52 protein-coding genes, 2 tRNA genes and 1 other RNA gene (1 of these 55 cut by a window edge) are annotated in these 57,671 nt (G+C 57.8%); 18 read left to right on the top strand and 37 right to left on the bottom strand.

Annotated elements, in window-relative coordinates; all coding sequences use genetic code 11:
- The 9 genes from ADG881_RS13290 to acs form a co-directional block, all read left to right on the top strand.
- Positions 1 to 94, top strand: the 3' end of a protein-coding gene (locus ADG881_RS13290) for a sigma-54 dependent transcriptional regulator (RefSeq protein ID WP_007151319.1). Its footprint begins 1,235 nt before the window's first position; 94 of the gene's 1,329 nt are visible here — the last part of the coding sequence; its start codon lies beyond the left edge, outside the window; it ends in the stop codon at positions 92 to 94.
- A gap of 271 nt (positions 95 to 365) precedes the next feature.
- Positions 366 to 842: a hypothetical protein gene (locus ADG881_RS17780; RefSeq protein WP_196220448.1), complete on the top strand. Its 477-nt coding sequence runs from the start codon at positions 366 to 368 to the stop codon at positions 840 to 842.
- On the top strand, positions 727 to 2,082 hold the full coding sequence (gene pcnB, locus ADG881_RS13285) for a polynucleotide adenylyltransferase PcnB (RefSeq protein ID WP_083787485.1): 1,356 nt from the start codon (positions 727 to 729) through the stop codon (positions 2,080 to 2,082). Before ADG881_RS17780 ends, pcnB begins: the two co-directional genes overlap by 116 nt.
- Positions 2,082 to 2,609, top strand: a complete 528-nt coding sequence (folK, locus tag ADG881_RS13280) for a 2-amino-4-hydroxy-6-hydroxymethyldihydropteridine diphosphokinase (protein WP_007150944.1) — start codon at positions 2,082 to 2,084, stop codon at positions 2,607 to 2,609. Before pcnB ends, folK begins: the two co-directional genes overlap by 1 nt.
- Positions 2,569 to 3,270, top strand: coding sequence for a deoxynucleoside kinase (locus ADG881_RS13275; protein ID WP_039926786.1), 702 nt, complete (start codon positions 2,569 to 2,571; stop codon positions 3,268 to 3,270). The genes folK and ADG881_RS13275 overlap by 41 nt, the downstream gene beginning before the upstream one ends.
- 177 nt (positions 3,271 to 3,447) lie before the next feature.
- The gene (panB, locus tag ADG881_RS13270) at positions 3,448 to 4,236 is read left to right on the top strand and encodes a 3-methyl-2-oxobutanoate hydroxymethyltransferase (RefSeq protein ID WP_007149944.1); all 789 of its coding nucleotides are present in this window, start codon (positions 3,448 to 3,450) and stop codon (positions 4,234 to 4,236) included.
- A gap of 178 nt (positions 4,237 to 4,414) precedes the next feature.
- Positions 4,415 to 5,272 (top strand): pantoate--beta-alanine ligase, encoded by an 858-nt coding sequence (gene panC / locus ADG881_RS13265; RefSeq protein ID WP_007150361.1) that lies wholly within the window; start codon positions 4,415 to 4,417, stop codon positions 5,270 to 5,272.
- 89 nt (positions 5,273 to 5,361) lie between these two features.
- Positions 5,362 to 5,742, top strand: coding sequence for an aspartate 1-decarboxylase (gene panD / locus ADG881_RS13260; RefSeq protein WP_007151139.1), 381 nt, complete (start codon positions 5,362 to 5,364; stop codon positions 5,740 to 5,742).
- Between the two features lie 269 nt (positions 5,743 to 6,011).
- Positions 6,012 to 7,949: an acetate--CoA ligase gene (gene acs / locus ADG881_RS13255; protein WP_007150380.1), complete on the top strand. Its 1,938-nt coding sequence runs from the start codon at positions 6,012 to 6,014 to the stop codon at positions 7,947 to 7,949.
- A 132-nt stretch (positions 7,950 to 8,081) separates the two neighbouring features.
- Here acs and ADG881_RS13250 read toward each other — a convergent pair whose 3' ends face one another.
- From ADG881_RS13250 to rlmE, 16 genes are all read right to left on the bottom strand, one after another.
- A complete protein-coding gene (locus tag ADG881_RS13250; RefSeq protein WP_007148559.1) occupies positions 8,082 to 8,525 on the bottom strand; it encodes a MarR family winged helix-turn-helix transcriptional regulator in 444 nt (147 codons plus the stop codon).
- Positions 8,526 to 8,730: 205 nt separating this feature from the next.
- A complete protein-coding gene (gene pnp, locus ADG881_RS13245; RefSeq protein WP_007149968.1) occupies positions 8,731 to 10,824 on the bottom strand; it encodes a polyribonucleotide nucleotidyltransferase in 2,094 nt (697 codons plus the stop codon).
- Between the two features lie 254 nt (positions 10,825 to 11,078).
- Positions 11,079 to 11,348 (bottom strand): 30S ribosomal protein S15, encoded by a 270-nt coding sequence (gene rpsO / locus ADG881_RS13240; protein WP_007148581.1) that lies wholly within the window; start codon positions 11,346 to 11,348, stop codon positions 11,079 to 11,081.
- A gap of 81 nt (positions 11,349 to 11,429) precedes the next feature.
- Positions 11,430 to 12,356 (bottom strand): tRNA pseudouridine(55) synthase TruB, encoded by a 927-nt coding sequence (gene truB, locus ADG881_RS13235; protein ID WP_007150447.1) that lies wholly within the window; start codon positions 12,354 to 12,356, stop codon positions 11,430 to 11,432.
- A gap of 14 nt (positions 12,357 to 12,370) precedes the next feature.
- Positions 12,371 to 12,784: a 30S ribosome-binding factor RbfA gene (rbfA, locus tag ADG881_RS13230; protein WP_007151594.1), complete on the bottom strand. Its 414-nt coding sequence runs from the start codon at positions 12,782 to 12,784 to the stop codon at positions 12,371 to 12,373.
- 22 nt (positions 12,785 to 12,806) lie between these two features.
- Positions 12,807 to 15,509 (bottom strand): translation initiation factor IF-2, encoded by a 2,703-nt coding sequence (gene infB, locus ADG881_RS13225; RefSeq protein ID WP_007150689.1) that lies wholly within the window; start codon positions 15,507 to 15,509, stop codon positions 12,807 to 12,809.
- A gap of 62 nt (positions 15,510 to 15,571) precedes the next feature.
- Complete coding sequence (gene nusA, locus ADG881_RS13220; RefSeq protein WP_007149886.1) at positions 15,572 to 17,080, bottom strand: transcription termination factor NusA; 1,509 nt, start codon at positions 17,078 to 17,080, stop codon at positions 15,572 to 15,574.
- Between the two features lie 40 nt (positions 17,081 to 17,120).
- Complete coding sequence (gene rimP, locus ADG881_RS13215) at positions 17,121 to 17,576, bottom strand: ribosome maturation factor RimP (RefSeq protein WP_007149481.1); 456 nt, start codon at positions 17,574 to 17,576, stop codon at positions 17,121 to 17,123.
- Positions 17,577 to 17,765: 189 nt separating this feature from the next.
- Positions 17,766 to 17,842, bottom strand: a tRNA-Met gene (locus ADG881_RS13210).
- A gap of 210 nt (positions 17,843 to 18,052) precedes the next feature.
- Positions 18,053 to 18,138: transfer RNA gene (locus ADG881_RS13205), tRNA-Leu, on the bottom strand.
- Between the two features lie 14 nt (positions 18,139 to 18,152).
- Positions 18,153 to 18,596 (bottom strand): preprotein translocase subunit SecG, encoded by a 444-nt coding sequence (gene secG, locus ADG881_RS13200; protein ID WP_007148694.1) that lies wholly within the window; start codon positions 18,594 to 18,596, stop codon positions 18,153 to 18,155.
- Positions 18,597 to 18,607: 11 nt separating this feature from the next.
- A complete protein-coding gene (tpiA, locus tag ADG881_RS13195; protein ID WP_007148924.1) occupies positions 18,608 to 19,351 on the bottom strand; it encodes a triose-phosphate isomerase in 744 nt (247 codons plus the stop codon).
- 54 nt (positions 19,352 to 19,405) lie between these two features.
- On the bottom strand, positions 19,406 to 20,740 hold the full coding sequence (gene glmM / locus ADG881_RS13190; RefSeq protein WP_007150530.1) for a phosphoglucosamine mutase: 1,335 nt from the start codon (positions 20,738 to 20,740) through the stop codon (positions 19,406 to 19,408).
- Positions 20,737 to 21,600, bottom strand: coding sequence for a dihydropteroate synthase (gene folP / locus ADG881_RS13185; protein ID WP_083787484.1), 864 nt, complete (start codon positions 21,598 to 21,600; stop codon positions 20,737 to 20,739). The genes glmM and folP overlap by 4 nt, the downstream gene beginning before the upstream one ends.
- Positions 21,601 to 21,606: 6 nt before the next feature.
- A complete protein-coding gene (gene ftsH, locus ADG881_RS13180; RefSeq protein ID WP_007149868.1) occupies positions 21,607 to 23,520 on the bottom strand; it encodes an ATP-dependent zinc metalloprotease FtsH in 1,914 nt (637 codons plus the stop codon).
- A gap of 133 nt (positions 23,521 to 23,653) precedes the next feature.
- Positions 23,654 to 24,280, bottom strand: a complete 627-nt coding sequence (rlmE, locus tag ADG881_RS13175) for a 23S rRNA (uridine(2552)-2'-O)-methyltransferase RlmE (RefSeq protein WP_007149033.1) — start codon at positions 24,278 to 24,280, stop codon at positions 23,654 to 23,656.
- A gap of 146 nt (positions 24,281 to 24,426) precedes the next feature.
- On the opposite strand from rlmE, the gene ADG881_RS13170 reads away from it, so the two are divergent.
- Complete coding sequence (locus ADG881_RS13170) at positions 24,427 to 24,741, top strand: YhbY family RNA-binding protein (protein WP_007151514.1); 315 nt, start codon at positions 24,427 to 24,429, stop codon at positions 24,739 to 24,741.
- A gap of 100 nt (positions 24,742 to 24,841) precedes the next feature.
- On the opposite strand, the gene greA is transcribed toward ADG881_RS13170, so the two are convergent.
- The 9 genes from greA to hrcA form a co-directional block, all read right to left on the bottom strand.
- Positions 24,842 to 25,318 carry a transcription elongation factor GreA gene (gene greA / locus ADG881_RS13165; RefSeq protein ID WP_039926785.1) on the bottom strand — a complete coding sequence of 159 codons (477 nt, stop codon included), beginning with the start codon at positions 25,316 to 25,318 and terminating at the stop codon, positions 24,842 to 24,844.
- A 92-nt stretch (positions 25,319 to 25,410) separates the two neighbouring features.
- A complete protein-coding gene (carB, locus tag ADG881_RS13160; protein ID WP_007148741.1) occupies positions 25,411 to 28,629 on the bottom strand; it encodes a carbamoyl-phosphate synthase large subunit in 3,219 nt (1,072 codons plus the stop codon).
- Positions 28,630 to 28,698: 69 nt separating this feature from the next.
- The gene (gene carA / locus ADG881_RS13155) at positions 28,699 to 29,823 is read right to left on the bottom strand and encodes a glutamine-hydrolyzing carbamoyl-phosphate synthase small subunit (protein WP_007149342.1); all 1,125 of its coding nucleotides are present in this window, start codon (positions 29,821 to 29,823) and stop codon (positions 28,699 to 28,701) included.
- A 207-nt stretch (positions 29,824 to 30,030) separates the two neighbouring features.
- A complete protein-coding gene (gene dapB / locus ADG881_RS13150; protein ID WP_007148622.1) occupies positions 30,031 to 30,858 on the bottom strand; it encodes a 4-hydroxy-tetrahydrodipicolinate reductase in 828 nt (275 codons plus the stop codon).
- Between the two features lie 112 nt (positions 30,859 to 30,970).
- A complete protein-coding gene (locus ADG881_RS13145; RefSeq protein WP_039926783.1) occupies positions 30,971 to 32,131 on the bottom strand; it encodes a hypothetical protein in 1,161 nt (386 codons plus the stop codon).
- 443 nt (positions 32,132 to 32,574) lie between these two features.
- Positions 32,575 to 33,702, bottom strand: a complete 1,128-nt coding sequence (gene dnaJ, locus ADG881_RS13140) for a molecular chaperone DnaJ (RefSeq protein WP_007150571.1) — start codon at positions 33,700 to 33,702, stop codon at positions 32,575 to 32,577.
- 101 nt (positions 33,703 to 33,803) lie between these two features.
- Positions 33,804 to 35,729 carry a molecular chaperone DnaK gene (gene dnaK / locus ADG881_RS13135; protein ID WP_007151185.1) on the bottom strand — a complete coding sequence of 642 codons (1,926 nt, stop codon included), beginning with the start codon at positions 35,727 to 35,729 and terminating at the stop codon, positions 33,804 to 33,806.
- Between the two features lie 209 nt (positions 35,730 to 35,938).
- Positions 35,939 to 36,517 (bottom strand): nucleotide exchange factor GrpE, encoded by a 579-nt coding sequence (grpE, locus tag ADG881_RS13130; protein ID WP_007148399.1) that lies wholly within the window; start codon positions 36,515 to 36,517, stop codon positions 35,939 to 35,941.
- Between the two features lie 337 nt (positions 36,518 to 36,854).
- Positions 36,855 to 37,904 (bottom strand): heat-inducible transcriptional repressor HrcA, encoded by a 1,050-nt coding sequence (gene hrcA, locus ADG881_RS13125; protein WP_007148673.1) that lies wholly within the window; start codon positions 37,902 to 37,904, stop codon positions 36,855 to 36,857.
- Between the two features lie 148 nt (positions 37,905 to 38,052).
- Between hrcA and ADG881_RS13120 the strand changes: the two genes are divergently transcribed.
- Both ADG881_RS13120 and recN read left to right on the top strand, forming a co-directional pair.
- Positions 38,053 to 38,580 (top strand): RDD family protein, encoded by a 528-nt coding sequence (locus ADG881_RS13120; protein ID WP_007150836.1) that lies wholly within the window; start codon positions 38,053 to 38,055, stop codon positions 38,578 to 38,580.
- A 30-nt stretch (positions 38,581 to 38,610) separates the two neighbouring features.
- Entirely contained in the window at positions 38,611 to 40,278 is a 1,668-nt protein-coding gene (gene recN / locus ADG881_RS13115; protein ID WP_007150933.1) for a DNA repair protein RecN, read from the top strand.
- Between the two features lie 74 nt (positions 40,279 to 40,352).
- Here the strand turns inward: recN and fur are convergent, their stop codons facing one another.
- Positions 40,353 to 40,757 carry a ferric iron uptake transcriptional regulator gene (gene fur / locus ADG881_RS13110; protein ID WP_007149572.1) on the bottom strand — a complete coding sequence of 135 codons (405 nt, stop codon included), beginning with the start codon at positions 40,755 to 40,757 and terminating at the stop codon, positions 40,353 to 40,355.
- A gap of 187 nt (positions 40,758 to 40,944) precedes the next feature.
- Between fur and ADG881_RS13105 the strand changes: the two genes are divergently transcribed.
- A complete protein-coding gene (locus tag ADG881_RS13105) occupies positions 40,945 to 41,352 on the top strand; it encodes an outer membrane protein assembly factor BamE (protein WP_007151389.1) in 408 nt (135 codons plus the stop codon).
- Positions 41,353 to 41,397: 45 nt separating this feature from the next.
- Here the strand turns inward: ADG881_RS13105 and ADG881_RS13100 are convergent, their stop codons facing one another.
- Both ADG881_RS13100 and ADG881_RS13095 read right to left on the bottom strand, forming a co-directional pair.
- Positions 41,398 to 41,706, bottom strand: a complete 309-nt coding sequence (locus ADG881_RS13100) for an RnfH family protein (protein WP_007150195.1) — start codon at positions 41,704 to 41,706, stop codon at positions 41,398 to 41,400.
- A complete protein-coding gene (locus ADG881_RS13095; protein ID WP_007150506.1) occupies positions 41,703 to 43,271 on the bottom strand; it encodes a sodium-dependent transporter in 1,569 nt (522 codons plus the stop codon). Before ADG881_RS13095 ends, ADG881_RS13100 begins: the two co-directional genes overlap by 4 nt.
- A 169-nt stretch (positions 43,272 to 43,440) precedes the next feature.
- Between ADG881_RS13095 and smpB the strand changes: the two genes are divergently transcribed.
- Entirely contained in the window at positions 43,441 to 43,920 is a 480-nt protein-coding gene (smpB, locus tag ADG881_RS13090) for an SsrA-binding protein SmpB (RefSeq protein ID WP_007149529.1), read from the top strand.
- A 91-nt stretch (positions 43,921 to 44,011) separates the two neighbouring features.
- Here smpB and ADG881_RS13085 read toward each other — a convergent pair whose 3' ends face one another.
- Positions 44,012 to 44,260: a hypothetical protein gene (locus tag ADG881_RS13085; protein ID WP_232211727.1), complete on the bottom strand. Its 249-nt coding sequence runs from the start codon at positions 44,258 to 44,260 to the stop codon at positions 44,012 to 44,014.
- Between the two features lie 411 nt (positions 44,261 to 44,671).
- Between ADG881_RS13085 and ssrA the strand changes: the two genes are divergently transcribed.
- Positions 44,672 to 45,028, top strand: a transfer-messenger RNA (tmRNA) gene (ssrA, locus tag ADG881_RS17410).
- 650 nt (positions 45,029 to 45,678) lie between these two features.
- Here ssrA and ADG881_RS13075 read toward each other — a convergent pair.
- From ADG881_RS13075 to dcm, 5 genes are all read right to left on the bottom strand, one after another.
- Positions 45,679 to 46,908, bottom strand: a complete 1,230-nt coding sequence (locus tag ADG881_RS13075; RefSeq protein WP_007148444.1) for a type II restriction endonuclease — start codon at positions 46,906 to 46,908, stop codon at positions 45,679 to 45,681.
- A gap of 66 nt (positions 46,909 to 46,974) precedes the next feature.
- Positions 46,975 to 47,721 (bottom strand): DUF6339 family protein, encoded by a 747-nt coding sequence (locus tag ADG881_RS13070; RefSeq protein WP_050760164.1) that lies wholly within the window; start codon positions 47,719 to 47,721, stop codon positions 46,975 to 46,977.
- Entirely contained in the window at positions 47,721 to 48,551 is an 831-nt protein-coding gene (locus tag ADG881_RS13065; RefSeq protein ID WP_039926779.1) for a hypothetical protein, read from the bottom strand. The genes ADG881_RS13070 and ADG881_RS13065 overlap by 1 nt, the downstream gene beginning before the upstream one ends.
- Complete coding sequence (locus ADG881_RS13060; protein ID WP_007149921.1) at positions 48,535 to 50,439, bottom strand: hypothetical protein; 1,905 nt, start codon at positions 50,437 to 50,439, stop codon at positions 48,535 to 48,537. Before ADG881_RS13060 ends, ADG881_RS13065 begins: the two co-directional genes overlap by 17 nt.
- A gap of 155 nt (positions 50,440 to 50,594) precedes the next feature.
- On the bottom strand, positions 50,595 to 51,902 hold the full coding sequence (gene dcm, locus ADG881_RS13055) for a DNA (cytosine-5-)-methyltransferase (protein WP_007150915.1): 1,308 nt from the start codon (positions 51,900 to 51,902) through the stop codon (positions 50,595 to 50,597).
- A 79-nt stretch (positions 51,903 to 51,981) separates the two neighbouring features.
- Here dcm and ADG881_RS13050 point away from each other — a divergent pair, with 79 nt between their 5' ends.
- A complete protein-coding gene (locus ADG881_RS13050) occupies positions 51,982 to 52,452 on the top strand; it encodes a very short patch repair endonuclease (protein ID WP_039926778.1) in 471 nt (156 codons plus the stop codon).
- A 32-nt stretch (positions 52,453 to 52,484) separates the two neighbouring features.
- Here the strand turns inward: ADG881_RS13050 and ADG881_RS13045 are convergent, their stop codons facing one another.
- Complete coding sequence (locus tag ADG881_RS13045) at positions 52,485 to 52,754, bottom strand: hypothetical protein (RefSeq protein ID WP_155133102.1); 270 nt, start codon at positions 52,752 to 52,754, stop codon at positions 52,485 to 52,487.
- A 159-nt stretch (positions 52,755 to 52,913) separates the two neighbouring features.
- On the opposite strand from ADG881_RS13045, the gene ADG881_RS13040 reads away from it, so the two are divergent.
- Both ADG881_RS13040 and ADG881_RS13035 read left to right on the top strand, forming a co-directional pair.
- On the top strand, positions 52,914 to 53,270 hold the full coding sequence (locus ADG881_RS13040) for a hypothetical protein (protein ID WP_007150672.1): 357 nt from the start codon (positions 52,914 to 52,916) through the stop codon (positions 53,268 to 53,270).
- Between the two features lie 172 nt (positions 53,271 to 53,442).
- The gene (locus ADG881_RS13035; RefSeq protein WP_007149010.1) at positions 53,443 to 55,248 is read left to right on the top strand and encodes a S8 family serine peptidase; all 1,806 of its coding nucleotides are present in this window, start codon (positions 53,443 to 53,445) and stop codon (positions 55,246 to 55,248) included.
- A gap of 189 nt (positions 55,249 to 55,437) precedes the next feature.
- On the opposite strand, the gene ahpF is transcribed toward ADG881_RS13035, so the two are convergent.
- Together ahpF and ahpC are read right to left on the bottom strand one after the other, a co-directional pair.
- Positions 55,438 to 57,060: an alkyl hydroperoxide reductase subunit F gene (gene ahpF / locus ADG881_RS13030; RefSeq protein ID WP_007151522.1), complete on the bottom strand. Its 1,623-nt coding sequence runs from the start codon at positions 57,058 to 57,060 to the stop codon at positions 55,438 to 55,440.
- Between the two features lie 98 nt (positions 57,061 to 57,158).
- On the bottom strand, positions 57,159 to 57,671 hold a 513-nt coding region (ahpC, locus tag ADG881_RS13025; RefSeq protein ID WP_039927458.1), incomplete at its 5' end, for an alkyl hydroperoxide reductase subunit C.

Genomic DNA, 57,671 nt, shown 5'->3' with positions numbered 1-57,671 from the left:
GCTGGCCCAGAAACTGGGAATCAGCCGGAAAAGCCTGTGGGAGCGGCGTCAGCGGCTGGGCATCCCCCGTAAAAAGGCCAGCTCACGCCGCTGAAGCAAGAGGGAATAGCACTTGCCATTGACCGGCAAACCCAATCCGCCTGTCATTAGAGTCAAACGGAAAAACGTTAATTCGGGACACCGAAATCGAGAGCAAGACCCGAAATAACCCAAAAACCCCACAAGTGTTACCGCTCTACACAGGAAAGTAACACAAGCGTTACCCCCATCAGGCAGATTCTAAGGCTGTTTTCACAAAACCTTCGCAACAACATGATTTAAAAGGGAAATTAGGCGTGTTGCATTGGCGGGGGTGGACGGGCACTATGAATCCCACGCCAGCAAACAACAAAAACAGCGGCGTAACGGCTCAAACAATAACAACAAGAAAGAAGAACAATAATTTCACGAGCCAATGCAGTGCTGCTGCAACTGATGATTGCAGCGACAAGGCAGAAAACAACACAAACAATAATAACAACAGAATCAGCGCAAAATGTGGGAGTCACAACTTCGGTTGTGGCTCCTTTTTACTTTCTGGCCAGGCAGTTTATCCCATTGCGTCGGCCCGTGTCGGCCCTTCCGGGCCAAAGACATCTCAACTGGCGAAAAAAAGTGCTACTATCGCCGCCTTATTGCTCATTTCGAGGCCGAATTTTTCGCATGCCCTGCAAGCTTCTGGAACATATGACACGCTGGTTCACTCCGGGTTCCCCAAAATCTTCCGGACCGATAGAACCGCGTGTGATTCCCCGCGACCAACACCCGATCTCCCGCAAGCAAGTTTCCCGAGCAGCACTTGATGTGCTCTACGGATTGCACAAAGGCGGGTTCGAGGCCTATCTGGTGGGCGGCTGCCTGCGCGACATCCTCTGCGGCAGAGAACCCAAGGATTTCGACGTCAGCACCAACGCCACACCGGAGCAGGTCAACCGTCTGTTCAAGCGCAGCCGCATTATCGGCCGCCGCTTCCAAATCGTGCACGTGCGCTTTGGCCGCGAAGTCATTGAGGTTTCCACCTTCCGGGCCAAGGCCAGCGATGACAACCAGGACCAGAACAAACACCACGCCCACGAAGAAACCGGGCTGGTACTGCGCGACAACACCTGGGGCAGCATCGAGGAAGATGCCCTGCGCCGGGACTTCACCATCAATGCGCTCTACTACAATATTGCCGACTTCACCCTGCATGACTTTGTCGGCAGCATGGGCGATATCGATCAGGAAGTGATCCGCCTGATCGGCAACCCGGAACAACGCTTCCGCGAAGACCCGGTACGCATGCTGCGCGCCGCCCGTTTCGCGGCCAAGCTGGGCTTCCACATTGAAGAAAGCACCGCCCGTCGCATTCCCGACATGGCGGAACTGCTGCTGCAGGTCCCCGCCGCTCGCCTGTTTGATGAAGTACTCAAACTGTTCCTGAGCGGCCATGCCCGCGCCTCCTACGAACAGTTGCAGGAACTGGGTCTGTTCCGCTTTCTGTTCCCGGAAACCCAGCAAGCCCTGGAAAGCGATCAAGGTGAGATCTGGGAAGCCATGCTGCTGGCTGCCATGGACAACACCGACCGCCGCCTGCTGATGGACAAGCCGGTGACCCCGGCCTTTATCTATGCAGTATTGCTGTGGCCAGTCATTCAACAACGCTTCGGTGGCTACCTGTCCAGCGGTCTGCCGCCGGCCCAGGCACTGCATAAAGCCGCCACCCGGGCCCTCAACCAGCAAATCAAGCACACCGCCATTCCCCGTCGCTTCTCCACCGTGATGCGTGAAATGTGGGAATTGCAGCTGCGCCTGGACAAACGGGCCGGGCGCCGCGCGGACGCCATGATGGAGCACCCGCGCTTCCGTGCCGCCTACGATTTTCTGCTACTGCGTGAGCAGAGCGGAGAGATCAAGGCCGGACTGGGCGACTGGTGGACCCGCTATCAGGAAGAAGACGAAAGCGGCCGCCGGGACATGATCACTCAACTGGGCAACCAGGGGGGAGGCGGCAACAAACGCCGTCGTCGCCGGCGTCGGCCAAAGCCTGCCGCGGATAATTGATGCAGGCGTTCATTGGGCTTGGCAGTAATCTGGATCAGCCGGTGCAACGGCTGACCAGCGCCCTGCTGGCCATGGAGCGCCTGCCCGGCCTGACCCTGCAACACCACTCCCGCCTGTACAGCAGTGCCCCCATCGGTCCCCAGGACCAGCCCGACTACGTCAACGCGGTCGCCGAAGTACACAGCACGCTGCCCCCCCACGCCCTGCTGCACAGCCTGCAGGCATTGGAGCTGGCCGCCGGCCGGCAACGCCTGCGCCACTGGGGTGAACGCACCCTGGACCTGGATATTTTGTTGATCGACGATCAACTTATCGACACCCCCGACCTCCAGGTACCTCACCCCCAGATGAGCCGCCGCGCCTTTGTCCTGCACCCACTGCTGGAAATCGCACCGCACTGCCACTTGCCCGACGGCACCGCACTGGGTAGCTTTCTCAGTCAGGTAGCCGAACAAACGCTTTCACCGCTGGCAGAACTGGACCGCGATGCACTCATTGAACGAAAAGACCCTCACCGAACGGATTGAACAACGCCGCAGCGCCGGTACCCTGCCCCGTTTCATCGCCGTGGAAGGCCCCATCGGTGCCGGCAAGACCAGCCTTGCCAAGCGCCTGGCCATGACCTTTGGTTATGACCAGCTGCTGGAACGGGCCGACGACAACCCGTTCCTGACCCGTTTCTATCAGGACCCGGCCCGCTACGCCCTGCAGACCGAGCTGTTCTTCCTGTTTCAGCGCGCCGATCAGCTGCGTCAGGTCCAGCAACAGGACCTGTTTGCCGGCCCACGAATCGCGGACTTCCTGATCGACAAGAACCGGCTGTTTGCCCAGGTCACCCTGGACGAAGACGAATTCGAGCTGTACCGCAACGTGGACGATCACCTGACCGTGGACGCGCCCAGGCCGGATCTGGTGATTTACCTGCAGGCACCGCCCCAGGTGCTACGCCAGCGTATCGGCCACCGGGGCAACGATTTCGAGCAAGGCATCGCCAGCGATTATCTGGATAAACTCAGCAACGCTTACACCGAGTTCTTCCATTTCTACGACCGCGCACCGCTACTCATCGTCAATGCGGCGGAAATCGACCTGGTCAACCACGACCGTGACTACCAGCAACTGATCAGCGAGTTGCTGGACATCCGCTCCGGTCGCCACTATTTTAACCCCCGGCCACTAGTGGACTGAGTTGAAAGTTTAACGTTGAAAGTTCAAGAGCGCGGACAAACGCATCCCCACACGGTGACGCGCTGCCCGCGAAACTTTTGACATGACCGCGGGCACAGCCTGTACGCAGCGACAGACTGGACCGCGCTTCAACTTTCAACTTTCAACTTTCAATTGAATTTCCCTGGGAGGTTTCCCATGTCCATCACCATCCGCACCCTGCAAAAACGCAAACAGGACGGTGGAAAGTTTTCCGTGCTCACCGCCTACGACGCCTGTTTCTCTCGGCTGATTTCCGAGGCCGGCGTGGAAGCCATTCTGGTCGGCGACTCCCTGGGCAATGTCATCCAGGGCCAGACCAGTACCGTCCCGGTGACCCTGCAACAAATGGTCTACCACACCGAATGCGTGGCCCGGGGCAACCAGGGCAGCCTGATCATTGCCGATATTCCCTTTATGGGCGCCGCCACCCTGGAACGTACCCTGGAAGCCGCCACGGCCCTGATGCAGGCCGGCGCCAACATGGTCAAGCTGGAAGGCAGCGCCTGGCTGGCCGACGCCATCGAGATCCTTAACCGCAACGGCATTCCTGTCTGCGCCCACCTGGGCCTGACCCCGCAAGCGGTGAACTCACTGGGCGGCTACCGCGTGCAGGGCAAAGATGACGACGGCGCCGCAGAGCTGCTCGACGCCGCCAGAATACTGGACCAGGCCGGCGCAGCCCTGTTTGTACTGGAGTGCGTGCCGCGGGCGCTCAGCGCGGAGATCACCCGTCAGGTCGCTGCCCCCGTGATCGGCATCGGCGCTGCTCCGGAATGCGACGGCCAGGTGCTGGTGATGCACGACATGCTCGGCATCAGCCCCGGCAAACCGGCCCGTTTCGTACGCGATTTCATGGCGGACACCGGCGACATGCGCGCCGCTTTCAAGGCCTACGATGCCGCCGTGAAAGACGGCAGCTTCCCGGCCGACGAGCACTGTTTTTAAAAGACCGCAGCACGCGACACGCTTCACGCCACAACGCGAGACAGCGGATTTTGGTTCTGCAAGGTCGAGGCCCGCGCCCATAGCTCAAGCGCGGCCCCGACACTGAATAACACCACAACACCAGCATCGCGTTGCAGCCTGTTGCGTGCAGCGTGTCGCATCTTTCATGAGGTTCCCAATGCAAACCGTTCACTCCGTCGCCCAGGTCCGTGAATATGTCCGCGGCTGGCATAACAAGGGCCTGTCTGTGGGTTTTGTCCCCACCATGGGCAACCTGCACGACGGCCATATCAGCCTGATTCGCGAGGCCCGTGCGCGCTGCGACGTGGTGGTGGTATCGATCTTTGTGAACCCCACCCAGTTCGGCCCCAACGAAGATTTCGATCGTTATCCTCGCACTCTGGACGCGGATGCCGCCGCCCTGGTCGAGGCTGGCACCGACCTGCTGTTTGCGCCATCCGTGGAGGAAATGTACCCGCTCGGCCAGAACCAGACCTGGGTGGACGTGGACCAGCTGGGCGACTACCTGTGTGGCGCCAGCCGGGAAGGGCACTTCCGGGGCGTCACCACCGTGGTCTCCAAGCTACTGAACATCGTGCAACCGGACGTAGCCGTATTCGGCGAAAAGGACTTTCAACAGCTGGCTATTCTGCGCCGTATGTGTGAAGAGCTTCTGTTCCCGGTGAAGATCGTCGGCGCCGCCACCAGCCGCGAAACGGATGGCCTGGCACGCAGCTCGCGAAACGGTTTCCTGAGCGACAGTGAGCGCACACTCGCCCCCCAGCTCTATGCACACCTGCAACAGCTGAAAGCCGACATCGACGCCGGCGAGCGTGATTACCGGGCACTGGAAAGCCGCATCAGCCAATCGCTCAATACTGCCGGGTTCAGCGTGGACTATCTGACCATCGTCAACACCAAAACCCTGGCGCCGGCGGGCCCGCAGGACACTGACCTGGTGGCCGCCGTGGCCGCGAAATTAGGGTCAACCCGATTGATCGACAATATATCCCTGGCCGTTGTGCGTGACCGGTGATTCATGCATACTTCCGGCCCCTTGAAGTGCCTGCATGCCCACCATACGGCGTTTACAGCAGGTTTCGGGTCGCTTGAGAGGTAACCAACATGCAGTGCACCATGCTGAAAGCAAAACTCCATCAGGCTCGTGTCACCCACGCGGAGCTCGAGTACGAAGGCTCCTGCGCCATTGATGGCGATTTGATGGACATGGCGGGTATCCTGGAATACGAACAGATCCAGATCTACAACATCGACAACGGTGAGCGTTTCGAAACCTACGCAATCCGTGGCGAAGCGGGCTCCAAAATCATCTCCGTCAACGGAGCTGCCGCCCACAAGGCCCAGCCCGGTGACCGTGTGATCATTTGCGCTTACGCCAGCTATTCCAGCGCGGAGCTGATCAACTTCAAGCCCAGCCTGATTTACATGGCCGAAGGCAATGAAGTGAAAGGCACCAGCGATGCGATTCCGGTTCAGGTTGCCTGACCCCGAACTCGCTCTGAATTATTTGCTAAAACGCCGGCCCTGCCGGCGTTTTTTTTGCCCGCCGTTTTTACCACTCTCTCTTTACTCTCCCTTTATACGTCGCCTCTTTTGTCCGCTTGGGCATTGGTCATTAAGCAACGCTTTGTTTACTCTTGGAACACAACGTTTACACCCGCTCGCGCCCCTATAAGACCATGGTGGAATACCCCCGGGCAGGCGCAGCCATAATAATGATGGAAACTGGCAGGCAGTATCCCAAGGAGGCCCAAATGTCCCAAGTACACATTCATCCTGTTCCCGCCGAGTATAAAAAACAGACCCTGATGGACCGCGACACCTACGACCGCTGGTACGCCCAGTCCATCAATGACCCGGACACGTTCTGGGCCGAGCGCGCGAAACAGTTTCTGGACTGGAAGACCCCCTGGGACACCGTCAGCGAATGGGACTTCAGCGAAGGCCGGGCTGCCTGGTTCAAGGGCGCCACCCTTAATGCCTGCTATAACTGCGTAGACCGCCACCTGCCCGAGCGCGCCTCTCAAACCGCGATCATCTGGGAAGGCGACGAGCCCGATCAGGACAAGCACATCAGCTATCAACAGCTGTTCGAGGAAGTGAGCAAGTTCGGTAACGTGCTCAAGAACCGGGGCGTGAAAAAAGGCGACCGCGTCGTTATCTACATGCCCATGATCCCCGAAGCGGCCTACGCCATGTTGGCCTGCGCCCGTATCGGCGCCATTCATTCCGTGGTGTTTGGCGGCTTTTCTCCGGAAGCCTTGAAAGACCGCATCCTCAATGCCGAAGCCTGCGCGCTGATCACCGCCGACGAAGGGGTGCGTGGCGGCAAGACGATTGCGCTGAAAGAGAATGCAGACAAAGCGCTGGACGGGGTCGACTGCGTCCACACCTGCCTGACGGTGAAGCGCACCGGCGGCGATGTAGACTGGCAGGCCCCGCGTGATGTCTGGTACCACGAGGCCATGGCTGATGCCTCCAGCGATTGTGAACCGGAGTGGGTCGACGCTGAAGACCCGCTGTTCACCCTGTACACCTCCGGCTCCACCGGCAAACCCAAAGGGGTGGTGCACACCACTGCCGGCTACCTGCTCAACAGCGCCCTGACCCACAAATACGTGTTCGACTATCAGGACGGCGACATCTATTGGTGCACCGCCGACGTGGGCTGGATCACCGGACACAGCTACATCGTTTACGGCCCGCTGGCCAACGGCGCCACCACCCTGATGTTCGAAGGCGTACCCACCTATCCCGATGCCTCCCGTTGCTGGCAGGTGGTGGACAAGCACAAGGTCAATATTTTCTACACTGCCCCCACTGCCATTCGCGCCCTGATGGGGCTGGGGGATGCCCCCGTGGAACAGACCTCCCGCGCCAGCCTGAAGCTGCTGGGCACGGTGGGCGAACCCATCAACCCGGAAGCCTGGGAGTGGTACTACAAAGTGGTGGGTGATTCCCGCTGCCCGATTGTGGACACCTGGTGGCAGACCGAAACCGGCGCCATCATGATTGCCCCCCTGCCCGGCGCCGTGGACCTGAAAGCCGGCTCGGCCACCCTGCCCATGTTCGGTGTGCAACCCGGCCTGATGGACCCGGATGGCAAGGAACTGGACGGCGCGGCCTCCGGCAACCTGGTCATCAAGTCCAGCTGGCCCAGCCAGATTCGTACCGTGTATGGCGATCATCAGCGCCTGATCGACACCTACTTCAGCGCCTACAAGGACTGCTATTTCACTGGTGACGGCGCCCGCCGTGATGAAGATGGCTACTACTGGATCACCGGCCGGGTGGACGACGTGCTCAACGTGTCCGGGCACCGCCTGGGCACCGCCGAAATCGAATCTGCCCTGGTGCTGCACCCCAGCATCTCCGAAGCCGCTGTGGTCGGTTACCAGCATGACGTCAAGGGCCAGGGCATCTACGCGTATGTATCGTTGATGGCCGGCAAGGAAGGCAGCGAGGAACTGGTCCAGGCGCTGCGGGATCTGGTCACCCAGGAGATCGGCCCCATTGCCAAGCCCGACCTGATTCACTTTGCACCGGGCCTGCCGAAAACGCGCTCCGGCAAGATTATGCGCCGCATTCTGCGCAAGATCGCCGCCGATGAACTGGACAGCCTGGGCGACACCTCCACCCTGGCTGACCCCGGCGTGGTGGATCAGCTTATTGAGACCCGCCAGAACAAATAAACCACAACCGCAACAAGAAACGGCGCAGCGGGCGATTAGCCCCCTGCGCCGTTTTCGTTTTCCCCACCACTAAAGACAAACCAGCCAATCAATCAGAAAAAACGCGCCGCTTGGCGACCTCCACGATCCACCTCACTCTCCCTCCTCCGGATTACGGTCACTGAGATTGCTGCGCATGGTTTCCAGCACCCGCTGCAATGCCTCCACGTCCTCAACAGTAAGGCCATCCAGTGCCCGCTGACGGGTTTGCGCGGCTTTTCCCCGCAGTGATTCCAACGCAGGCGTTGCCGCGTCGGTGAGATACAGCAGGCAGCGACGCCGGTCCCCAGGATCGGCACGGCGCTGCACCAGTCCTTCCTCCTCCAGCCGATCCAGCTGGCGCGCCAAAGAGATCGGCGCCACATCCAACAGCTCCGCCAAAGCGGCCTGGTGAATGCCCTCATGCCGCGACAAGTGCCACAATACTTGCCAGCGCGCCCGCGACAGGCCCGCGCTTCGCGCTCGCCGGTCAAAGTCCCGGCGCATCATTCGTGCCACGTCATGCAGCACCATGCCCACGGTGGTGTCCTTGGCCATGACAAATCCTTTATTTGATCCAACCTGTTGTAAGCAAGCTTACTACTGCTCCCGTTACGCTGCACTCACCTGCCTGACGTCAGCAGCTCGCCTTTACGGACACACCAGCACCGCCCGGGATGACGGATCGTTGTGCCCGCCTTTTCCGCGCATAAAAAAAGGGCCGGCAAATGCCGGCCCTTTTTCAGAAACACAAAGGGAGAGATTAATCTTCCTTCGCTTCCTTCATGGACAGCTTGATACGGCCACGCTGATCCACGTCGAGGACTTTCACCTTGATGATCTCGCCTTCGTTCACGTAGTCAGTCACTTTCTCTACGCGCTCTTCAGCAATCTGCGAAATGTGCAGCAGGCCTTCGGTACCGGGCATGATCGCCACGAATGCACCGAAATCGACGACACGGGTTACCTTGCCTTCGTAGATCACGCCCACTTCAGCTTCAGCAGTGATTTCTTCCACACGACGCACGGCTTCATCCGCTTTTTCACGGGTTTCGCCGTAGATCTTCACGCTACCGTCGTCTTCGATATCGATGGTACAACCGGTTTCGTCGGTCAACGCACGAATGGTCGCACCACCCTTACCAATCACATCACGGATCTTGTCCGGGTTGATCTTCAGGGTCAGCAGGGTCGGCGCGTTGTCAGACACCTCGGAACGAGACTCGGAGATCGCCTTGTTCATTTCACCCAGGATATGCAGACGGCCGGCATTCGCCTGGTTCAGCGCCTTCTCCATGATCTCTTCGGTGATGCCTTCGATCTTGATGTCCATCTGCAGGGCAGTGACACCACGGGCGGTGCCCGCCACCTTGAAGTCCATGTCGCCGAGGTGATCTTCGTCACCGAGGATATCGGACAATACCGCGAAACGGCCGTCTTCTTCCTTCACCAGGCCCATGGCAATACCCGCCACCGGCGCGGTCAGCGGAACACCCGCGTCCATCAGCGCCATGGAAGTACCACACACGGACGCCATGGAAGAGGAGCCGTTGGATTCGGTAATCTCGGAGACCACACGAACCGTGTACGGGAAGTCCTGCACGCTCGGCACAACCGCTTCCACACCACGGCGCGCCAGACGACCGTGGCCGATTTCACGACGCTTCGGGGAACCGATGAAGCCGGTTTCGCCCACGCAGTACGGAGGGAAGTTGTACTGCAGCATGAAGTGGTCCTGATGGGAGCCTTCCAGCGCATCGATGAACTGGGCATCACGCATGCCACCCAGAGTGGCCGTCACGATGGCCTGGGTTTCACCACGGGTGAACAACGCAGAACCGTGGGTTTTGGCCAAGGTGCCCACCTGGCAATCAATTGCACGGACAGCATCCAGAGCACGGCCATCGATACGCGGCTTGCCGGATACCACGGCTTCACGTACCACGCTTTTTTCGATCTTGCCGAACAGCTCTTTCACTTCACCGGCTTCCGGAGCACCCTCTTCGCCGGTGGCGAACTCAGCCACACAGGCTTCGCGCAGCTCGCCGACCTTGGCGTAACGGGCCATCTTCTCGGTGATGGTGTAAGCCTCGCCCAGTGCCGCGCCGAACTTGTCCTTGATGGCCGCTTTCAGGGTCTCGTTCTGCTCGGCCGGCTTCCAGTCCCAGGTCTCGGTACCCACTTCGGCAGCGAATTCCTTGATGCCCTGGATCAGCGGCTGCATTTCCATATGACCGAACAATACTGCGCCCAGCATCTGGTCTTCAGACAGCTCCTGCGCTTCCGATTCCACCATCAGTACCGCAGGCTCGGTGCCAGCCACAACCAGATCCAGCGCAGACTCGGCCAGTTCGGAGTAGCTCGGGTTCAGGATGTACATGCCATCCTTGTAACCCACACGGGCAGCGCCGATGGGGCCGTTGAACGGAATCCCGGAAATGGACAGGGCAGCGGAAGTACCGATCAGGGCAGCGATATCCGGATCACGGTTCTTGTCCGAAGACATTACTGTGGCCACAACCTGCACTTCATTCATGAAGCCATTGGGGAACAGGGGGCGGATCGGGCGATCGATCAGACGGCAGGTCAGCGTTTCTTTTTCGCTGGGACGGCCTTCACGCTTCAGAAAGCCACCGGGAATACGGCCGGTTGCGTAGGTCTTTTCCTGATAGTTAACGGTCAGGGGAAAGAAGTTCTTGCTCGGATCGGCTTCTTTTCTGCCCACTACGGTGACCAGCACTTCGGTGTCACCGATACGGACCATGACAGCGGCAGTTGCCTGGCGGGCGATCTGCCCGGTTTCCAGGGTGACGGTGTCACGGCCAAACTGAATTTGCTTGGTGATTTTATTAAACATATCTCGTCTCTTCTCTCTTCTTCACGACAGTCTTCGAGGCCCATGCCTCTAATAAACAATCTTCTTCCGCTCGCGCATCATAACCAGAAACGCACTACGCATCACGCATCGCGCCCCAGGCACTGAAACACCACAGTCTCAGGCCCATCCCTGCATCCCGTGCTGTCTGAGGCAAGGGACTTATTGCTTGCCCCAAAACAACAGAAGCCCGGCAAATGCCGAGCTTCTGTTGTGGTTACCCGATCTGCAGCCTGTTAGCGACGCAGACCCAGCTTTTCGATCAGCTGGAGGTAACGGGTGCGGTCTTTCTTGGCCAGGTAGTCCAGCAGCTTACGACGCTGGTTTACCATGCGGATCAGACCACGACGGCTGTGGTGATCCTTCTTGTGGCCTTTGAAGTGATCCTGCAGGCCATTGATGTTGGCGCTCAACAGAGCCACCTGAACTTCCGGGGAACCGGTGTCGTTCTCTTTGCGGCCATGCTCTTTCAGGATCTCAGCTTTCTGTTCAACGGTTAACGCCATGTTGCTTCTCCAATATGCTCAATTAAGGTCACGGCCAGCCATGCATATTTATAGCTGCCGTCATTAATCAGGCCAGTCTCCTCAGGAGGCTCCGCCTGCGATCAGACGACGGGGGGCAATCCGCCCGTCTTCCAATACTTCTCCGACACCCAGAAATTCACCACTGGATGCCTGATAAACGCTGACCCAGCCGTCCAGAGGGCGGTCTGAGGCCATCACTGGCTGCCCCTGCTGCAGGTAATAAGCAGCATTGTCACCCAGTTCAACGCGCGGCCAGTCTGCCACGCTGGTAGATAAAGGCAAGAGCAGCTCGTCGATTGCCTCGAAGCCGCCGGTTTCCTTGATCTTGCCCAGCTGCTCCAGAGTCAGCATGCGCTCCGACGGATAAGGCCCGGCCGACAGACGGTGCAGCGCCGTTACATGGCCACCGCACCCCAATATCGCACCGGTATCTTCCACCAAAGAGCGCACATAGGTGCCTTTGGAGCAATCCACCTCGAATTCCACTTCATCACCATCGATGCGCAAAATTCGCAGGTCGTAAATGGTCACCGGGCGCGGCTTGCGCTCCACGGTCTTGCCCTCGCGGGCCAGCTTGTACAGCGGCACACCCTCGTGCTTGATGGCCGAATACATGCTGGGGATCTGTTCGATGTCGCCCTTGAACGACAACAAAGCAGCCTCGATCTGGTCTGGCGACGCGTTCACCTCGGTGGTTTCCACCACATCGCCGTCGGCGTCACCGGTTTCCGTAGTCACGCCCAGCTTGGCGGTGACCCGGTAACTCTTGTCGGATTCCAGCAAAAACTGGCTGAACTTGGTGGCTTCACCAAAACAAATCGGCAACATGCCGGTGGCCAGCGGATCCAGACTACCGGTATGCCCGGCCTTGGCAGCGGCAAACATTTTCTTGGCCATCTGCAGCGCGCCATTACTGCTCACGCCAGACGATTTATCCAATAACAGGATGCCGTTGAGATCACGGCCTCTGGGACGACGCTTTGCCACCTGATAGCTCCGAGTTACTCGTTGTTTCCGGTTTCGTCGTCTTCCGGACGCAACTCCCGGTCTTCGGCACGGGCATCATCAATCAACTGCGACAGATGTGCCGCCCGCTCCGGGGTCATGTCGTAATGGAAACGCAATTTGGGCGTGGTGCGGGTATTGAGGCTCTTCGCCAGGCTGCTGCGCAGGAAGCCGCTGGCCTTGACCAGCGCTTCTTCGGCTTCCACGCCGGCTTCCTCACCCTGCCCCAGCAAGGTGAAATACACCTCGGCATAGGACAGATCGCGGGAAACCGTGACATCCTGAATCGTCGCCAGATTGACCCGCGGGTCTTTCATTTCAAACTGCAGCAACCGGGACAGTTCACGCTGAATCTGGTCGGCGATACGGTCCGTGCGGTTAAAGCCCTGGGGGCGGCGATGACGGCTCATAGCAGGGTTCGGGCACACTCCTTTACAGGAAGCGCGCCACCTCCTTCACTTCGAAGACTTCGATCTTGTCGCCTTCTTTCACGTCGTTGTAGCTCTTCACCGCGATGCCACACTCCATGCCGTTACGCACTTCAGGCACATCGTCCTTGAAGCGACGCAGGGATTCCAGCTCGCCTTCGAAGACCACTACATCGTCGCGCAGAACGCGGATCGGACGGTTCCGGTACAGCGTACCTTCCACCACCATACAACCGGCAACCGCACCGAACTTGGAAGAACGGAACACGTCGCGCACCTGGGCCACACCAAGGATCTCTTCGCGTTTTTCCGGCGCCAGCAAACCACTCATGGCCTGCTTCACGTCATCAATCAGCTCATAGATCACGCTGTAGTAGCGCAGATCAATGCCTTCCTGCTCGCAGGTTTTCTTGGCCTTGGAATCTGCACGAACGTTAAAGCCCAGCAACACACCTTCACTGGTCATGGCCAGGTTGACGTCGGATTCGTTGATCGCACCCACGCCGCTGGAGACCAGATTTACCTTCACTTCATCAGTGCCCAGATCATTCAGGGCACTGGTCAACGCTTCCAGTGAACCACGCACATCGGTCTTCAACACGATGTTGACGGTTTTGGTTTCTGCGCTGCCCATATTTTCAAACAGGTTTTCCAGCTTGGATGCCTGTTGACGCTTGAGCTTGAGCTCACGGTCACGTTCCTGACGGAACTCGGCCACTTCCCGCGCCTTACGCTCGTCGGTTACAACCTGGATTTGCTCACCGGCTTCCGGTGCGCCATTCAGGCCCAACACTTCCAGCGGAATAGACGGGCCAGCTTTTTTGATTGGCTGACCATTCTCATCGATCATCGCCCGCACACGGCCAAAGTGGGCACCGGCCAGCAGCATGTCACCGATCTGCAGCTCACCACCCTGAACCAGAATGGATGCAACGGTACCGCGACCTTTCTCGATGCGGGATTCAATCACCACACCGGTGGCTGAACCAGACGCCTGAGCCTGCAGCTCCAGCAATTCAGATTGCAGCAGAATGGCATCCAGCAGGTCATCGATGCCTTGGCCCGTATGAGCCGACACATTGATGAACTGGTACTCGCCACCCCACTCTTCCGGGATCACATCCTTGGTCGCCATCTCGTTACGCACACGATCAGGATCCGCCTGCTCTTTATCGATCTTGTTGACCGCAATAATGATCGGCGCACCGGATGCTTTCGCGTGGTTGATCGCTTCTTCGGTTTGCGGCATCAGGCCGTCATCGGCCGCCACCACAATCACCACGATATCGGTCGCTTTGGCACCACGGGCACGCATGGCGGTAAAGGCCGCGTGACCAGGAGTATCGAGGAAGGTAATCATGCCCTTCTCGTGCTCAACGTGGTACGCACCAATGTGCTGGGTAATGCCGCCCGCTTCACCGCTTGCCACCTTGGCTTTACGGATATAGTCCAGCAGGGAAGTCTTACCGTGGTCCACGTGGCCCATGATGGTAACAACCGGCGCACGGTGCTCGGAATCCACGCTGTCACGGGTAACCAGATCCGCGGCCAGATGATCTTCAAGCAGCTCTTCCTGCCCTTTGCTGGCAATGGGTTTGTGCCCCATTTCTTCCACCAGCAGGAAGGCGGTTTCCTGATCAATCGGCTGATTAACCGTGACCATCTCGCCCATCTTCATCAGGGACTTGATCAGCGACTTGGCCTTGACGTTCATACGCTGGGCCAGGTCGGTCACAGTAATAGTATCTGGAACTTCGACTTCGTAGATTTTCTTCTCCGTCGGCGTTTTAAAGCCATGCTGCTTGTTCATGGAGCTCTTCATCTTGCCGTGCACAACACCCGCAACCTTGGGCTTGCGACGACGACGGCGAGACTGACGCTCTTCACGCTGGTAGCTGGCTTCCTGGGCAGCATTAACGATGGACGAACCCTTGTCCTTTTCGTCTTCCGCAGCAGGCTTCTTCTCTTCCTGCTCGCCACGCTGTTCCAACTCGGCCGCAATGCGGGCCGCTTCTTCAGCCGTGCGGCGAGCCGCTTCTTCTTCCGCTTTCTTGCGAGCTTCCGCTTCCTGCTTGCGCTTGGCTTCGTCAGCTTCACGCTGCTTGCGCTCGGCTTCTTCGCGCTTGGCTTTTTCTTCCGGCGTTTCTTCCTTGGCCGGTTTCTTGGTTGCAGAAACCTTTGGCACAGAAACGCGCTTACTCTTTTCTTCCGCCGCTTTTTCGCCGGCAGCCTTGCGTTCCTGCTCAGCCTTGGCGCGGGCTTCGTCTTCCTTCAAGCGTGCCGCTTCATCATCCGCAGCACGTTTCGCGGCCTCTTCTGCCGCGCGTTTCTCTTCTTCCGCAGCACGCGCAGCTTCTTCAGCCGCCAGGCGTTCTGCTTCTTCACGCTCTTCCGCTTCCAGCACATCGCGTTTCACGTAGGTACGCTTCTTGCGCACCTCCACGTTCACGGTCTTGGACTTGCCGGCAGCGCCGGTGGTCTTGATGGTGCTGGTGGATTTACGCTTCAGCGTAATTTTCTTTCCACTGCTTTCGTCCTGGGCACCATGAGACTTGCGCAGATGCGCCAGTAGCTGCTGCTTCTGTTCATCGGAGACCACTTCGCTGGCATCGCCATGGGGCAACCCTGCGTCTTTCATCTGCGTAAGCAGCTTCTCGACGGGCGTCCCTACGATGTCGGCCAGTTTCTTTACGGTCGTTTCTGCCATGTCAGCAACACTCTCCTGTCCGTCTCTGATGGTGCCTGCTTGATCAGCCTGAAAAGGGGCGGTTATGCCCCGGCTTCGTCTTCGCCTTCAAACCAGGGCGCCCGTGCAGTCATGATCAACTCGGCTGCACGCTCTTCGCTCAGGCCTTCAATTTCCAGCAGGTCATCCACCGCCTGTTCGGCGAGGTCTTCCATCGTGACAATGCCACGGGAAGCCAATTCAACAGCCAGCTCACGGTCCATACCTTCCATATTCAGAAGGTCTTCCGCAGGCTCGGCCTGTTCAAACTTCTCTTCAGAGACCAGAGCCTTGGTCAGCAGCGCGTCTTTGGCGCGCTGGCGCAACAGCTCCACGATCTCTTCATCAAATCCGTCGATGGCCAGCATCTCTTCCTCAGGCACATAGGCCACTTCTTCGAGGGTAGAGAAACCTTCATCAACCAGCACACCGGCCACGTCTTCGTCCACGTCCAGCTCATTGATGAACGTCTGCAGGGCCTGTTCCGCTTCTTCTTCCTGCTTGGTTTCAGCGTCATCAATAGTCATGACGTTGAGTTCCCAGCCGGTCAGCTCGGAAGCCAGACGAATGTTCTGCCCGCTGCGACCAATGGCCTGAGCCAGCGCAGATTCGTCTTCCACGGCGATATCCATGGAATGGCTTTCTTCATCCATTACGATGGAGGCCACTTCCGCCGGCTGCATGGCGTTGATCACCAGCTGCGCCGGGTTGTCGTCCCACAGGACGATATCAATACGCTCGCCGGCCAACTCATTGGACACCGCTTGAACACGCGCGCCGCGCATGCCCACACAGGCACCCACCGGATCGATACGCTGATCATTGGTCTTCACGGCAATCTTGGCGCGGGACCCCGGGTCACGGGCAGCGCCCTTGATTTCGATCAGCTCTTCACCGATCTCCGGCACTTCAATCTTGAACAATTCGATCAGCATGTCCGGGCAAGCACGGCTGGCGAACAGCTGCGGGCCCCGGTTCTCTTCATTCACGCCCAACAAATAGGCACGAATGCGATCGTTCTGGCGAACGGCTTCACGCGGGATCATGTGCTCGCGGGTAATCAGCGCTTCAGCATTGCCACCGAGATCCAGAATAATGGAATCACGGCTGGCTTTTTTCACCGTGCCACTGACCAGATCACCGATGCGATCACGGTATTCTTCAACAATCTGACGGCGCTCGGCTTCACGTACCTTCTGTACGATAACCTGCTTGGCAGTCTGTGCAGCGATACGACCAAAGGCTTCGGATTCGACTTCCTCTTCCCAGATATCACCGATCTGCAGCGACGTATCCTGCTCGTGCGCTTCATCCAGAGTCAGCTGCTTGCCAAATTCGTAGAGCTCCTCGTCCGGCACCACGTGCCACACACGGAAGCTCTTGGCATTGCCGGACACCCGGTCAATATCCACACGAATCTCTACGTCTTCTTGCTTGAAACGTTTCTTGGTGGCCGCCGCGAGTGCCAGTTCAATGGCCTCGAAGATTACGTCCCGGCTTACACCTTTCTCGTTTGATACTGTTTCCGCTACCAGCAGGATCTCTTTGTTCATGGCCAGGCCTTTACAAAGACTAAAGTTCTTCAGGGCGTGCTCAGTCGAAGCGAGGCTGCAACCGGGCACGATCTACCTGACTGTAAGGAACACGCAAGGTTTCGCCATCCAGCTCAACCACCAGCGTATCGCCATCCACGGCCACAATGGCCGCCGTCATTTTGCGCTTGCCGCTTACCGGCGCCAGCAGCTTGAGCTGGACATCTTCACCGATGTAATCGACATACTGCGCAATTTCGAACATGGGCCGATCCATGCCCGGTGAAGACACCTCAAGGTTATATTCACCGGAAATCGGATCTTCCACATCCAGCACGCCGCTGACTTCGTGACTCACGGCCGCGCAATTATCTACCGAGATACCGTCTGCATGGTCAATAAACACACGCAAAACAGCCCCGCGCCCCTGGATGTATTCAACACCCCAGAGCACGAAGCCCAGATCTTCCACTACCGGAGCCAGCAGCTCCGTTAATTGTTCCGTGCGTTTTGACATAAAACTTTCCGACGGTACAAACAAAAAATGGGCCCGAGGATGTCACAGCGATTGCAGCTTTGCCGCACAACGACCGTGTATCCACCGCCCATTCCCACTAACCGGGTCGGTTTGCGGATAACAAAAAGCCCCTGCTAGAGGGGCTTTTTGTCCGCTTTGAACCAGAGATGTTTTTCTGGTTCATCTAAGTGGTAGCGGGGGCAGGATTTGAACCTACGACCTTCGGGTTATGAGCCCGACGAGCTACCAGACTGCTCCACCCCGCATCAAAATCGAGCGCAAATAGTACTTAGAGGCGCTCACTCTGTCAAGGCATTATCGAAAAAAGTATTTATTTTTCGAAGCCTTAGCATCAGGAAAAGCCACAGAACCTGATGCTGACCAGCGCAAAGGCTGATCCTGAAAAAAAGCGGCCAATTCGCCGATCTTTCTCACACGTTTCACTGACAACACTCACCAGCAAAACGTTCCCTAATTGGTGCCGAAGGCCGGACTTGAACCGGCACGAGCGAAGCTCACTACCCCCTCAAGATAGCGTGTCTACCAATTCCACCACTTCGGCAAAGAACGCTTAACTTACTGCTCCGGCTGAGGCACGTCAGCCGGGGCCGGGGATTCTACCTCAGCTTGAGGTACATCCGAAACTTCTTTTTGCCCTTCATTGGCTTCTGGCGCCACAGGCACTTCCGTCATGCCCGCGGGCACGTCGGACTGAGGCTCGTCAACGACAGGAACATCCTGATGCTCAACGGTCTCCAGCTCCGGCAGGAAACTGCGAGTGCTATCCGCTTCCTGACGCGCCATCCAGGCCAGCACCAGGCTGGTGACGAAGAAGACCGCCGCCAGTACCGCCGTGGCACGGGTCAGGAAGTTTGCCGAACCGGCGCTCCCGAATACCGTCTGCGAACCGCCGCCACCAAAGGAGGCGCCGGCATCCGCGCCTTTGCCGTGCTGAATCAGCACCAGACCAACCAGCCCGAGGGCCGCCAGCACGTGCACTACATGAACAACAATATCCATAACGTCTCTAATTATTCCGCCGCCTGACAGATCGCAATAAAGCTGTCGGCTGTTAACGATGCCCCACCGATCAGACCCCCATCGATGTCTGACTGGGCAAATAGAAGGGCGGCATTATCCGCCTTTACGCTGCCGCCGTAAAGCAACCGCAGCGATTGAGCGATATCCGGGTCGTTTTCTGCCAAAGACTGGCGCAAACGGGCATGCACCGCCTGGGCCTGTTCCGGGCTGGCTGTCTTGCCTGTACCAATGGCCCAGACTGGCTCATAGGCAACCACTGCCCGGGCAAACGCCGCGACGCCCACGGCATCCACCACTGCCTGCAGCTGCCCGCAGACCACGGCATCCGTGTTGCCCGCTTCCCGCTCTGCCAGGGTTTCTCCCACACACAAGACGGGAATCAGGCCCGCCGCCTGCACCTGCGCAAATTTGTCGGCAATTTGTGCATCGCTTTCCGCATACAAGGCCCGGCGCTCGGAATGCCCAATAATCACATAGCCACAACCGGCTTCGGCCAACATGGACGCAGCCACTTCACCCGTGAAGGCACCCTCCGCCTGATCACTGACATTCTGCGCCCCAAGCCCGATGGCCGCCGGCAGCTGCTCGCGGGCAGACGCCAGATAGGGAAACGGCGGGCAGACGACCACGTCCGCCACGCCCTGATACTCCGCCAGGGCTGTCGCCATGGACGCCACCAGAGATTGCCCGCCATTCATCTTCCAGTTACCGGCAACCAGAGGGGTTCTTTTCATTGTTGGATTCCTTGAAGTCTTTTCTTGCGCCAATCAGCCGCACCGCAACCGCGGTCACGCAATGGCTTTTTCAACCACATCGGCCAGCTCGCGGCAGAGCGCCGCCACCTGATCGCCGTCTTTACCTTCTATCATCACCCGCACCAATGGCTCGGTGCCGGAAGGCCGCAAGAGCACACGGCCGTTGCCTGCCAGGCGCTCTTCGACACTGGCCATCGCCGCCTGCACATCCGGGTGCTGCATAAATCCATCCCGGTTGGGCCCGCGCACATTAATCATTTGCTGAGGCAGCATGGCCACATCGGCCACCGCCTCGGCCAGGCCCTGCTTGCGACGGGACAGGGCAGCCAACACCTGCAGGGCTGACACGGTGCCATCCCCGGTGGAGGTGCAATCCAGGCACACCAGATGCCCCGAGGACTCACCGCCGATGCTCCAGCCGCGCTTGTCCAGCTGCTCCATGACGTACCGATCGCCCACTTTGGCACGCACGAATTCGATACCTTCGGCTTCCAGCGCCAGCTCCAGACCAAAATTGGACATAAGCGTCCCGACCACACCCGGCATGTCCGCACCATTATCCTTGCGGTCACGGGCCACCACGAACAGCAGCTGGTCACCATCCACCAGCTTGCCGGCATGATCCACCATCAACAGCCGGTCTGCATCGCCGTCCAGCGCCACACCCAGGTCGGCCTTTTCTTCCAGCACCCTGCGCTGCAGCGCTTCCGGATGGGTGGAGCCGCAATCGCGATTAATATTGAACCCGTCGGGCTGGTTGGCCAGGGGCACCACGGTGGCGCCCAACTCTTCAAACACGTCCGGGGCGATGTGATAAGCGGCGCCATTAGCGGTATCCACCACAATTTTCATGCCGCTGAGATCCAGCCCCGGCACTGTGCTTTTGCAAAACTCGATGTAGCGCCCCCGGGCATCATCAATGCGGCGCACCTTGCCGATCTGGTCCGTGGACACTACGGAGATCTCTTCGTCCAGAAGACGTTCAATTTCCAGTTCGATCTCGTCATTGAGCTTGCGGCCATCCGCCCCGAAAAACTTGATGCCGTTATCGGTATAAGGATTGTGGGAGGCAGAAATCACGATACCGGCCTGGGCCGACAGGGTACGGGTCAAATAGGCAATCCCCGGCGTGGGCAACGGCCCCAGCAGGCGCACATCCACCCCGGCCGCGGAAATACCGGCTTCCAGGGCTGATTCGAACATATAACCGGAAATACGGGTGTCCTTGCCGATCAAGATCTTGCTGCCGCCCCGCGCGGCCAGCACCTTGCCCGCGGCCCAGCCCAGCTTGAGCACAAAATCCGGGGTAATGGGAAACTCGCCCACCGTGCCGCGCACCCCATCAGTGCCGAAATATTTGCGCGTCATGACAGCTCCTTTTGTGATTCTCTCTGTGATTCCCTAACCGCATGGGCAAAACGCACCACATCCACGGTTTCTTTGACATCGTGGGCACGCACGATCATCGCGCCGCGCTCCACACACATAACGGCAGCCGCCAGGCTGCCGGGCAATCGTTCACTGACATCCCGATCAAGCACTTTACCGAACAGGGATTTACGCGATACACCGATTAAAATCGGCAACGCCAACGCCTGCAACTCAGCCATTTCCTGCATAAGCTGCAAATTGTGCTGCACGGTTTTCGCGAAACCAAACCCCGGATCCACCAACAACCGCTCGCGAGGAATCCCCGCCTGCTCACAGGCGGCAACCTGCTCACGCAGAAACGCCACCACCTCGGCAGTCACATCATCGTAGCGGGGATTATCCTGCATGCTGCCGGGCTCGCCCAGCATATGCATCAGGCAAACCGGGAGCTGACTGGCGGCGGCTGCCTGCATCGCGCCGGGGCGACGCAAGGAGCGCACGTCATTGATAAGGCCGGCGCCGGCCTCAGCGCTGTCACGGATCACTGCCGCCGTACTGGTATCCACGGACACCAGCGCATCGAGCTCATTACTCAAGGCCTCGACAATGGGCACCACCCGGTCCAGTTCTTCCTGCTCGGACACGGCCGCCGCGCCCGGGCGAGTGGACTCGCCACCCACATCCAGAATCGCGGCGCCGTCACGCAGCATCTGCTCCGCCTGACGCAGCGCCGCATCACGCTCGGTGTAACGACCACCATCGGAAAAGGAGTCGGGGGTCACATTGAGGATCCCCATAACGACAGGCGCGGACAGGTTTAGTGTCCGCGCCCCACAGCTAAGCGTTGTTGGATGCATCATGAATCAGTGCGTGTTGGCAGGCCCACCAATGGGGTCGTCACCGGACGGCTGATCGCCATCGCCAGAGGCGGCGGCACCGTTACCCGGGCCCTGGTCACGCCAGTCTTTCGGCGGCCGCGGCTTGTGGCCGCCCATGATGTCCTCGATCTGGTTAGCGTCGATAGTTTCGTACTGCATCAACGCGTCCGCCATGAGATCGAGCTTATCGCGATTGTCTTCGAGAATCTGCTTGGCACGGCCATAGCAGCTGTCGATGATCGCCCGCACTTCACGGTCAATCTCTTCAGCGGTCTGCTCGGACATGCTCTTGCGTTGAGACATCTGTTTGCCCAGGAAGACCTCGCCCTCTTCTTCCTCGTAGGCCAGCGGCCCCAATTTCTCGCTCAGGCCCCACTTGGTGACCATGGCGCGGGCCAGCTTGGTGGCACGCTCGATATCGTTGGAAGCACCAGTGGTGACACCATCAAAGCCCAACGTCATTTCCTCGGCCAGACGGCCACCGTAGAGCGAACAGATGGAGGATTCCAAGCCGCGCTTGGACTGGGAATAGCGATCTTCTTCCGGCAAATACATGGTCACACCCAGCGCACGACCGCGCGGAATGATGCTCACCTTGTAGACTGGGTCATGCTCGGGCACCAAACGACCAACAATGGCGTGACCCGCCTCGTGATACGCAGTATTCAGCTTCTCTTTCTCGCTCATCACCATGGAGCGACGCTCGGCGCCCATCAGGATCTTGTCCTTGGCTTTCTCGAACTCTTCCATGGACACCATGCGCTTGTTGGCGCGAGCGGCGAACAATGCAGCTTCGTTGACCAGATTGGCCAGGTCCGCACCGGAGAAACCAGGCGTGCCCCGCGCAATCAACGCAGGCTCCACATCATCCGAAATCGGCACCTGGCGCATGTGCACCTTGAGTACATGCTCACGGCCACGGATATCCGGCAGCGGCACGGTTACCTGACGGTCGAAACGGCCGGGACGCAGCAGCGCCGGGTCCAGCACGTCCGGACGGTTCGTCGCGGCAATGACGATGATGCCTTCGTTGCCATCAAAACCGTCCATTTCCACCAGCAACTGGTTGAGTGTCTGCTCACGCTCATCGTGACCGCCACCGACACCGGCACCACGGGAGCGACCCACCGCATCAATCTCGTCAATAAAGATGATGCACGGAGAATGCTTCTTGGCCTGCTCGAACATGTCGCGGACCCGGCTAGCGCCAACACCCACAAACATCTCCACAAAGTCAGAACCGGAAATACTGAAGAACGGCACCTTGGCCTCACCCGCAATGGCCTTGGCCAGCAGGGTTTTACCGGTACCGGGCGAACCGACCATCAGCACGCCGCGGGGGATCTTGCCACCCAGACGCTGAAATTTGGCCGGATCACGCAGAAACTCAACCAGCTCCTGCACTTCTTCCTTGGCTTCTTCCACCCCTGCTACATCAGCAAAGGTAGTCTTGATCTGGTCTTCACCCAGCAGTTTGGCTTTGGACTTGCCGAACGTCATGGGGCCACCGCCGCCACGACCGCCGCCCTGCATCTGGCGCATAAAGAAAATAAAGATGGCCAGAATCAACAGAATCGGTAGTACGGACAGGAACAACTGGGTCAGGAAACCCTGACGCTGAGGCTCCAGCCCCACCACATTGACGTCGTTCTGAATCAGGGTGGGCATCAGGTTGGTGTCCAGGGTCGGCGGTTTCACCGTGCGGAACTGGCCACCATCCGAATAGGTCCCGGTAATCGTGCTTTCGCCGATTTTCGCTTCCTGCACCTTGCCGTCTTCTACCCGTGAAATAAAGGTGGAATAGGGCACATCGGTGGTTGCAGGCTGGGTACTGAGACTGGATGCCACCACGTACAGGACGCCGGCAATCACCAGCCACAGCACAATATTCTTGGTCATGTCGTTCAAGGGAGACCTCGATTAATCCGGGCGCTCACGCGCACACTAACGAACTTACACCTTACACCATTTGCCAGAAGCAACGTAATGCCGGTTCGGACAGGAATATAGCCATTTTACGGCTTTTCACCGCCTATTTCAGGCCAAAACCCAACTGATAGACCTCTGTGGAGCGAGCCCGGCTTGCCGCCGGCTTGCGGCTGACCACGCGTTTGAAACGGCTTTGCAGCGCCTTGCGGTAGTCTTCAAACCCCTCACCCTGGAATACCTTGACCAGAAACAGGCCATCCGGTTCCAGCACCCGCTCAGCCATATCCAGCGCCAACTCTGCCAGATACATGGCCCGCGGCTGATCCACCGCGCTATTACCACTCATATTGGGGGCCATGTCGGACATTACAAGGTCTGCCCGCCGATCCCCCAGAGAAGCAAGAATTTGCTCGTAGATGGCATCCTCACGGAAATCCCCCTCAATGAAGGTCACATCCGGCAGGGCATCCATGGCAAGGATGTCACTGGCAATGACCGTCCCCTTGCCGCCAATCAGCTGGCCCGCCACCTGGCTCCAGCCCCCCGGCGCGGCGCCAAGATCCAGCACCGTCATTCCCGGGCGGAACAAGCGGTCCTTTTCATGCATTTCCAGCAGCTTGAAACTGGCCCGGGAGCGGTAGCCCTGCTCCTGGGCCTTGGCCACCCACGGGTCGTTGAAATGTTCTTTTAACCAGGCCTTGCTGGTCTTGGAACGGCTGGACTTCGCCATGGCCCCTCTCTCCTGAATTCTCTGTACTCTCTATGTGCGCAGGCAACGCGCACTGGCAAACCCGCATGACCAACCCACATGACGGCTGCTTTTCGGCCGGGTAATACGTAGAATACGCGCACAGCAACCCTTTCTGGAGCTACACCGTGCCGCTATCTACCCAGGACATCAAACGGTTACGCCGTATTGGTCACCACCTGAAACCCGTTCTGATCTTTGGCGACAAGGGACTCAGCGACAACTTCGTGGAAGAGCTCAACCTGCGCCTGGAAGATCACGAGTTGATCAAGGTGAAGGTCAACGCAGAAACCCGCGACGACCGCGCCGCCATTGTGCAAGCCTTGACCGAGAAAGGCAGCGCCGAGCTGATCCAGCGCATCGGCAACATCGCCCTGCTCTACCGCCCGGCCCAAAAGCCCAGCGCCAAACTGTCGAATATCCTGCGTTATCAGAATGCCTGACGCCCAAGGCCCGACGCAGGATGCTAAAAGCAAAAAAGGCGGCGTGTTATCACGCCGCCTTTTTATTGTCGTCTGGCGTCATGCATCGGGCATCAAGCGCCTAGATGTGCTCCACCTGATCGACTTCGTACTCACGGGTACCACCGGGAGTATCGATCTGCACCACATCGCCTTCTTCACGGCCAATCAAACCGCGGGCAATCGGTGAGTTCACACTCAGCTTGCCTTCCTTGATGTTGGCTTCGTCGTCACCCACGATCTGGTAGACCTTGGTTTCGTCCGTATCCACATCAATGATGGTCACGGTCACACCGAAAATCACCTTGCCGGTATTTTCGATAGTCTGAATATCGATGATCTGCGCATTGGAAAGCTTGCCTTCGATATCCCCAATGCGGCCTTCACAAAACCCCTGCTGTTCGCGGGCAGCGTGATACTCGGCATTTTCTTTCAAGTCACCGTGCTCACGGGCCTCTGCAATCGCAGCAGAAATACGCGGGCGATCTTCTTTTTTCAGTTTTTCCAGTTCCTCGCGCAGGGCTTTGGCGCCCTTGGCGGTCATCGGTACACGTTGCATAGTTATCCTCGTATCTTTTAACAGGCGCAAATAACAGGCGCTGTTAACGGAACCGCCCGGAGCACTCTGCTCCGAGCGCTCCCGACGACGATTTATTTCATTTCTGCGTGCAGGTCCTGCAAGCGACGAACCGTGGGCTCACCACTGATCCCCAGCGCCTGACACACCGCATGGGCGGCCGCGATGGTAGTGGTGTAGAACACCTTGTGCTGCAGCGCCGAGCGACGAATCGCGAACGAATCACGGGTCGCCTGCTTGCCTTCAGTGGTGTTCACGATCAGGGCGATCTGGTCGTTCTTGATCATGTCCACAATATGCGGACGCCCTTCCAGCACCTTGTTCACCACCTTCACCTCAAGACCAGCCTCACCCAGCACCTTGGCGGTGCCTTTGGTGGCAACCAGGCTGAAGCCGCGCTCGATCAACATGCGAGCCACTTCCACAGACGCCGGCTTGTCCACTTCGCGCACGGAAATAAAGGCTGTGCCGGTTTCCGGCAACTTTTCTCCAGCGCCCAGCGACGCCTTGCCAAAGGCTTCCGCGAAGGTCGCACCGACACCCATGACTTCCCCGGTAGACTTCATTTCCGGGCCCAGGATCGGATCGACTTTCGGGAACTTGGCGAACGGGAACACCGCTTCTTTCACGAAATAGTGCTGCGGTTTGACCTCTTTGGTGAAGCCTTGTTCCTTGAGGCTGGTGCCAGCCATACAACGGGCAGCCACTTTCGCCAAGGACACGCCAATGCACTTGGACACATACGGCACTGTCCGGGAGGCGCGCGGATTCACTTCCAGCACATACACCTCACCGCTTTTCACGGCGAACTGCACATTCATCAAACCGACCACACCCAGCTCCAGCGCCATATCGGCAGCCTGCTGACGCATCACGTCCTGGACATCGTCATCCAGCGAGTACGGCGGCAGGGAGCAGGCAGAGTCACCGGAGTGCACGCCGGCCTGTTCGATGTGCTGCATGATGCCACCGATAACCACATCGGTACCGTCACAGACCGCATCCACATCCACTTCGATGGCATCGTCCAGGAAGCGATCCAGCAGCACCGGGGAATCGTTAGAAACCGATACCGCATTCATCATGTAATTACGCAGTTCCGCTTCGCTGTACACGATTTCCATGGCGCGACCACCCAACACATAGGAAGGACGCACCACCAGCGGATAACCGATTTCTTCCGCCAGACGCACACCGTCTTCCATGGAACGGGCGGTGCGGTTGGGTGGCTGCTTCAGGCCAAGCTTGTTGACCATCTGCTGGAAGCGTTCGCGATCTTCCGCTTCATCGATGGCATCCGGCGGGGTGCCAATAATGGGCACGCCGGCAGCCTGCAGGGCACGGGCCAACTTCAACGGAGTCTGCCCGCCGTACTGGACGATCACACCCTTGGGTTTTTCTTTCGCCACGATGGCCAGCACGTCTTCCAGCGTAATCGGCTCGAAGTACAGGCGATCGGAGGTATCGTAATCGGTGGACACGGTTTCCGGGTTACAGTTGACCATGATGGCTTCGTAACCGTCGTCCTTCATGGCAAACGCCGCGTGCACACAGCAGTAATCGAACTCGATACCCTGACCGATCCGGTTGGGGCCACCACCGATGACCATGATCTTGTCACGGTCGGTGGGATTGGCCTCACACTCTTCATCGTAGCTGGAGTACATGTAGGCCGTATCCGTGGCGAATTCCGCCGCACAGGTATCCACCCGCTTGTAGATCGGCAGCACACCCAGCTCTTCACGCTTGCCACGTACGTCCGCTTCCTTCACCCCCAGCAACTGCGCCAGGCGGGCATCGGAAAAGCCCTTGCGCTTGAGCGCATACAGGCTGTCGCGGGTCAGACCGCTGAAAGTGCTGTCGGCCAGCTGCTGCTCGGCACGAATCAGATCTTCGATCTGTACCAGGTACCAGCGATCGATCTTGGTGATGTTGAACACGTCGTCCACGGTCATACCGACACGGAACGCATCGCCAACGATCCAGATGCGCTCCGGGCCCGGCGTGGACAGCAACTGCGCCACCTGTTCACGGGCATCCGGCGCCGCCGGGTCCACATGGGGATCAAAACCGATGGACTCGGTTTCCAGACCACGCAGTGCTTTCTGTACGGATTCCTGGAAGTTACGGCCGATGGCCATCACTTCACCCACGGACTTCATCTGGGTGGTCAGCACCGCATCCGCTTCGGCAAACTTCTCGAAGTTGAAGCGCGGAATCTTGGTAACCACGTAATCGATGGATGGCTCGAAGGAAGCCGGGGTCTTGCCGCCGGTGATCTCGTTCTGCAACTCATCCAAGGTGTAACCCACCGCCAGCTTGGCGGCCACCTTGGCGATCGGGAAGCCGGTGGCCTTGGAGGCCAGCGCAGAGGAACGACTCACCCGCGGGTTCATCTCGATCACTACCATGCGACCGTTGTCCGGGTTGATGCCGAACTGCACGTTGGAACCACCGGTTTCCACGCCAATTTCACGCAGCACCGCCAGAGAGGCGTCACGCATGATCTGCAGCTCTTTATCGGTGAGCGTCTGCGCCGGCGCCACGGTGATGGAGTCACCGGTATGCACGCCCATGGGGTCAAAGTTCTCGATGGAACAGACGATGATGCAGTTGTCCTTTTTGTCACGGACCACTTCCATCTCGTACTCTTTCCAGCCCAGCAGGGACTCGTCGATCAACAGCTCGTTGGTGGGCGACAGGTCCAGACCACGCTGGCAGATTTCCTCGAATTCTTCCCGGTTATACGCAACACCCCCGCCGGAGCCACCCATGGTGAAACTGGGGCGGATAATGCAGGGAAAACCCAGCTCTTCCAGGGCCGCGCTGGCTTCTTCCATGTTATGGGCAATGGCGGAACGCGGACATTCCAGGCCGATGGCTTTCATGGCCTTGTCGAAGCGGGAGCGATCTTCCGCCTTGTCGATGGCATCCTCGGTGGCGCCAATCATTTCCACGCCAAACTCTTTCAGCACACCGTTGTGATCCAGGTCCAGGGCACAGTTTAGTGCGGTCTGGCCACCCATGGTGGGCAGCAGCGCGTCCGGGCGCTCCTTCTCGATGATCTTGGCCACGGTCTGCCAGGTAATCGGCTCGATGTAGGTCGCATCCGCCATGGCCGGGTCGGTCATGATGGTGGCCGGGTTGGAGTTCACCAGGATGACCCGGAAACCCTCTTCCCGCAGCGCCTTACACGCCTGCGCACCGGAGTAGTCAAACTCACAGGCCTGGCCGATCACAATCGGGCCAGCGCCAATAATGAGGATGCTTTTTAAATCACTTCTTTTCGGCATAGTCACTAACCGTCAGACGTTAATTTCAATTGCCAGGGCGTCAGACGTGGAACGTCGGACGTCGGACGCTTATTTTGCTTGCATGAGCTCGATGAAATGATCGAACAGCGGCGCGCAGTCACGCGGCCCCGGGCTCGCTTCCGGGTGCCCCTGGAAGCTGAAGGCCGGCACATCGGTGCGCTCGATGCCCTGCAAGGTGCCGTCGAACAGTGACACATGGGTCACTTTCAGGTTGTCCGGCAAGGTATCGATATCCACCGCAAAACCGTGGTTCTGGCTGGTGATCATCACCGTGTCATCCGCCAGGGTTTTCACCGGGTGGTTGGCGCCGTGGTGGCCCGTGGCCATTTTCATGGACTTGGCGCCACTGGCCAGTGCCAGCAATTGATGGCCCAGGCAGATACCGAACACCGGCAACCCGGTGGCAACGATCTCCTGGATCGCGGCAATGGCATAGTCGCAAGGCTCCGGGTCACCAGGGCCGTTGGACAGGAAGACACCGTCCGGCTTCATGGCCAGCACCTCGGACGCGGGCGTCTGGGCCGGCACCACGGTGAGCTTGCAGCCACGCTCGGCCAGCATGCGCAGGATGTTGCGCTTGACGCCGTAGTCGTAGGCCACCACATGGAAGCGGGTCTCGCCCTGCTCGGTGTGACCTTTCTCAAGATCCCAGGTGGACTCGGTCCAGCTGTAGGACTCGGCAACACTCACTTCCTTCGCCAGGTCCATGCCTTTCAGGCCGGGGAACCCCTTGGCCGCCGCCAGCGCCTGTGCTTCATCCACATTGTCGCCGGCCAGAATGCAACCATTCTGGGCACCCTTGTCACGCAAAATGCGTGTCAGGCGGCGAGTGTCGATATCGGCGATGGCAACGATGTTGCGCTCACGCAGGTAGTCCGGAAGAGTTTGCTCACTACGCCAGTTGCTCACTGTCATGGCCAGATCACGAATCACCAGGCCCGAGGCCCAGATTCGGGAGGACTCTTCGTCCTCGGCAGTGACGCCAGTGTTACCAATATGCGGATAGGTAAGGGTTACAATCTGTTTGGCATAGGAAGGATCCGTCAGGATCTCCTGATAGCCAGTCATGGCGGTGTTAAACACCACCTCACCCACGGTTTCACCCGTGGCACCGATTGCAACACCCCGAAAGATGCTTCCGTCTTCAAGAGCGAGAATGGCGGGAACCGTCAACGCAACCTCCAGGCTGATAGGGAATAGGGAGATCTGCGGCGGGTGCGCTCGCAAAAAAGCGAGATGGATTCCTCCACCTCGCTTTTTCTAAATTCTTCATTCGGCGCCCCGCACGCCCATCACGGGCTGCGCGCTATTTTAGGGCTTTGTGGCCCCGCTGTCACGCGGCAATCCCGCCGATAGACCAGTGGCAGGCCTGGCAGGCGGCTAGGCCTTGCCCCAACCGGCGCTTTCCCCGGCCAGGCCGAGCACATCCTGCATGTCGAACAGGCCCTTGTCATGGCTGCCCAGCCAAGCTGCCGCCCGCACCGCGCCACGGCCGAACGACATACGGCTGGAGGCCTTGTGGGTAATTTCCACCCGCTCACCTTCCGCCGCGAACATCACCGTGTGGTCGCCCACGATATCGCCGGCGCGAATGGTCTCGAAACCGATGGTGTGGCGCTCACGCTCGCCGGTGCGACCTTCGCGGCCGTACACAGCACACTCGTTCAGGTCACGCCCCAGGGTCTGGGCCACCACTTCCCCCATGCGCAACGCCGTGCCAGACGGCGCATCGATCTTGTGCCGATGGTGGGCTTCAATCACTTCGATATCCACTTCATCACCCATGATCTGGGCCGCGGTTTCCAGCAGCTTGAAGCACAGGTTCACCCCGATGGAATAATTCGGCGCAAAACAGATGGCGATATCGTCACTGGCGGCGCGCAGGGCCGCTTTCTGGGCATCATCCAGCCCGGTGGTGCCGATCACCAGCTTGGTGCCCGCCGCACGGCAGACCTCAAGATTCTTTACCGTGGCTTCCGGCACGGTGAAGTCGATGAACACATCCGCATCGTTCACCACCTTGCTCAAATCATCCGCCAGCAACACACCACTACTGCCCTGGCCCACCAGCTCACCAGCATCCGCACCGATCAAACTGGAGCCGGGCACATCCACCGCCGCCGCCAGCGTCGTATCCGGGTTGGCCAGCGTCGCCTCGATCAGAATACGGCCCATGCGACCGGCGGCGCCGATAATACCTACTTTCATGGTGTCTCCTTGATTAAAAGCGGGACGGCGAACGCCAGAGGCCTCACGCCCCACCCGCCCCAAAACGGGAACGGGCAAAGCGCCAAGCCTCTGGCGTCCGGCATCAAGCGGCTTATTCTACCAGAAAGGGCGGCAGCGTCACCGCGTAGAGATTGGCGTTTTCCTTGAGCATAAACTTGCGCCGCTTTCGGTCGAAGCGCTTGAAGCTCATGCCGCTATCACGCCAGGCCAACACCTCCTGTAACCGCTTGCGGGCATAGGCGCGGTCGAGCCACTCCATGGAAAAGCCGGCAGGCAACTGTGCCGCCACCTGCAACTGGGCCAACGCTGGTTTCAGCGCCTCTTCCTGATAGGTATAAAGCAGACTGTTAGCGTACTCATAGCGAACAATCGCCAGATTCTTTTCTTTCCTGAGTGCGGTCTCGAACGGCTGAATGGCATCATTACTGTCCGCCGCCAGCGTCAGTTTGCCCGCCGTTTTTCCCACCCGGCGCAGCACGTTGGCCTCAAACGCCGCACTCAACGACAACGCCAACGGGTGATCCGGCGCCACCGCCAGCATTTCCGTGGCCGCATTGATCACCATGGCGGCGTAATTGCGTTGCAAGGTGGCCGGCACGGACTCATCTTCTGCCAGCCGCGCCACCGCATAGCCAAACCCCAGCCGCATCATGCAGTAATCCGCGGTCAGCGCCTTGTCACCGGGCAACACCGCCATGTTCTCACCAAACCAGGCCATGTCATTGATGGCTTCCTGCAACAGCTGCTGCTTCTGCTCATGGGTGGGCGCCAGATAGGTGGCATACACAATTTGCGCCACCACCGCCGGCACCCGGGCGTAGCCGCCGTAGCGACGCCCAAGATCCCGGGCCTGACGGAAATCGCCACGGAAGAAGGCCTGCCAGACCTCCAGTACATTGCGGCTATGCTGCTCCCAGTCGTCATCCTGATAACGCAGATCCCGATACAAATTCGGGAAGCGCTGATAGCGGGCCTGCAGGTAATCAGCCGAGGGGTACGGCAGGCGCAGCCCACGCATAAACTGATCCCAGTTGGCGTGAATCTCTTCCACCGTGAACGTATAGGGCGCCGGGTCAAAAGGCGCAGGCTGCCAGTCGGCATGCAACACTTGCGGGTTCGGCACCAACGGCGCCTTCTGGGAAAAGGTAGCGCGGGCACGCTCATAGGCCTGATCCACCGGAGCGCCCACCCCTGGCACGGAAGCACAACACAGCACCGCCCCCAGCACACACGCCAGTCGCCGTGAATTCATAATTGCCTCTGATTATTGTTGTTTTTATGCACAATATCGCAGGCAAGCTTTCAGCGGCAACGAAGGCGATCAAATTTCATACTATTGGCTGAGCACATACTTCACTTTGCCAAACGCTCAACGCCGGATGCCGGACGACGGACGCTTGAATTCAAAACCTGAAAACCTTGGCCGCCATGCTTTCTGCGCAGAATGCATTACCCGATTATTGCCTGAATGATGCCCCTGAATACCCCTTAAAGGAGATGCCACAAGAACGACAACCTCTCAGGCTATGGGGTTTTACGTCAGGCATCCGGCGTTGAGCGTTTGGCAAAGTGCCGGGTATTCGCGATAACCCCATCAGACGGCGAAAAGCGAGTTATTCACTCTAATCCGTGAAGAACCAAAAAAAAGCCCGGCATGAGACATCATGCCGGGCTTTTTTAAGCGGACCAGAACGCTTACTTGGTATCGAAAAACCGTTTAACGCCTTCGAACCAGCTGCTCTTGCGCGGGTTGTGGCGGTTACCGCCACTCTCCAGAGACTCCTGGAATTTGCGCAACAACTCTTTCTGTTCACCGGACAGCTTCACCGGGGTCTCGATGACCACCTTGCAGAGCAGGTCACCCGGCGCACCGCCACGAACCGGCGCCACACCTTTGCCACGCAGACGGAAGATTTTTCCGCTCTGGGTTTCCGCCGGCACTTTCAGCTTCACCTTGCCATTCAGGGTGGGCACATCCAGCTCACCACCGAGCGAGGCATCGACAAAACTGATCGGCACTTCGCAAAACAGGTTGTCACCATCGCGCTGGAAGATGTCGTGCTCACGCACGGCCACCTGAACATACAAGTCGCCGGACGGCGCGCCGTGCATGCCCGCCTCGCCTTCACCGGCAAGACGGATGCGGTCACCGGTATCCACGCCCGCCGGAATCTTCACCGACAGGGTCTTGGTGTTCTGCACCCGGCCCTGGCCACCGCAGTTACCACAGGGATCCTTGATGATCTTGCCTTCACCCTTACAGGTGGGACACGCCTGCTGCACGGTAAAGAACCCCTGCTGCATGCGCACCTGACCGACGCCACCACAGGTGGTACACGCTACCGGTTGACTGCCTTCTTTGGCACCAGTGCCATGACAGACATCACAGCCATCCCAGGTGGGGATACGGATCTTTTCATCGCAGCCGCGCACGGCCTGCTCCAGGGTCAGCTCCAGCGTATAACGCAGGTCTGCACCGCGGGCAGGGCCACGACGTCCGCCGCCGCCACCACCAAAGATGTCGCCAAAGATATCGCCGAAGATGTCACCAAAACCACCGCCGCCGAAGCCGCCGCCAGCACCGGCACCACCCTGACCGTTAACGCCGGCATGGCCGAACTGGTCATAGGCCGCGCGCTTCTGCTCATCGGCCAGCACTTCGTAGGCTTCTTTTGCTTCCTTGAATTTGGCCAGCGCCTCTTCATCATCCGGATTACGGTCCGGATGGTATTTCATCGCCAGGCGACGATAAGCCTTCTTCAAATCCTGCGCGCTGGCATCCTTCGCCGCACCCAGCACTTCGTAATAATCACGTTTGGACATAGATAAGCCTTTGGCTTAGCCAGACGCCCGACGCCGGAGGCCAGACGCAGAAGCCAAAGAGCATCCGCGTCCAACGTCCGGCGTCAGACTTCAGGCGTTACTTACTTCTTCTTGTCGTCGTCGACTTCTTCGAACTCGGCATCGACCACGTCATCGCCTTTCTGCTGCTCGCCGCCTTCGGCGCCGGCAGCACCTTCAGCCTGCTGGGCCTGCTCGGCGTACATCTTCTCGGCCAGCGGTGCGGACACTTCGGACAGCGCCTTGATCTTGGCTTCGATATCATCCTTGTCGCTGCCCTTGGCGGCTTCTTCCAGCTCGTCCACAGCCTTGGTGATGGACTCTTTCTCTTCGTCGGTCGCCTTGTCGCCGGCTTCCTCGAGGGTCTTGCGAGTCGCATGCACCAGGTGGTCCGCCTGGTTGCGGGTCTGCACCAGCTCTTCGAACTTCTTGTCTTCGTCCGCGTGAGCTTCCGCGTCCTGCACCATCTGTTCCACTTCCTCGTCGGACAGGCCGGAGGAGGCTTTAATCTGGATGGTCTGCTCTTTGCCAGTGGCCTTGTCTTTCGCGCCCACATGCAAAATGCCGTTGGCATCGATATCGAAGGTCACTTCGATCTGCGGCATGCCGCGCGGTGCCGGCGGAATGTCTTCCAGATTGAACTGCCCCAGCGACTTGTTTTGCGCTGCTTGCTTACGTTCGCCCTGCAACACATGCACGGTCACGGCGGTCTGATTGTCGTCCGCGGTGGAGAACACCTGCGACGCATTGGTCGGGATGGTGGTGTTCTTCTCGATCAGCGGAGTCATCACGCCACCCATGGTTTCAATACCCAGGGTCAGCGGGGTCACGTCCAGCAACAGCACGTCGGTCACGTCGCCGCTCAGTACCGCGCCCTGAATCGCTGCACCCATGGCAACCGCTTCATCCGGGTTCACGTCCTTGCGCGGCTCTTTGCCGAAGAACTCGGTAACGCTCTTCTGCACCATCGGCATACGGGTCTGACCGCCCACCAGAATCACGTCGGTGATATCGGCGGTTTTCACGCCCGCATCGGCCAGCGCGGTTTTGCACGGCTCCAGTGAACGGCTCACCAGATCACCCACCAGGGATTCCAGCTTGGCGCGGGTCACTTTCACCACCAGGTGCTTGGGACCGGTGCTGTCTGCCGTGATGTACGGCAGGTTCACTTCGGTCTGCTCGGCAGAGGACAGCTCAATCTTGGCTTTCTCGGCCGCTTCTTTCAGGCGCTGCATGGCCAGCGGGTCGCCGCCCAGATCGATGCCGGAGTCCGCCTTGAACTGATCCGCCAGGAAGTTGATCAGTGCCAGGTCGAAATCCTCACCACCCAGGAAGGTGTCACCGTTGGTGGCCAGCACTTCAAACTGGTGCTCGCCATCCACTTCGGCAATTTCGATGATGGAGATATCGAAAGTACCGCCACCCAAGTCATACACGGCGATGGTGCGATCACCACCCTTCTTGTCCAGGCCATAGGCCAGGGCCGCCGCAGTGGGCTCGTTGATAATACGCTTCACGTCCAGGCCAGCGATGCGACCGGCATCCTTGGTAGCCTGGCGCTGGGAATCGTTGAAGTAAGCCGGCACGGTGATAACGGCCTCGGTGACGGTCTCACCCAGGTAATCTTCCGCGGTCTTCTTCATTTTCTTCAGCACTTGCGCAGAAATTTGCGGCGGCGCCATTTTCTCGCCTTTCACTTCCACCCAGGCATCGCCATTGTCAGCCTTGGTGATCTTGTAGGGCACCATCTTGATGTCCTTCTGAACCACCTTGTCGTCAAAACGACGGCCGATCAGACGCTTCACCGCGTACAGTGTGTTTTCCGGGTTGGTCACCGCCTGACGCTTGGCAGATTGACCGACCAGGGTTTCCTTGTCGTCGGTGTAGGCGATGATGGACGGCGTAGTGCGCGCACCTTCTGCGTTTTCAATAACCTTGGTCTTGTCACCTTCCAGCACGGCCACACAGCTGTTGGTCGTACCCAGGTCGATACCGATAATCTTACCCATAGTCGTTCTATCTCCTTCACACCAGCCGGGACCCTGTCGGCGCCCCAGGCAGTTGAATTGTTAATTCGTCTGGCTCCTATATGGCGGTCGCTGCCGGCATTTCAAGGGAGCCTGTTGATTTTGAGTGCGTCACTTTTGTAACGGCCTTGACGCTGAAAACCGGGCCCAGAGCCGCGTTCGCAACCGGCCTCAGGCATCGGCCCTGATCATCAGGGGGCCTTGCTGACCACCACCCGCGCCGGGCGAATCAGGCGGCCGTTAAGTTGGTAGCCCTTCTCCAGCACCTCGATCACGGTATTGGGGTCCACATTGGGGACCGGCACCATGGTCATGGCTTCATGCAATTCAGGATTGAACGGCTCGTCTGCCGGAGCGATCTGCTCCAGGTTGTAGCGGGCAAACGCGTCCAGCAGGGATTTCAGCGTTAGCTCGATACCTTCACGGGCGCCTTTCAGGGCCTCGTCCTCGGCATCCAGTGCCGCCAGGCCGCGCTCCAGGTTGTCCGCCACACTCAGCAGATCGCCGGCGAACTTCTCCAGGGCAAACTTGCGGGCATGCTGCACATCCCGCTCGGCACGCTTGCGCACGTTCTGGACTTCTGCCTGGGCGCGCACATCCGCCTCAGCCAGCGCCTTCTTCACCTTGGCCAGCTCGGCATCCGCCTCAGCCAGCTTCTCTTCCGTGGTGGGCTCTGCCTGCTCAGCGTCGGCGTCTGCAGCAGCCTGCTGCTCTTCCACCGTTTCCAGCTCCGGCTCGGCGCCCTTCTGTTCTTTTTCCTGCTCACTCATTACTCACTCCACATCCCCGAACGGGGCCTTAACTCAGGAAAGCCGGCAAAGATATGGGAACTATCGGGTGGGATTCAAGGGGGAGGAAGGCAGTTGACAGTGGATAGTGGGCAATTGACAGCGTCGCGGGATACCCCGGTCAGCTTCTGAGGTGCAAGAGGCCGCGCCAAGAGAGCACAAAAACCGGGAAGACGAGCCAACCGAGGGTTTTACCTTTCGACACTCGCTTCTCGCAACTCGACGCGGCATTTTCGCGCCTCACCAAGCGAAGCGCAGGAACGTCGAAGACGGCCCCGAAGGGGTGAGCGCAGCGAATAACTGGTACTCCTACAGCGGGTTATAGCTGGGTCAGCGCCGCCGAGAGGATCTTGGCGGTGATATCCACGGTGGGGATGACCTTTTCATAGTCCATGCGGGTGGGGCCAACCACCGCCAGCACACCCACCGGGCCATTATCCGCCTTGTAGGGCGCGGAAATCAGCGAGTAATCCTCGAACGGCTGGAAGCCGGATTCGCGACCGATAAAAATCTGTACCCCGTCGGCCTTCATGGAGCGCTCCAGCAGATGCAGGATATCGCGCTTGTGATTGAAGGCATCGAACAGGTTTCGCAGCTGGCCCAGGTTTTCCGCCTCGGCGGACTGAATCAGGTTGGACTCCCCGGAGACCACATAATCGGAATCGGGCCGCTCGGTGCGCAGGGCCTTGTCCGCCACCGCCATCGCCGTCTGCATCAGGGCATCCATCTGCTGACGGTCGGCGTTCATGGTGTTCAGCAAACCATCGCAGATACTGTTCAGGTCACAACCCGCATAGGTGTGATTGATGTAATTGGCCGCCTGGCGCAACTCCACCTCATCGTAATCCCGGTCGGTGTGAATAATGCGGTTCTGCACCTCGGAGCGGTTAATCACCAGCACCACCAGCACCCGCTTGCCCGACAGCGGCAGGAACTCCACCTGCCGCAGCGTTGACACCTCACGGCGCGGCACCGCCACCAGCCCGGCCATGCGCGTCAGCTCGGCCAGGGTTTTTGAGGCCTGGGCGATCAACTCCTGGGAGGACTGCTCCGGCGCCAGCATCTGCCGCAGCTCTTTTTTCAGATGCCGGTGATCCGGGCGCTCCATGACACTGGTCGCCAGCAGCGAATCCACGTACAGGCGATAACCCAGCTCCGTGGGAATACGCCCCGCCGAGGTGTGCGGGCTGCTCAGCACCCCCAGCTCCTCCAGCTCCGACATGATATTGCGCACCGTGGCCGGGCTCACCGTCAGGCCGCTGCCACTGGCCAGCGTCTTCGAGCCCACCGGCTGGCCATCACGGATATGCCGCTCCACCAGCGTCATCAGCAGGCGTTGTTTACGTTCGTTAAGATCCAGCTTTGTCATGGGGGTATATGTACCAGAAAATCACCTCCCTATTATATAGAGAAGCGCGGCCGGGTTTCATTGAGCAGGGGCTTACACTCTCCGTGCGAATCCCCTACCATTAACCAACACTGTCCATAAGAGCAGTCATCGTAACAAGGATGTCATCATGACCGACGAAAACCCGCACAACCCCTACCAGGCCCCGGACAGCACTATCCAGAGCCAGGCAAAGCCCGACACACCGGAACTGGCCAGCCGCCTGTACCGCCTGCTCGGCGCCCTCATCGATGGCCTGGTGCAGTTACTGGTGATCGGCCCGATCATCTATTTCACCGGCATCTGGGACGCCCTGATGCAGGGCAACGGCGACATCAACCTGACCACCAGCATCGGCCTGTTCATCGCCGGGGAACTGATCTTCCTGGCCCTGCAGGGCTGGCTCCTGTTCAACCGCCAGCAAACCATCGGCAAAATAATTCTCAACATGCGCATCGTCGGCATGGAGCAGGACAACGTGCCCGCCGGCAAGCTCTATGGCCTGCGCTATTTTGTTTTCCACGTGCTCGCCCAGCTGCCCGGCATCAACCTGATCATGATTCTCGACCCGTTACTGATTTTCCGGTCCGATCGCCGTTGCCTGCACGACCACCTTGCCGGCACCCAGGTCATCCAGACCCAGAGCACCACCGCTTAGCAACGATTTTGCCTGTTCCGGAGGAACACCATGCTGACACACTTGAGCGTTCGTCATTTTGCCACCGTTGACCAGCTGGAACTGGAGCCCGAGAACGGGCTCACCGTCATCAGCGGCGAAACCGGGGCAGGCAAATCCGTCATCATCGACGCCCTTGGGCTCACCCTCGGCGATCGCGCCGACTCCTCCATCGTTCGCCACGGGCACGATCGCGCCGAGGTGCTGGCCACCTTTGATGTGAGCAACAACCTGGCCGCCCGCCAATGGCTTGCCGAACGGGAACTGGACGATGAAGAACAGTGCCTGCTGCGCCGCACCGTGCGTGCCGACGGCCGCTCCCGGGCCTATGTGAACGGCACCCCCACCCCGCTGGCGGAAGTCCGCGAGCTGGGCGAACGCCTGATCAGCATCCACAGCCAGCACGAACATCAGGCGCTGCTGAAAAAAGACGCCCACCGCCAGCTGCTGGACAACTTTGCCGACGCCCGCGACCTGGCCAACAGCGTGCGCGAGCATTGGCGCCACTGGCAGAAAGCCCGCCGCGCCCACGACGAGGCCCTTAATCAGGCCCGCGAACAGAACGAAAAGGAAGAGCTGCTGCGCTTCCAGCTGGAGGAGCTCGATGCCCTCGCCCTGCAAGACGGCGAGCTGGAACAGCTAGAGCAGGAACAGCAACGGCTGGGCAACGCAGAAAGTCTGATCCGCGTCTGCCAGCAATCCCTGAACGCGCTTTATGAAGGCGAGGACGGCACCTGCAACGACCACCTCAGCCAGGTCAGCCACTGGCTGGATGACGCCCGCAACAACGACGACGGCCTGGGCAGCATTGCCGACACCGTGGAATCCGCCCGTCTGCAAGTGGAAGCCGCCGCCGATGATCTGCGTCATTATCTGGAAAAACTGGATCTGGACCCGGCCCGTCTGAGCCAGGTGGAAGAACGCCTGAGCCAGTGCTACACCCTGGCCCGCAAACACCGCATTCGCCCGGAAGAACTGGTGGAACACCATCGCAGTCTGCTGGCCGAATCCGACGCGCTGGGCAATGTGGATGCCCACCTGCACGCCCTGGCCGAACAGGAAAGCAGCGCCCAGCAACACTACATGGACAACGCCCGCAAGCTCAGCAAGGCCCGCCGCAGCGCCGCCAAGACCCTCAGCCAGCAAGTCCAGAAACAACTCACCGCCCTGGGCATGAAAGCGGCCCAGCTGGATGCGCGCCTCAGTGAGTGCAGCCCCACGCCCGACGGCCTGGAAGAGGTGGAATTCCTGTTTTCTGCCAACCCGGGCCAACCGCTCAAACCGCTGGGCAAGGTGGCGTCCGGTGGCGAACTGTCACGGGTCAGCCTGGCCATTCAGGTCATCTGCGCGCGCAACCTGACTGTACCCAGCCTGGTCTTCGACGAAGTGGACGTGGGCGTGGGCGGCGGCGTCGCCGAGATCGTCGGCCGGCTACTGCGCGAGCTGGGCCAGCACGCCCAGGTGCTGTGCATTACCCACCAGCCACAAGTTGCCAGCCAGGGGCATCAGCACTGGCAGGTACACAAGATTCAGGGGGACGACACCACCCACACCCGCATTCAGGGGCTGGACGAAACCGCCAGAGTGGAAGAGCTGGCGCGCATGCTGGGTGGCGTGGAAATCACCGAATCCACCCGCAATCACGCCAAAGAGATGCTGAGCAAAGCCCAGGCTGCATGACAAAAAACGCAGCATGCTTCACGCAACAGGCACCACGCCCGTGTGCGACATGAAGCGTGCTGCGTGAGGCGTTACTACTTCTTCTTCGGCTTGACGTACAACACCAGCGAGTGATCCACGATTTCGTAACCGTGCTCCTCGGCAATGGCATGCTGGCGCTTCTCGATCACGTCATCCATGAACTCCACCACCTGGCCGGTTTCCATGCACACCATGTGGTCGTGATGGTCCTCATCGGCCAGCTCGAATACGGCGGAGCCGCCTTCAAAGTTATGACGCAGCACCATGCCCGCCTGCTCGAACTGGGTCAGCACACGATATACCGTGGCCAGCCCCACATCCTCGCCGGAATCCATCAGTGACTTGTAGATGTCTTCCGCGCTCAAGTGACGCTCTTCAGACTTTTCCAGTTGCTGCAGGATTTTCACCCGCGGCAGGGTCACTTTAAGGCCCGCTTTTCTGAGATCCTGATTATCCAATGCGTATGCTCCATCTGCCAATCAATGGCGGTTTTGAAAAGGGCGGGAAATCTGCACCACCGGGGCACCAGGGCGAACTCATCGCCCCGCTGGCTGTCTATGGAACAGGTCCAGACAGCCAGACCGGAGTTTGTCATAGGTTCCCAAGTCTGTATTATCGCCCGAACACTTAGCGAAGTCGAAAATCATGCCCCGCATTCTTGTTTCACTGACACTGATATCTCTTCTGGCCACCGCTGGCTGCAGCTCACTGCGCTTCCCCGGCGTCTATCGAATTGATATTCCGCAAGGCAACTTCGTCACCGAAGACATGCTCAGCGAACTGCAGCCAGGCATGTCGCCGGAGCAAGTGCGCTATGTTCTCGGTGCCCCCACCCTGGTGGACCCGTTCACTCCGGACCTGTGGCTCTACCCAATGACCTACCGGCCCGGCAAGGGTGAGAACGTTAGCCAGACTATTTCCGTCCACTTCGAGAACGGCGCCTACAGCCGCTACGAAGGCGAAGTCATCGACGACTTCAAGGCCAAGACGTCCGGCCGCAACGATCTGGAATTACAGCGCAAAGCCGCGGATCGCAAGGATGACGCCGAATAAACGCACCACTTTCATGGCTGACTGACCACGCCACAAAAAAGCCTCTCAGCCCTTGTCTGCAGAGGCTTTTTCTTTCGCTCGTTTCTTGCGATTAAGCTTCGGATCGGCCGTCAACGGGCGGTAGATCTCCACCCGTTCACCCGCCTTTAGTATATGCCCCGCCGGGTTCGCCACCACCTTGCCGAACACCCCCATGGGCGCCTTGCCCAGTTCCAGGTCGGCAAACTGCTCATCGATCCCTGACAACCGCGCGGCCTCCAGCATGGTGGTACCCTCAGGCACATCCAGGCCTATCAAACGCTGCTTTTCCGGCAACGCATAGGTCACTTCCACGTGAATCATGGCATCGCTCACGGTGCAGGCTCCACAGCGGCCGGTGCTGGTGGCACCTCATAACCCTCTGAATCATCCGCCGGCTCCGCCACCGGCGCAGGCACTTCGGTTTCGGCCTCCACACCCGGCGCTTGCGATGCCGCCGGCGCAACCGGCTCCGGCTCCTGCACAGGGGCCACCTCATCGGCAGGCGCCACCGCACTCCAGATGGAATACACAAACAAGGCAACCACCGCCGCCGGAGAGAAAATCCGCACCAGCGCGCGCCACACCAGGTACAGCTTGAAGTTCTTGATCCCCAGCTCCTTGCGCGCATGGGTCTCCTTCATCACCCAGCCCGCAAAGATGGCGATCAGCAGGCCACCCAACGGCAACATCACCGTGGTGGACAGGAATTCCATATTGTCGAAGAAGGTTCCCGCCAGGAACGTATTGTCCTTCCAGACATTGAAGGACAGTACCGAGCCCACGCCCAGCAACCAGGCCCCCAGCCCGACCACAATAGCGGCCTTGGCGCGGGTCAGCCCCTTTTCCACCAACCAGGCCACCACCGGCTCACCCAGGCTGATGGACGAGCTCCACGCGGCGCACACCACCAGCAGGAAGAACAGCGTGCCGAACAACACCCCACCGGGGATACTGCCGAACGCCAGCGGCAGGGTCACGAACATCATGCCCGGGCCCTGGCCCACTTCCAGCCCCCCGGAAAACAGCAGCGGAAACATGGCCATGCCCGCACCCAGCGCCACCAGCGTATCCAGCACCGCAATAATGGCCACGGTAGAGAGAATCGACACCGGCTTCTTCTTGCCGGTTTTCGGGTCGGTCACTTCGCGGGGCATATAGGCCCCATAGGCCATGATCGCCCCCATCCCCAGGCTCAGGGTGAAAAACGCCTGCCCGACAGCCACCAGCACGGCTTTGCCGGTCAGCTTGGAGAAATCAAACGCAAACAGGAAATTCATGCCTTCGCTGAAGCCAGGCGTCGTCGCCGCGTACCCCACCAGCACCAGCAGCAGCACAAACAGCAGCGGCATCAGCAGCTGCACGGCTTTTTCCAGCCCGCCCTTCACCCCGCGAGCTACCACCACCATGGTGAGCAACATGAACAGGGAGTGGAAACCGAGCATTAGCCAGGGATCGGCCAACATGCTGTCAAAGTGCGCCTCGGACTGGGTGGCCGTGATGCCCTCAAACACGCCACGGGCCGCCTCCCAGGTGTAATACAACGCCCAGCTGGCCACGGCAGAATAAAACGACAGGATCAGAAACGCGGACAGCGCCCCCATAATCCCGATGCCCGCCCAGCGCTGGGTGACCTTGCTCTCGCCGGCAAGCTTGCGCATGGTGTTGATCGGGCTCAGTCCACCCTTGCGGCCCAGCATGACCTCCGCAGCCATGATGGGAATGCCCACCACGGCAATACACAACAGATACAGCAGCACAAAGGCACCGCCCCCGTTTTCCCCGGTGATATACGGGAACCGCCAGATGTTACCCAGCCCCACTGCCGACCCGGTTGCCGCCAGAACAAACACCCAGCGGCTGCCCCATACTCCATGGACCGACTTGTTTTCTTGCTTCATAACACCATTACTCTTGTTCGCGTGGCGGTATTGTCTTTTTTTTGGCAGGGCGGCTCAAGTGACGGCCAGTAACAGCGCAAACGATGGTAAGCAGTCACTCACCCCCGCAACAGCCACAGCAGACAAACCGCTATCAGCCACTCACCCCTTGCTCTATAATCGCCGCCCTATGGGAAAAGCCAACAAGAAAGCCAACGCACCGTCGGCCACCATTGCGCAAAACCGCAAGGCACGCCACGAATATCATCTGGAAGAGCACTTTGAAGCCGGCCTGGTATTGGAAGGCTGGGAAGTGAAATCCCTGCGTGCCGGCAAAGGTAACCTGACAGAAGCCTACGTCTTGCTGAAAAACGGCGAGGCCTTCCTGTTCGGTGCCCGTTTCGAGCCACTCAACACCGCCAGCACCCACGTGAACCCGGACCCGACGCGCACGCGCAAACTGCTGCTGCACCGTCGTGAGCTGGGGCGAGTATTTGGCGGCGTACAGAAAGACGGCTTCACCTGTGTGCCGGTAAGCCTGTACTGGAAGAAAGGGTTCGCCAAGTGCGACATCGCACTGGCCAAAGGCAAGCAGAAATTCGACAAGCGCGCCACTGAGAAAGAGCGCGACTGGAATCGCCAGAAGCAGCGCATACTGCGGCAGAGATGACGCCGTAAAGAGGCGTCACGCCCTGCCGCCGGGCACTGTCTCAGGCTGTCTTGATTACGCCGTGTGGCGAGTATTTACATCCTGTGCACGGCTATCGCCACGCAGCTGCCAATACAATTGCAGCCAGGCGCGAAGCACCGCAGGCAGGAAGTAAACGGCGAACAGAATCACCGGAATACGTGCTTCCGGGAGTCGCCATATTCACCAAGTAGATACGTGCTGCATACGCAGCCAGCGCAAATACCAATTGCAACGCTCTGTAGAGCAGCGGCTGAGCCTTCAAAGGCGACAGTGCCTTCTCGGAAACTTGCCCTGCTGACCGAAAGATCGTGTTCATCATCCTTCTCCTTCAATGAACGACAATGCTTTGATCAGCGGCCTTCTTGATACGTCAATCTCAAGGCTCGCTGTAAAGCCATTGTGTGGTACACAATATTTGAGCCCGATGCCCTTGGGTCGCTTATGGCTGCCAGCACATCGCTTGCTCAACCTCACCACTGGCCGATGTAACTTTGCCGTGATGACACCGCTATAGTGCGCCCGAAAGATGACAGCACAAGGTTATCAGGTTGGATTGTCGGACAAGAAATGGGTATTCAGGTAACACTTTTCACATTCTGATTACAAAATGAACAGCCTTCATGCCGCCCGCCACCAATATATGGTCAGTTCCGCCGTCGCCCGACATATCCCCTGGCCGCACATTGAAATCGACTTCCCCACCCCCATCCCTTAGAATGAACCCATCACAGGGGCCGACCTGGATTCGACGCCGGTACTGAATTCTGTGGTGCATGCCGAGAAGGTCACGAGTCTCGTAAATCATTTGTGGCACATTAAAGCAATCGCAAACGACGATTCTTACGCACTAGCAGCTTAAACCCTGCTTATCGCCAATCGACCCTGCCTGTGGGGAAGAGCGGCGAGCATCGCAACACAGGCTCGCAGCAAAGTCCGCCCCGGATGGCGCTGTTAAAACTCTTAGGGGCCCGGCCTTCACGTCCTGCCAATTGGGCTGTGAAGGCTTAAATTAATAAATATGGCTAAGCATGTAGATCTGCAGATGGATTGCTGACGGACGCGGGTTCGATTCCCGCCGGCTCCACCAAACAGCAAGTAGCAAATAAAAAGGGCCACCCCGATGGGGTGGCCCTTTTTTTGTGCCGCGCGGCGGCTGACTGACGCCTGACGCCTGACGCCTGACGCCTGACGCCTGACGCCAAGAATCAAACTTCCGCAGGAACGTAGCGCAGCGGAATAACGCACGGAGTGCGGCCCCGAAGGGTTGAGCGCAGCGAATAACTTGCCTGCAAGGGATAGTCCTCGCTGGTTAACCAGGAAAGACCCTTGACCCAATACCGGACGCACGGGGAAAGACTGATCCCGAAGCCCGCTCCATGCGGGAATTCGACGCACTCTGCCTGCCTGAAGTAAAAAATATACACTGGGACAAATCAAAATTATCCGGACACAAACAAAAGCCAGCCAGGCTGCATTTGCCGCATTCCTGGACATCAGTGCATCCACGATTCGGCAGTAGGAACAGGGAGAAAAAGCACCTAACGGCGCGTCGATGAAGTTGCTTAGCATTGCCAAAAAGAAGGAGCTTCAGGCGCCTCGCCAATAAAAGGCACCTGAAAAGTAGGCACCCTCGATTGTGCGCACTTTCTTTATGCCTTCCCATCATCTTAATGATAGCAGGCACGGAGCAAGCCCCCTCCAAGCCTTATACGAACACTTAAGGCCCAGGGCCACTATTTATTGAGCTGCTTTCCTTACCTCTTTAATAAAATCTGCCATGGTGTATAACCAGCGTTTCTGGGCTTCAGAAAAGCTTCCATGGATCGCCGCCGGGATGACCAACTGCAGATTCTTCGCTATCATTTCATCGGTCTGAAACGAACTGATACCAGCCTCTAGTGTGGCCAGGAATTTCCGGTCCAGCAGGTCACCTTCAGACAGAACCTGCCTCCAGCGGTCTTTACAGGTTGTTTTGGCCCCGAGAAGAAAGATCTTTTCCTTAGGGTATTCTGGGTCGTGGTAGGCGCCGAAATCAGGAAACAGAAAATCAGGCTTGGCCTTGTTTTCTGTTACGCGCACCCCACCCCCCTTCTCAAATGGAAGCCTGTTCTGCTGAAAAACAAATCCCAGATGATTCTCAAAGGCGTGACCAACCCGTGATTTTCGGCGGTTCTGAACACTCAGAGAGAATGCAATAAACTCATCTACATCGTCTCCTGCAGCACCGAAACCGGAGCGTAGCCTTTCAGACACCACATGCCGTTCGTACGCTCTGAAGAGCGCTTCCTCACGCTCCATCCAGCCAATCAGAGCATTGTCGGGATCTGCGATGCAATCAAAGTCAGCCACATCTCTAGCTACTGCTGAAAATTCTGCTGTTTTTGGAAACTTTTCAGGAAATCTCGCCAAGAGCATATCGAGGTCATTCTGAGCCTCACTCACGTCGAATGCTCTGACACCAAGGTCTTCCAGCAGCATCTTTATAGGAAGGATTAGGGTCTGTGACGGCATGGACGCAGAGGTGAAGCTCTGGTCGACGCCCGACAGACCGAAAAGATGACGCAGCTGAAATTCCACGGATGAGCTGGCAGGGGAAAAAAGAAGGAGAAGACTTCCGTCACGCTTCTTCGCTACCAGCAAGAAATCTGTCGGCTGGATCAAATCCGTGACAGGATTTGATTTATAGTAAAGGCGATACTCTGGTGGGCGTTTCGGGTTTCTCCAGCGTGCGTCGTACCAAGTCACCATATCCTGGCAGAGTTCGACATCTTCCTCATCTTTGATGTATGCCATTAGCGCAGGGAAGTGGTACCTGTCGGATTTTCCGGGTGCCCCGAGATAGCTTTTAAAACCCACGCTGGGCAACCCGCCGATCTCATGTTGATTTGATCGAGCTGGATCGGCATCTACAGCACTCAAGTACTTCGCTGCCGCCCCCTCAAAGATCTCATTTACTGAATCGAGCACTGCAATATCTCCACTCGGAAAATTCTGAAACCGAACACAGCTACAATCTGGCGCCTATAAACCGAATCAGGACGCTAATACCAACTTGGCACGATCCAAGCATTTGCTCATCAACTGGTCTACCTCCATTTCTTTCATCGCCTCGAAAACCTTGCCAGCGCCAACTTTATTCAATTCAGTCATGAATTTGCGCCAGTGCTCTTCACGAGCAAGAACCCACTCATCCCGGGAAAACGCCCGAAGTATACCGGCAGAAATTGCCGGTCGGATAAACAACCCCGGGCGTTCAACGGTGCTAAGTCGCATGTCAGTCGAGCGAAAAATAATGCTCAGCGCCTTCTCAGGATCGTCAGGCATTAGTCGCTTAGCAATCCAGTAGTTCCACCAGAGCCGCGAAACAGCATTATCATCCCTCCACCTCGTCCGGGTATCAGCAAAAAAGTGAGCACGAATCGCTTTAGCCAGAACTTCCCCTGTTTTTCCTTCAAGCCAGCGCTTCTGACAGAACCCAAGGCATTCAAGATGAGTTAGCCGGATCCAGATTCTGTTTTCCGTTGCCAGAGAAGGGGTTAAGCTACTGAGTGACCGCCATACCAGTATTGAGTTGTTAATTTCCGCCTCAGCAGTTCTGGCCGGGTCAAGCTCTCTCAGGGGACCGGGATCGTAGGTAAGGCTGGTTGCAATCTCCCAGTTACCCTGTTCTGCGAGATCCCGAAATCCTTCCGAGCAATATCGCTCGACATTTTCATCAATCGAATCGATTAGATGATCAGCAACCGCCTGACCAACATAAAGTACTTTCTTCAAGCTCATTAACTCAGCGCCTCCACCGCTTCATGCACCTTGCCGACCGGGCAGTCGAGCAACATCTGTGCTTTTCTGAGGAGATCTTTTCCGTCGAGTTCCACTCCTACCTGACGGCAACGGGATTCAATTGCACGGTACCACCTGAGGTGATCACTCTTCTCTCTGGAAGCGACATCAAGGACCTCCATAAGACATGGCAGGTATAATGAGGACAACAGTATCTGGCGCCCATGGCCGCTATTGCGAACTAGATTCAACGATTCGTATAGCGTTGGATGAACCTGAATAACAATGACCTGAGTATCCGTACCAACCCTGAATAATCCATTCTCAACACTGCGTGCCGATTCAAGACGAAAGACTGACTCCATCGGAACCAGCTTATCCAGGCCAGCATCAAATTCGAACTCGTCACTTACACCAGCAAGTGAGTATTTTCTGAGCGGAAAATCCTGCTTCCCGAACTCTTCATGAATTAACCCTGCGGGCATCGATAGCGTATCTACAGCAACATAGATGATAGCTCTGAGCTTAACCACGCCCCGTAGATTCCCTCCGCTGACGGACACCTTCCAGCTGCTGGGAGAGATCGGGAAAAACTCCGAATAGTAGGTATGCTCGCAGGTGACGTACAATCCGCATGCCATCTTTCCTTCTGCGAGCACACGATCTAAAAACCGCTCCCCGGGCCTGAGCTCGCCTCGAATCTCGACTTCACCGGTTTCAGTTACTTCCCGGACGGGCTCAACGTCCAAACTGAATGTTGCCGATGGATAGTCATCCGTAAAGCTGGCCAGCACCGGGTAAGGGAAGCGGGTATCAGCCTTGAGCTTCATTGTTATTCTCCTCTTTCAGGCTGAGCGAGATTTCAATTGGCCCTTCATATGGTTCAGCCAGTTCAACCAAAATCGCTATCCGATCACCTTCCTTCAGCTCAATCTCACATGCACCCTTGGTTACCGTATGCCCCGGCGCCGCGACAACCGGCAGCCGTTCTTCATCGGCAATACCAGCGGCGATGACATCCAGTCGTGCCGTACCCGATTTCTCCGGTGTAAAAAAAATCTTTCTGGACCGGGTGTCGCCACCTTTGACTGTATTACGTAATCCCTTAATCGGGACCTGTCCTCCTCGAGGCCCAGCTACTCCACCCTTTCCTTTACCGGTTCCTGGGCCGCTGGTTGCCCCCCCGCTTCCCCCGGGTTTCTTTCCGCCACTTCCGCCTTCTGACCCTCCAGACGCTGATGCACCCGAGCTCTCCGGTTTCTTTCGCATTTCAACTTTTATCGATGTGGGATCTTTTTCGCTTGTGCCTGTATTCTGTATTCTGTCGGCTTTATCTTCCGGAGCCGCGAAAAAGTTATTGAGGTCATCCAGCTGAACTTCGTCATCCGGAGGGAGCGTGGTGTGGCTTTTTATCCTCTCCCGGATCCAAGCATTCATTTTGTTCACAGCTTCCCTCAGGGAGCGACTCAGTTCAGGATCTTCAATCCGTTCGGGAGAAAGCTCATCATGCCTCGGATTCTCCAGAGCCCTGATGTGCGAGGAAGCACTATCATCAATTGGCTCAACAACTGCAATGAAGTCTTTTTGGAGTGGAAACCGGGCAAGTTTCTCCTTGAAATGCCGGAAACGGGACGTGATGAACATTCCGTTCCGAATTAGACCAACCTGCTTTTCGAGCCGGTCCTCAATTAGAATTGATAGCCTTACTCTTCCCAGCCCCTGAATGGTCTCCTCATAGCGAGCGCTTTCCGGGCTAGTCAGGCAACGATAGAGGTTATAACTAAATTTTAGATCTTCATCAGAGCCACGGCTAGAAGCAACTTCACGGAGCGTTTCGTTTACAAACAGTGCTGGCAGGGTGTCCCGGTCAATAACAAGGCCATCCCCGACCTCAAAAACCACTTTGCTGTTGTGGACGGCCGTGAAAAAATTTCGCACCAGTGACTCAGCAATACGCCAGTCCCACCCGTCCTCTGACAAAAAACCTAGCGCTGTCACAGTGGTTCCCGGCTCAGTCCTCTGCAGCCATTCGGGCAACGCTGACATAATCGTGGCCGGCATATAGTTTTCAGCCTCGCCCCAATACCCTGTCGCGCTGTATTCCTGCCCCGGACCTTTATTGTGGGAAACAAGAATAGCTTTGGCCTGCGCCAGAAACTGACTGCTACCAGATGAGTCCGTATACACCGTTGAATAAAAGACGCTTCTCAGGGCTGAGACTGCGTAGGCCGCGTTTTTTCCGATACCGAAGGAGCCTCCGGACGTATCATCGCCTTTTTTGCTTACGCCTTTAGCTTTGATCAGCGCGTGATAGGGCGTACCAGGTTCGCATGGGCCGATAAGTCCCATGGTTCCTTCATCAATCACGTGAAGCAGGTCTATGTCCGAGGCACGGACAATTCGTTTGGCCCGCTCAAAGAACTGAATTTCTTTATCATCCCCCCTGTCCTTTGCTCGGCTCAGACAGGCCTCAATCGTTGCCCTGAATCCGGCTATATCAGGAACAGACTCTGTCGATATGGTTTCTTTCCAGAAGCGGACGATTACTCGTTCAGCATTGCCATCCGGCCCGGAATGTCGTGCTGCATCGATACTGTTCTGGCCACATTCGCGGGCGAGGCCTGCGAAGGGGGCATCTCTAAACGTCTCAACACCTGCATCAGCAAGCCCTTCATCTTCCTCCGCCTCATTGCGCAAAAACCTCCACAGCAACCCCATATGCCGTCCCTTAATGCAAGCCAGTCAATTTAGGGACTTAATCTCGCATTAATAGCACAGTCCGTCCAGACGGAAAGTGCTTTTCTGAAACAAGGGCGAGCGATTTTAGCGAGACATCAAAACCTGAAGAGAAACAATTTAACACCCACCTCTATTCAATTTACTGTCAGAAGATCAGGCTCAGAAGCCCAATATTCATGCTCGACAATATAAGGTCTCATGATCCGAGCCACCTCCTGAAAAGCTAGCGTCACAACAGAGTTTCCAAACTGCTTATATGCTCGGGTATCAGACACAGGAATTCTGAATTCATCAGGAAACCCCATCAATCTGGCACATTCACGAGGGGTTAACCGACGCGGTCTCTTCCTTCCTCTTTGTACAAGAATTTCCGACCCATCCTTGTAATATCTGGCAGAAAGGGTACGAGCAACGCTATCAGGCCCGACAAGGCCAAACCCAAAACCATTCCCTTTAGCCTGATGTTTTGCCTTGTAATCTTTCAGATATTTCCAAAGCTTCGGGGTTAGAATGTACTTTTCGTTCACCTCACCCTTTCCGTGGTCAAAGAAACGGTCGCCATCCCATTCAAGATAGGGTTCAGAACCGTCTTCTCGGTGCAAAACCTCTCGCATCCTCTTCTCACCCTTACCTGCCATTTTCATGGCATCCCATGAAAATGGCATAGGCTCACGAAAACCAACAATAGCAATTCGTTCCCGGTGCTGGGGCACAAAATGCTGGCCATCAATCACTTTAACGTGAACCTGGTAGCCCAACTCTTTTTCCAAGGTATCTATTATTACCCTAAAAGTGTTTCCCTTATCGTGTGATTTTAAATTCTTCACATTCTCCAAAAGGAAAGCCTTTGGCCTTTTTTCTTTAATGATCCTGGCGACATCAAAAAACAATGTACCTTGGGCCTCGCACGCAAAACCGTGCGAACGGCCTAAAGCATTTTTCTTGGATACCCCAGCAATGGAAAAAGGCTGACAAGGAAACCCGGCAAGCAGAACGTCATGATCAGGGATATCAGCAGCATTCACCTCTGTAATATCGCCATTAAGCTGATGGCTATCACCAAAATTACCGAGGTAAGTACGCTGAGCATAGCTGTCCCACTCACTCGTGAAGACACACTGCCCTCCGGCAGACTCAAAGGCCATACGCAGGCCACCGATTCCGGCGAAGAGATCCACAAACTTGAAATCCCCTGCTACCGGCTCTCTATTAAAAGGCAGCATTAGCTGCGTCAGGCGATCAGCCACATAGGGTTTGGGCTCGTTTTCTCGGGTTAACCAACGCCCCAAGGTACTCCCGTTGATCTCCAGAGCTTGCGCTAAATCACGACGTGTATAGACCCGAAGGGCCTCTTCCAGCTGTTCATATACGGTTGCATTACCCAACTTCAAGCCCTCCGGCGGGAATTTTTTGTGCATTTTGCATGCTTTTTGACCCAGCATCAACGAGTCATAGTCATGGATACCTGAAAAGCATGTAGCATCGAAGCATCTTTAAGCATTGAGCAAGAGAGAGCTCTCAATGGCTGATATTGTGCCGCCCAAAACCCGATCAAGAATGATGTCCAACATCAAGGGGCAGAACACAAAGCCAGAGCTCATCATACGATCCGAGCTTCACAGGCGTGGCTTCCGCTACCGACTTCATGAAAAACGCCTGCCCGGCAAACCAGACCTGGTTTTCCCCAAATACAAGGCAATAATCCAGATCAATGGCTGCTTTTGGCATGGCCATGATTGCCATCTATTTAAATGGCCCAGCACCAGACAGGAGTTTTGGCAGCAGAAGATTGAACAAACTCGCAAGAGAGATGCGGCCAACCTTGTCGAATACCGAAAACTCGGATGGAAGACGCTCACCATCTGGGAATGCGTCCTCAAGGGCAAAAACAAGCTGGGTATCAAGGAAACAATAGAAACCGCTGTGCGCTGGCTGCAGTTTGATGAAAATGACGCCGAAATCAGACAGAGACCCGCTGGTCGGCCAAATTGATGGTTCTCGCAGGCGCACTCGATCATCCTTGATCAACTTGTAGCCAGGCATTCCCACACCGCCTGAAAACCGGCATCGTAAATGCTGTTCCCGTGTTGGTGCTCCATCCGGACAAGGATACTTTCGAGCTTGCGACAGGCGCCAGCAGTAAACATCGGCTCTCCGCTCTCGATGAACACAATGGTTGAGGGAGAATCATCGGGATGAAAAGCCATCCCTCTATTCGCCATCTCATGCCACCACTCAAAAAGCCCGGCTTTGCTTTCATCGTTCCAGTCAGGAATATCCTTTTCACTGATCATGGCGACCTCCTTCCCCTGAATACTGTACATAAAGCCAGTAAAAGTAAAGCCCCTAATCCGCGCCTTCAACCCTTTCTGACAAGCGCCTGTCAGCTTCTTTTTGACCCATCTTCGCCCGCCCCCTAAGCTGAACCAAAGCCCCACGAACGGATAACAACAATGAAGCTCACCACCCTAACCCCTCCCCTGGAATCCCTCCACGCTTCCTCCGACGAGATTCTTCTGGTCTCTCTGATCAGCAGCGACGGGATGCCGGTGGTGCACTTTGGTGAAGGGCTGGATTTTGATGAGCAGAGCGCACTGTTCTTTGAGATGAAAAAGGCCTGCGACCGGGTACTGGAGGGGCTGAAACTGGGGGATAGCGAGGAGGTGTTTATCCGCTGCCGGGAGGGCTGCATCAGTATCTGGCCGGTGAAAGATATGGTGTTTGCCTGCCTGGCGAAGCCAACCATCAACTCCCAGCGCATGCAGATGCTGGTCTGGAAGACCGTTTCCCAGCTAAGCGGACTGGTTTAAGCCTCCTCCTGGGCATCTTCACGACCAGTTCTCATTCTTACCCCACACCAGTGAGCACGGGCCTTCCACGCACCTGAATCATTTTCATAGCAACAAAAAACCTACACCCTGCCCATGGAGAGATACACGGCGTTTCCCTAGTTTTCAAACCAAACATTCTGGGGGTATCTCAATGCCGCGTTCGACATTCAAAGCCGCTGTGCTGGCCACTATCCTGGGGGGCAGTGTCTTATCTCCCGCCTGGGCCGACGACAACACCGAAAGCCCCGTAGCCGGGGACATCATCCAAAACCAGTATATTGTCACCCTGGTTCCGAACATCACCGAACAGCTGGGCCTTAACAGCCTGACCACGGCCATTCAAACCTTGCTGGCCGGCATTGGTGGCGGTGAGGTGCTCTATACCTATGACAACGCCTTGTTGGGCATGACCGTCAGGCTGACCAGCCTGCAGGCGTCTTTGCTTGGCATTCTGCCCGGCGTCATCTCTGTTGAGCCGGACCGCATCGTCACCACGGTGGCAGTGCAGAATAACGCCACCTGGGGGCTGGACCGCGTCGATCAACCGGCCCTGCCACTGGATAACAGCTTCCAATACCCTAACAACGGCGGCCGCGACGTAAACATCTACGTGGTGGATACCGGGGTGCGCACCACCCACCAGGAGTTTACCGGTCGTATAGTGCCCGGACGTAACTTTGTCGCCGACGGCGCGCTGGGCTTTCTGTTCGGCGGCAGCGTTGACCCTGACAATTACGAAGACTGTAACGGCCATGGCTCCCACGTAGCGGGCACCGCAGCGGGCAGCACCTATGGTGTGGCCAAACAGGCCAACGTAATCCCAGTACGGGTCCTTAACTGTAACGGCAGCGGTAGCACCTCTGCCGTTATCGCCGGTATCGACTGGGTCGCCGGCAATCACCAGAAACCCGCCGTCGCCAATATGTCGCTCGGGGGCTTCACTTCCACCGCTCTGGATACCGCCGTTTCCAACGCTGTGACAGCGGGCGTGACCATGGTCGTGGCTGCAGGTAATGACAACACCAACGCCTGTAACGGCTCCCCTAACCGGGTGCCCGAAGCGCTGACGGTCGGTGCGACTACTCGCCAGGACCAGCGCTCCTCTTTTTCCAACTACGGCGCCTGTGTGGACCTGTTTGCACCGGGCAGCGACATCACCTCGGCCTGGTATCAATCCGATACACAGACGTCCAGCATTGATGGCACCTCCATGGCTGCTCCGCATGCTGCCGGCGCGGCCGCGCTGTATTTGGCCGCCAACCCCAGCGCTACGCCTGACGCGGTCAATCTGGCTCTGGTAAACGACGCCACAGCAGGCGCCATCAGCAACCCGGGCAGCCAGTCGCCTAACCTGTTACTGCAGATCACGCAGCAAGACGGCTCCGGGATCGACCGCCTGCCAACCGCAGCCTTCACCGCTGATTGCCAAGGCACAGTCTGTGAGCTGGATGCCAGCGGCTCCAGTGATGATGTGGCCGTAGCGGCCTGGGACTGGACTCTGGGCGACGGCAATGTGGCCAGTGGCGAGCAGATCAGCCATGACTACGGGGTGGATGGCGATTTCACCGTGACCCTGACCGTTACCGACACCGCCAACCAGACCGCCAGCACCGACCAGACCCTGAGCGTGGGAACAGACACCTCCCCGTGCCCGGACTGCACCCGCTATGAAGGCCAGCTGAACAACGGTGGCTCTGCGATCCTGCCGTCCAACGGTTTCAACTTTTCCGGCGGGCAGATTGACGCCTGGCTGTACAGCCCGGCGGGCGCCAGCTTCACCGTGACCCTGCAAGCACAAAGCTGCTTCCTGTTCTTCTGCGGCTGGAACAACGTAACCACCGCCAGCCCACAAGGTGGTGTAGCCGAGATCCATACCAATGTGAACAGCGGGTATTACCGCTGGCAGGTACAGGCCCAGAGTGGCTCCGGTGCCTATACGCTACTCACCAACCCGTAATTTTTTCTGCCTACGGTTTCGCCGGCGTCAACCTCCTGGTGCGCCGGTTTTTTTGTGTCTGATAAATAGACGCATCATGCTTCACGCCGCAAGCAACACGCCGAAAACCGTTGCGCGAGCGGCGCCGCTTGAAACAAAAAAGCCACCGCGAACGGTGGCTTTTCGTTTCTACTGGTGAGCGCCAGTGGGTCAGGCGACAGCAGATTCCTTCTGCTCGCCTGTGTTGCTTTCACTTTCATACAGGGCATCCAGTCGGTCGCCCTGGGTCATCAGGTATTCAAAGGCCGCCAGGGAAGCCTTGGAACCTTCACCCATGCTGATGACAATCTGCTTGTACGGCACCGTGGTCACGTCACCGGCGGCGTAAATGCCTTCCTCTGAGGTCTGGCACTTCTCGTTGATTTCGATTTCACCAAACCGGCTACGCTCGACCACACCCTCCAGAAAATCGCTGTTGGGCACCAGACCGATCTGAACGAACACACCGTGCAACGGCAGGGTATGCACTTGCTCTGTCTCGCGGTCCACGTACTCGATGGCATCCACCTTGCCATTGCTGGCAGTGATCTGTTTGGTCGCCACGTTTCTGTGGATGGTGACATTGGCTTTACTCTCCGCCTTGTCCACCAGCACCTTGTCGGCTTTCAACTCCGGCATGAACTCGAACACGTTCACGGATTTAACGATACCGGCCAGGTCCAGTGCAGCTTCAATGCCGGAGTTACCGCCACCGATCACCGCCACATCCTTGCCCTTGAAGAAGGGGCCATCGCAGTGCGGGCAGTAGGCCACACCATTACCGATGTTTTCTTTCTCACCGGGCACACCCAGCTCGCGCCATTTGGCACCGGTGGCCACGATCACGGTCTTGGTATCAATTTCTTCACCGGAAGACAGCACCACTGTCTTGATATCCCCCTTTTCCACACGGGCGACTTTCAGGTGCTCTTTCACCGTCACCTCGTAATCGTTCATGTGCGCCTGCAGCGCACCGGACAATTCCGGGCCAGTGGTTTTCTTCACGGAGATCAGGTTTTCGATATCCATGGTGTCTTTCACCTGGCCACCGATACGGTCGGCGATCAGGGTCACTTTCAGCCCCTTGCGGGCACTGTAGATGGCAGACGCCACACCGGCAGGCCCACCACCGATCACGGTCACGTCCTGCAATGGCATTTTTTCGCCAGCGCCCGCCTGGGCAATGCTCGGGTCATGTTCGAGCAGCTTGTCGATCAACTCGGCTGCGGTCACCTTGCCGTTGGCGAACAGCTCACCATTCAGGTAGACGCTGGGCACCCCCTGAATGTCGCGCTCGTTGACCACGTCCTGAAACAGGCCGCCATCAATCATTTCCGCGCGAATGTTCGGGTTCAACAAGGCGAACTGGTTCAAGGCCTGGACCACGTCCGGGCAGTTGTGACAGCTCAGGCTGATAAACACTTCGAAATGCATGTCGCCTTTGGCATTGGCGACCATGCGCTGGAGGCTGTCGTCCAGCTTGATGTCTGTCCCGGATGCATGCAGAAACGCCAGCACCAGGGAATTGAATTCGTGGCCTGCGGGAATACCGGAGAAACGGATACCCGTGTCTTCTCCATCGGCTTCCAGCAGAAAACTGATCGGGCTACGCAAGGTGTCGCCCATATCGCGTTCTTCGAACGCCAGGTTGTCACTGACACCAGCGATGTCGGAAAGAAAGCTGACCAGTTCATCGCGCTTGTCGTGGGTGCCTGCTTGCAGCACGAAAGTGACTTTCTTCTGCATGTTGGCGGCGTAGCCCTTGAGAGCCTGCAAAATTTCATTCGTGAGCATGAGTCTTCCCTTAACGTAAAAGCGTATTCAGTGACGTCAAAAATTCGGGGGGACAACAGCCCGGCGATCCCGCCGGACTGTTGTAACCTGAGGCAGATTTAGATCTTGCCGACCAGGTCCAGAGACGGGGCCAGAGTGGCTTCGCCTTCTTTCCATTTTGCCGGGCACACTTCGCCAGGATTGTTGCGAACGTACTGGGCGGCTTTCACCTTGCGCAGCAGATCGTCGGCATCACGGCCGATACCTTCGGCAGTGATTTCCATGGCCTGGATCACGCCATCCGGATCGATCAGGAAGGTAGCGCGGTCTGCTAGGCCCTGGCCTTCACGCATCACCTGGAAGTTGTTGGTGATGGTGCCGGTCTGGTCGCCAACCATGTAGTAGTTGATCTTCCCGATGGTGTCGGAGGTGTCGTGCCATGCCTTGTGGGTGAAGTGGGTATCGGTGGATACGGAGAACACTTCCACGCCCATGTTCTGCAGCTCTTCGTACTTGTCAGCCACGTCGCCCAGTTCGGTGGGGCAAACAAAAGTGAAGTCGGCGGGATAGAAGAAGAAGATCGCCCACTTGCCTTTTACGTCGGCATCAGAGATCTCTACAAATTCGCCCTG

Source organism: Alcanivorax sp. DG881, from assembly GCF_000155615.1.
Lineage (GTDB): Bacteria > Pseudomonadota > Gammaproteobacteria > Pseudomonadales > Alcanivoracaceae > Alcanivorax.
Note: the sequence above shows the minus strand (reverse complement) of the source record. Positions and strands in the feature narration are given on the sequence as shown.

Bases quoted from the DNA above. Each gene is read 5' to 3' on its own strand.
- ADG881_RS13095 (WP_007150506.1), bottom strand. From the start codon at position 43,271: ATGAAGCAAGAAAACAAGTCGGTCCATGGAGTATGGGGCAGCCGCTGG.
- ADG881_RS13070 (WP_050760164.1), bottom strand. From the start codon at position 47,721: ATGAGCTTGAAGAAAGTACTTTATGTTGGTCAGGCGGTTGCTGATCAT.
- ADG881_RS13050 (WP_039926778.1), top strand. From the start codon at position 51,982: ATGGCTGATATTGTGCCGCCCAAAACCCGATCAAGAATGATGTCCAAC.
- dnaJ (WP_007150571.1), bottom strand. From the start codon at position 33,702: ATGTCCAAACGTGATTATTACGAAGTGCTGGGTGCGGCGAAGGATGCC.
- dnaK (WP_007151185.1), bottom strand. From the start codon at position 35,729: ATGGGTAAGATTATCGGTATCGACCTGGGTACGACCAACAGCTGTGTG.
- panC (WP_007150361.1), top strand. From the start codon at position 4,415: ATGCAAACCGTTCACTCCGTCGCCCAGGTCCGTGAATATGTCCGCGGC.
- ADG881_RS13035 (WP_007149010.1), top strand. From the start codon at position 53,443: ATGCCGCGTTCGACATTCAAAGCCGCTGTGCTGGCCACTATCCTGGGG.
- ADG881_RS13120 (WP_007150836.1), top strand. From the start codon at position 38,053: ATGACCGACGAAAACCCGCACAACCCCTACCAGGCCCCGGACAGCACT.
- nusA (WP_007149886.1), bottom strand. From the start codon at position 17,080: ATGAACAAAGAGATCCTGCTGGTAGCGGAAACAGTATCAAACGAGAAA.
- folP (WP_083787484.1), bottom strand. From the start codon at position 21,600: ATGCATCCAACAACGCTTAGCTGTGGGGCGCGGACACTAAACCTGTCC.
- ADG881_RS13250 (WP_007148559.1), bottom strand. From the start codon at position 8,525: ATGGCCAAGGACACCACCGTGGGCATGGTGCTGCATGACGTGGCACGA.
- ADG881_RS13045 (WP_155133102.1), bottom strand. From the start codon at position 52,754: ATGATCAGTGAAAAGGATATTCCTGACTGGAACGATGAAAGCAAAGCC.
- hrcA (WP_007148673.1), bottom strand. From the start codon at position 37,904: ATGACAAAGCTGGATCTTAACGAACGTAAACAACGCCTGCTGATGACG.
- secG (WP_007148694.1), bottom strand. From the start codon at position 18,596: ATGGATATTGTTGTTCATGTAGTGCACGTGCTGGCGGCCCTCGGGCTG.
- ADG881_RS13060 (WP_007149921.1), bottom strand. From the start codon at position 50,439: ATGGGGTTGCTGTGGAGGTTTTTGCGCAATGAGGCGGAGGAAGATGAA.
- panB (WP_007149944.1), top strand. From the start codon at position 3,448: ATGTCCATCACCATCCGCACCCTGCAAAAACGCAAACAGGACGGTGGA.
- smpB (WP_007149529.1), top strand. From the start codon at position 43,441: ATGGGAAAAGCCAACAAGAAAGCCAACGCACCGTCGGCCACCATTGCG.
- pcnB (WP_083787485.1), top strand. From the start codon at position 727: ATGACACGCTGGTTCACTCCGGGTTCCCCAAAATCTTCCGGACCGATA.
- dapB (WP_007148622.1), bottom strand. From the start codon at position 30,858: ATGAAAGTAGGTATTATCGGCGCCGCCGGTCGCATGGGCCGTATTCTG.
- rlmE (WP_007149033.1), bottom strand. From the start codon at position 24,280: ATGGCGAAGTCCAGCCGTTCCAAGACCAGCAAGGCCTGGTTAAAAGAA.
- ADG881_RS13275 (WP_039926786.1), top strand. From the start codon at position 2,569: ATGCACTCATTGAACGAAAAGACCCTCACCGAACGGATTGAACAACGC.
- ADG881_RS13105 (WP_007151389.1), top strand. From the start codon at position 40,945: ATGCCCCGCATTCTTGTTTCACTGACACTGATATCTCTTCTGGCCACC.
- carB (WP_007148741.1), bottom strand. From the start codon at position 28,629: ATGCCGAAAAGAAGTGATTTAAAAAGCATCCTCATTATTGGCGCTGGC.
- folK (WP_007150944.1), top strand. From the start codon at position 2,082: ATGCAGGCGTTCATTGGGCTTGGCAGTAATCTGGATCAGCCGGTGCAA.
- ADG881_RS13040 (WP_007150672.1), top strand. From the start codon at position 52,914: ATGAAGCTCACCACCCTAACCCCTCCCCTGGAATCCCTCCACGCTTCC.
- dcm (WP_007150915.1), bottom strand. From the start codon at position 51,902: ATGCTGGGTCAAAAAGCATGCAAAATGCACAAAAAATTCCCGCCGGAG.
- infB (WP_007150689.1), bottom strand. From the start codon at position 15,509: ATGGCAGAAACGACCGTAAAGAAACTGGCCGACATCGTAGGGACGCCC.
- grpE (WP_007148399.1), bottom strand. From the start codon at position 36,517: ATGAGTGAGCAGGAAAAAGAACAGAAGGGCGCCGAGCCGGAGCTGGAA.
- ADG881_RS13065 (WP_039926779.1), bottom strand. From the start codon at position 48,551: ATGAAGCTCAAGGCTGATACCCGCTTCCCTTACCCGGTGCTGGCCAGC.
- pnp (WP_007149968.1), bottom strand. From the start codon at position 10,824: ATGTTTAATAAAATCACCAAGCAAATTCAGTTTGGCCGTGACACCGTC.
- recN (WP_007150933.1), top strand. From the start codon at position 38,611: ATGCTGACACACTTGAGCGTTCGTCATTTTGCCACCGTTGACCAGCTG.
- rpsO (WP_007148581.1), bottom strand. From the start codon at position 11,348: ATGGCGTTAACCGTTGAACAGAAAGCTGAGATCCTGAAAGAGCATGGC.
- rbfA (WP_007151594.1), bottom strand. From the start codon at position 12,784: ATGAGCCGTCATCGCCGCCCCCAGGGCTTTAACCGCACGGACCGTATC.
- ADG881_RS17780 (WP_196220448.1), top strand. From the start codon at position 366: ATGAATCCCACGCCAGCAAACAACAAAAACAGCGGCGTAACGGCTCAA.
- ADG881_RS13085 (WP_232211727.1), bottom strand. From the start codon at position 44,260: ATGATGAACACGATCTTTCGGTCAGCAGGGCAAGTTTCCGAGAAGGCA.
- tpiA (WP_007148924.1), bottom strand. From the start codon at position 19,351: ATGAAAAGAACCCCTCTGGTTGCCGGTAACTGGAAGATGAATGGCGGG.
- ahpF (WP_007151522.1), bottom strand. From the start codon at position 57,060: ATGCTCACGAATGAAATTTTGCAGGCTCTCAAGGGCTACGCCGCCAAC.
- ftsH (WP_007149868.1), bottom strand. From the start codon at position 23,520: ATGACCAAGAATATTGTGCTGTGGCTGGTGATTGCCGGCGTCCTGTAC.
- greA (WP_039926785.1), bottom strand. From the start codon at position 25,318: ATGCAACGTGTACCGATGACCGCCAAGGGCGCCAAAGCCCTGCGCGAG.
- acs (WP_007150380.1), top strand. From the start codon at position 6,012: ATGTCCCAAGTACACATTCATCCTGTTCCCGCCGAGTATAAAAAACAG.
- glmM (WP_007150530.1), bottom strand. From the start codon at position 20,740: ATGACGCGCAAATATTTCGGCACTGATGGGGTGCGCGGCACGGTGGGC.
- panD (WP_007151139.1), top strand. From the start codon at position 5,362: ATGCAGTGCACCATGCTGAAAGCAAAACTCCATCAGGCTCGTGTCACC.
- ADG881_RS13145 (WP_039926783.1), bottom strand. From the start codon at position 32,131: ATGAATTCACGGCGACTGGCGTGTGTGCTGGGGGCGGTGCTGTGTTGT.
- rimP (WP_007149481.1), bottom strand. From the start codon at position 17,576: ATGTCAAAACGCACGGAACAATTAACGGAGCTGCTGGCTCCGGTAGTG.